The sequence below is a fragment of the Brachybacterium sacelli genome, assembly GCF_017876545.1.
Taxonomy (GTDB): Bacteria; Actinomycetota; Actinomycetes; order Actinomycetales; family Dermabacteraceae; genus Brachybacterium; species Brachybacterium sacelli.
In genome coordinates this window covers 2,784,917-2,842,587 of sequence record NZ_JAGIOD010000001.1, presented here as the reverse complement: position 1 = coordinate 2,842,587, position 57,671 = coordinate 2,784,917, and the positions used below count along the sequence as shown (strand labels likewise).

The 57,671-nt window shown below is 71.0% G+C and carries 47 protein-coding genes, 6 tRNA genes and 1 pseudogene (2 of these 54 running past the window's edge); 27 read left to right on the top strand and 27 right to left on the bottom strand.

The genetic code is table 11. The features are described 5' to 3' along the window. Nucleotides 1–1,099: the 5' portion of an aspartate--tRNA ligase gene (gene aspS, locus JOF43_RS12830; RefSeq protein WP_209902549.1), read on the bottom strand. Its footprint begins 710 nt before the window's first position; only the first 1,099 of its 1,809 coding nucleotides appear in the window; it begins with the start codon at nt 1,097–1,099; its stop codon lies beyond the left edge, outside the window. A gap of 320 nt (nt 1,100–1,419) precedes the next feature. On the opposite strand from aspS, the gene JOF43_RS12825 reads away from it, so the two are divergent. After that, nucleotides 1,420–3,303: a DEAD/DEAH box helicase gene (locus JOF43_RS12825; RefSeq protein WP_209902547.1), complete on the top strand. Its 1,884-nt coding sequence runs from the start codon at nt 1,420–1,422 to the stop codon at nt 3,301–3,303. 129 nt (nt 3,304–3,432) lie between these two features. Here the strand turns inward: JOF43_RS12825 and trxA are convergent, their stop codons facing one another. Next, nucleotides 3,433–3,804 carry a thioredoxin gene (gene trxA, locus JOF43_RS12820; protein WP_209902545.1) on the bottom strand — a complete coding sequence of 124 codons (372 nt, stop codon included), beginning with the start codon at nt 3,802–3,804 and terminating at the stop codon, nt 3,433–3,435. A gap of 91 nt (nt 3,805–3,895) precedes the next feature. Then, complete coding sequence (gene hisS / locus JOF43_RS12815; RefSeq protein ID WP_209902544.1) at nt 3,896–5,278, bottom strand: histidine--tRNA ligase; 1,383 nt, start codon at nt 5,276–5,278, stop codon at nt 3,896–3,898. 229 nt (nt 5,279–5,507) lie between these two features. Between hisS and JOF43_RS12810 the strand changes: the two genes are divergently transcribed. After that, nucleotides 5,508–7,388 (top strand): DUF349 domain-containing protein, encoded by a 1,881-nt coding sequence (locus JOF43_RS12810; protein WP_342592175.1) that lies wholly within the window; start codon nt 5,508–5,510, stop codon nt 7,386–7,388. 114 nt (nt 7,389–7,502) lie between these two features. After that, a complete protein-coding gene (locus JOF43_RS12805) occupies nt 7,503–8,189 on the top strand; it encodes a hypothetical protein (protein WP_245354107.1) in 687 nt (228 codons plus the stop codon). A 39-nt stretch (nt 8,190–8,228) separates the two neighbouring features. Here JOF43_RS12805 and JOF43_RS12800 read toward each other — a convergent pair whose 3' ends face one another. From JOF43_RS12800 to thrS, 12 genes are all read right to left on the bottom strand, one after another. Next, nucleotides 8,229–10,577, bottom strand: a complete 2,349-nt coding sequence (locus tag JOF43_RS12800; protein WP_342592174.1) for a RelA/SpoT family protein — start codon at nt 10,575–10,577, stop codon at nt 8,229–8,231. A 157-nt stretch (nt 10,578–10,734) separates the two neighbouring features. Further along, entirely contained in the window at nt 10,735–11,286 is a 552-nt protein-coding gene (locus tag JOF43_RS12795) for an adenine phosphoribosyltransferase (RefSeq protein ID WP_209902540.1), read from the bottom strand. Beyond that, nucleotides 11,283–12,719 carry a protein translocase subunit SecF gene (secF, locus tag JOF43_RS12790; RefSeq protein WP_209902538.1) on the bottom strand — a complete coding sequence of 479 codons (1,437 nt, stop codon included), beginning with the start codon at nt 12,717–12,719 and terminating at the stop codon, nt 11,283–11,285. The genes JOF43_RS12795 and secF overlap by 4 nt, the downstream gene beginning before the upstream one ends. Then, the gene (gene secD, locus JOF43_RS12785; protein WP_209902536.1) at nt 12,716–14,617 is read right to left on the bottom strand and encodes a protein translocase subunit SecD; all 1,902 of its coding nucleotides are present in this window, start codon (nt 14,615–14,617) and stop codon (nt 12,716–12,718) included. Before secD ends, secF begins: the two co-directional genes overlap by 4 nt. A gap of 79 nt (nt 14,618–14,696) precedes the next feature. Beyond that, entirely contained in the window at nt 14,697–15,080 is a 384-nt protein-coding gene (yajC, locus tag JOF43_RS12780; protein WP_342592173.1) for a preprotein translocase subunit YajC, read from the bottom strand. Nucleotides 15,081–15,206: 126 nt separating this feature from the next. Then, complete coding sequence (gene ruvB, locus JOF43_RS12775; protein ID WP_209903311.1) at nt 15,207–16,247, bottom strand: Holliday junction branch migration DNA helicase RuvB; 1,041 nt, start codon at nt 16,245–16,247, stop codon at nt 15,207–15,209. A 41-nt stretch (nt 16,248–16,288) separates the two neighbouring features. After that, nucleotides 16,289–16,897: a Holliday junction branch migration protein RuvA gene (gene ruvA, locus JOF43_RS12770; RefSeq protein ID WP_209902535.1), complete on the bottom strand. Its 609-nt coding sequence runs from the start codon at nt 16,895–16,897 to the stop codon at nt 16,289–16,291. A 26-nt stretch (nt 16,898–16,923) separates the two neighbouring features. After that, nucleotides 16,924–17,514, bottom strand: a complete 591-nt coding sequence (gene ruvC / locus JOF43_RS12765; RefSeq protein WP_209902533.1) for a crossover junction endodeoxyribonuclease RuvC — start codon at nt 17,512–17,514, stop codon at nt 16,924–16,926. After that, nucleotides 17,511–18,269: a YebC/PmpR family DNA-binding transcriptional regulator gene (locus tag JOF43_RS12760; RefSeq protein WP_209902531.1), complete on the bottom strand. Its 759-nt coding sequence runs from the start codon at nt 18,267–18,269 to the stop codon at nt 17,511–17,513. The genes ruvC and JOF43_RS12760 overlap by 4 nt, the downstream gene beginning before the upstream one ends. Nucleotides 18,270–18,354: 85 nt before the next feature. Then, nucleotides 18,355–19,644: a PrsW family intramembrane metalloprotease gene (locus tag JOF43_RS12755; protein WP_209902529.1), complete on the bottom strand. Its 1,290-nt coding sequence runs from the start codon at nt 19,642–19,644 to the stop codon at nt 18,355–18,357. Nucleotides 19,645–19,766: 122 nt separating this feature from the next. After that, nucleotides 19,767–20,360, bottom strand: a complete 594-nt coding sequence (locus JOF43_RS12750; RefSeq protein WP_209902528.1) for an HIT family protein — start codon at nt 20,358–20,360, stop codon at nt 19,767–19,769. After that, the gene (gene thrS / locus JOF43_RS12745) at nt 20,357–22,357 is read right to left on the bottom strand and encodes a threonine--tRNA ligase (RefSeq protein WP_209902526.1); all 2,001 of its coding nucleotides are present in this window, start codon (nt 22,355–22,357) and stop codon (nt 20,357–20,359) included. Before thrS ends, JOF43_RS12750 begins: the two co-directional genes overlap by 4 nt. 446 nt (nt 22,358–22,803) lie before the next feature. Between thrS and JOF43_RS12740 the strand changes: the two genes are divergently transcribed. The 6 genes and pseudogenes from JOF43_RS12740 (at nt 22,804) to JOF43_RS23285 (ending at nt 30,337) form a co-directional block, all read left to right on the top strand. Beyond that, entirely contained in the window at nt 22,804–24,738 is a 1,935-nt protein-coding gene (locus JOF43_RS12740) for a BCCT family transporter (protein WP_425351513.1), read from the top strand. Between the two features lie 288 nt (nt 24,739–25,026). After that, a complete protein-coding gene (locus tag JOF43_RS12735; protein ID WP_209902522.1) occupies nt 25,027–25,707 on the top strand; it encodes a TetR/AcrR family transcriptional regulator in 681 nt (226 codons plus the stop codon). Next, nucleotides 25,707–26,627, top strand: coding sequence for an ABC transporter ATP-binding protein (locus tag JOF43_RS12730; RefSeq protein WP_209902520.1), 921 nt, complete (start codon nt 25,707–25,709; stop codon nt 26,625–26,627). The genes JOF43_RS12735 and JOF43_RS12730 overlap by 1 nt, the downstream gene beginning before the upstream one ends. Further along, nucleotides 26,624–28,297: an ABC transporter permease gene (locus JOF43_RS12725; RefSeq protein ID WP_209902518.1), complete on the top strand. Its 1,674-nt coding sequence runs from the start codon at nt 26,624–26,626 to the stop codon at nt 28,295–28,297. The genes JOF43_RS12730 and JOF43_RS12725 overlap by 4 nt, the downstream gene beginning before the upstream one ends. Before the next feature lie 149 nt (nt 28,298–28,446). Further along, a pseudogene (locus JOF43_RS12720) lies at nt 28,447–29,598 on the top strand (BCCT family transporter); the annotation flags it as partial. Between the two features lie 82 nt (nt 29,599–29,680). Further along, nucleotides 29,681–30,337 (top strand): BCCT family transporter, encoded by a 657-nt coding sequence (locus JOF43_RS23285; protein WP_377782855.1) that lies wholly within the window; start codon nt 29,681–29,683, stop codon nt 30,335–30,337. A 238-nt stretch (nt 30,338–30,575) separates the two neighbouring features. Here JOF43_RS23285 and JOF43_RS12715 read toward each other — a convergent pair. The 4 genes from JOF43_RS12715 to JOF43_RS12700 form a co-directional block, all read right to left on the bottom strand. Next, nucleotides 30,576–30,650: transfer RNA gene (locus tag JOF43_RS12715), tRNA-Val, on the bottom strand. Nucleotides 30,651–30,674: 24 nt separating this feature from the next. After that, a tRNA-Cys gene (locus JOF43_RS12710) sits at nt 30,675–30,748 on the bottom strand. Nucleotides 30,749–30,814: 66 nt separating this feature from the next. After that, nucleotides 30,815–30,887, bottom strand: a tRNA-Gly gene (locus JOF43_RS12705). Nucleotides 30,888–30,913: 26 nt separating this feature from the next. Next, a tRNA-Val gene (locus JOF43_RS12700) sits at nt 30,914–30,985 on the bottom strand. A gap of 236 nt (nt 30,986–31,221) precedes the next feature. Between JOF43_RS12700 and JOF43_RS12695 the strand changes: the two genes are divergently transcribed. The 6 genes from JOF43_RS12695 (at nt 31,222) to JOF43_RS12670 (ending at nt 39,131) form a co-directional block, all read left to right on the top strand. Next, a tRNA-Gly gene (locus tag JOF43_RS12695) sits at nt 31,222–31,294 on the top strand. A 30-nt stretch (nt 31,295–31,324) separates the two neighbouring features. Then, nucleotides 31,325–31,396: transfer RNA gene (locus JOF43_RS12690), tRNA-Val, on the top strand. Nucleotides 31,397–31,494: 98 nt separating this feature from the next. Further along, nucleotides 31,495–33,657: a glycogen debranching protein GlgX gene (glgX, locus tag JOF43_RS12685; RefSeq protein WP_209902516.1), complete on the top strand. Its 2,163-nt coding sequence runs from the start codon at nt 31,495–31,497 to the stop codon at nt 33,655–33,657. A 34-nt stretch (nt 33,658–33,691) separates the two neighbouring features. After that, on the top strand, nt 33,692–36,265 hold the full coding sequence (gene treY / locus JOF43_RS12680; RefSeq protein WP_209902514.1) for a malto-oligosyltrehalose synthase: 2,574 nt from the start codon (nt 33,692–33,694) through the stop codon (nt 36,263–36,265). After that, nucleotides 36,262–38,076, top strand: a complete 1,815-nt coding sequence (gene treZ / locus JOF43_RS12675; protein WP_209903346.1) for a malto-oligosyltrehalose trehalohydrolase — start codon at nt 36,262–36,264, stop codon at nt 38,074–38,076. Before treY ends, treZ begins: the two co-directional genes overlap by 4 nt. 80 nt (nt 38,077–38,156) lie before the next feature. Further along, the gene (locus JOF43_RS12670) at nt 38,157–39,131 is read left to right on the top strand and encodes a C-terminal binding protein (RefSeq protein ID WP_209902513.1); all 975 of its coding nucleotides are present in this window, start codon (nt 38,157–38,159) and stop codon (nt 39,129–39,131) included. Nucleotides 39,132–39,217: 86 nt separating this feature from the next. Here the strand turns inward: JOF43_RS12670 and JOF43_RS12665 are convergent, their stop codons facing one another. The 3 genes from JOF43_RS12665 to JOF43_RS12655 form a co-directional block, all read right to left on the bottom strand. Beyond that, nucleotides 39,218–39,877, bottom strand: a complete 660-nt coding sequence (locus JOF43_RS12665) for a 2-dehydro-3-deoxy-6-phosphogalactonate aldolase (RefSeq protein WP_209902511.1) — start codon at nt 39,875–39,877, stop codon at nt 39,218–39,220. A 125-nt stretch (nt 39,878–40,002) separates the two neighbouring features. Then, nucleotides 40,003–40,743 (bottom strand): SDR family NAD(P)-dependent oxidoreductase, encoded by a 741-nt coding sequence (locus tag JOF43_RS12660; RefSeq protein ID WP_209902509.1) that lies wholly within the window; start codon nt 40,741–40,743, stop codon nt 40,003–40,005. 53 nt (nt 40,744–40,796) lie between these two features. Further along, on the bottom strand, nt 40,797–41,585 hold the full coding sequence (locus JOF43_RS12655) for an SDR family NAD(P)-dependent oxidoreductase (protein WP_209902507.1): 789 nt from the start codon (nt 41,583–41,585) through the stop codon (nt 40,797–40,799). Nucleotides 41,586–41,725: 140 nt separating this feature from the next. On the opposite strand from JOF43_RS12655, the gene JOF43_RS12650 reads away from it, so the two are divergent. Next, entirely contained in the window at nt 41,726–42,595 is an 870-nt protein-coding gene (locus JOF43_RS12650) for an NAD(P)-dependent oxidoreductase (protein WP_209902505.1), read from the top strand. Between the two features lie 66 nt (nt 42,596–42,661). Here JOF43_RS12650 and JOF43_RS23160 read toward each other — a convergent pair whose 3' ends face one another. Both JOF43_RS23160 and zapE read right to left on the bottom strand, forming a co-directional pair. Next, entirely contained in the window at nt 42,662–43,354 is a 693-nt protein-coding gene (locus tag JOF43_RS23160; RefSeq protein ID WP_209902503.1) for a GntR family transcriptional regulator, read from the bottom strand. Beyond that, on the bottom strand, nt 43,351–44,412 hold the full coding sequence (zapE, locus tag JOF43_RS12640) for a cell division protein ZapE (RefSeq protein WP_209902501.1): 1,062 nt from the start codon (nt 44,410–44,412) through the stop codon (nt 43,351–43,353). Before zapE ends, JOF43_RS23160 begins: the two co-directional genes overlap by 4 nt. Before the next feature lie 104 nt (nt 44,413–44,516). Here zapE and JOF43_RS12635 point away from each other — a divergent pair, with 104 nt between their 5' ends. Beyond that, the gene (locus JOF43_RS12635) at nt 44,517–45,269 is read left to right on the top strand and encodes a dihydrofolate reductase family protein (protein WP_209902499.1); all 753 of its coding nucleotides are present in this window, start codon (nt 44,517–44,519) and stop codon (nt 45,267–45,269) included. A 36-nt stretch (nt 45,270–45,305) separates the two neighbouring features. Here JOF43_RS12635 and JOF43_RS12630 read toward each other — a convergent pair whose 3' ends face one another. Further along, nucleotides 45,306–46,661: an alpha/beta hydrolase family protein gene (locus JOF43_RS12630; RefSeq protein WP_209902497.1), complete on the bottom strand. Its 1,356-nt coding sequence runs from the start codon at nt 46,659–46,661 to the stop codon at nt 45,306–45,308. A 125-nt stretch (nt 46,662–46,786) separates the two neighbouring features. On the opposite strand from JOF43_RS12630, the gene msrB reads away from it, so the two are divergent. The 10 genes from msrB (at nt 46,787) to JOF43_RS12585 (ending at nt 55,821) form a co-directional block, all read left to right on the top strand. Further along, on the top strand, nt 46,787–47,221 hold the full coding sequence (msrB, locus tag JOF43_RS12625; protein WP_209902495.1) for a peptide-methionine (R)-S-oxide reductase MsrB: 435 nt from the start codon (nt 46,787–46,789) through the stop codon (nt 47,219–47,221). Nucleotides 47,222–47,302: 81 nt separating this feature from the next. Beyond that, nucleotides 47,303–47,950 (top strand): DUF3000 domain-containing protein, encoded by a 648-nt coding sequence (locus JOF43_RS12620; RefSeq protein ID WP_209902493.1) that lies wholly within the window; start codon nt 47,303–47,305, stop codon nt 47,948–47,950. After that, nucleotides 47,947–49,146, top strand: a complete 1,200-nt coding sequence (locus JOF43_RS12615; protein WP_209902491.1) for an HRDC domain-containing protein — start codon at nt 47,947–47,949, stop codon at nt 49,144–49,146. Before JOF43_RS12620 ends, JOF43_RS12615 begins: the two co-directional genes overlap by 4 nt. Before the next feature lie 89 nt (nt 49,147–49,235). Further along, entirely contained in the window at nt 49,236–49,406 is a 171-nt protein-coding gene (locus JOF43_RS22655) for a hypothetical protein (protein ID WP_245354106.1), read from the top strand. Between the two features lie 6 nt (nt 49,407–49,412). Beyond that, entirely contained in the window at nt 49,413–49,673 is a 261-nt protein-coding gene (locus JOF43_RS22650) for a VOC family protein (RefSeq protein ID WP_245354105.1), read from the top strand. A 197-nt stretch (nt 49,674–49,870) separates the two neighbouring features. Continuing rightward, nucleotides 49,871–51,844, top strand: a complete 1,974-nt coding sequence (locus JOF43_RS12605; protein ID WP_209902489.1) for a siderophore-interacting protein — start codon at nt 49,871–49,873, stop codon at nt 51,842–51,844. Then, nucleotides 51,841–52,830, top strand: a complete 990-nt coding sequence (locus tag JOF43_RS12600; RefSeq protein ID WP_209902487.1) for a FecCD family ABC transporter permease — start codon at nt 51,841–51,843, stop codon at nt 52,828–52,830. The genes JOF43_RS12605 and JOF43_RS12600 overlap by 4 nt, the downstream gene beginning before the upstream one ends. Beyond that, a complete protein-coding gene (locus tag JOF43_RS12595; RefSeq protein WP_209902485.1) occupies nt 52,827–53,879 on the top strand; it encodes a FecCD family ABC transporter permease in 1,053 nt (350 codons plus the stop codon). The genes JOF43_RS12600 and JOF43_RS12595 overlap by 4 nt, the downstream gene beginning before the upstream one ends. Before the next feature lie 53 nt (nt 53,880–53,932). Beyond that, the gene (locus tag JOF43_RS12590; protein ID WP_209903309.1) at nt 53,933–54,754 is read left to right on the top strand and encodes an ABC transporter ATP-binding protein; all 822 of its coding nucleotides are present in this window, start codon (nt 53,933–53,935) and stop codon (nt 54,752–54,754) included. Further along, on the top strand, nt 54,751–55,821 hold the full coding sequence (locus JOF43_RS12585; RefSeq protein ID WP_209902483.1) for an ABC transporter substrate-binding protein: 1,071 nt from the start codon (nt 54,751–54,753) through the stop codon (nt 55,819–55,821). Before JOF43_RS12590 ends, JOF43_RS12585 begins: the two co-directional genes overlap by 4 nt. A gap of 49 nt (nt 55,822–55,870) precedes the next feature. Here JOF43_RS12585 and JOF43_RS23000 read toward each other — a convergent pair whose 3' ends face one another. Both JOF43_RS23000 and JOF43_RS12575 read right to left on the bottom strand, forming a co-directional pair. Next, nucleotides 55,871–56,503, bottom strand: a complete 633-nt coding sequence (locus JOF43_RS23000; RefSeq protein WP_209902481.1) for an NUDIX domain-containing protein — start codon at nt 56,501–56,503, stop codon at nt 55,871–55,873. Nucleotides 56,504–56,507: 4 nt separating this feature from the next. Beyond that, nucleotides 56,508–57,671 carry the 3' portion of a CTP synthase gene (locus JOF43_RS12575; protein ID WP_209903307.1) on the bottom strand. It continues 609 nt past the right edge of the window, so the window shows 1,164 of its 1,773 coding nt (coding positions 610–1,773); its start codon lies off the right edge, out of view; it ends in the stop codon at nt 56,508–56,510.

Sequence of the window (57,671 nt, the reverse complement as noted above, 5' to 3'; positions counted from 1 at the left end):
GTCCGTCCTTCTCCGTCTCGGAGATGTTCTTGGAGACCGGCCCGGTCAGGGTGCCGTCGTCCTGGACCAGCACGTAGGCGAGGCCCTTGGCGCCGCGCTGCTTTGCCCAGTCCTGCCAGGCGTCGAGCTGACGGCGCGGCTGGGAGGCTCCGCCGGCCATGACGACCGCACCGACGTAGGGGGCCTGGAAGACGCGGAACGGGGTGTCGGAGAAGTACTCGGTCATCTCGACCAGCTCGAGGTCGAAGCGCAGGTCCGGCTTGTCGGAGCCGTAGCGGCGCATCGACTCGGCGTAGGTGATGCGCGGGAAGGGTCCGGCGATCCGGTGCCCGCCCTTGGCCCACACGGCGGCGAGGATCTCCTCGGCCAGCACGATGACGTCCTCCTGGTCCACGAAGCTCATCTCGACGTCGAGCTGGGTGAACTCGGGCTGGCGGTCGGCGCGGAAATCCTCGTCGCGGTAGCAGCGGGCGAGCTGGAAGTACTTCTCGACGCCGCCGACCATCAGCAGCTGCTTGAACAGCTGGGGCGACTGCGGCAGCGCGTACCAGGAGCCGGGTGCCAGACGCGCGGGCACCAAGAAGTCGCGGGCACCCTCCGGGGTGGAACGGGTCAGCGTCGGCGTCTCGACCTCCACGAAGTCCTGGTCGAGGAGGGTGTCACGGGCGGCGCGGTTGACCTCGGAGCGCAGGCGCAGCGCGGCCGCGGGGCCCTGACGGCGCAGGTCCAGGTAGCGGTAGCGCAGTCGCGCCTCCTCGCCGACCTCGGAGTGCTCATCGAGCTGGAACGGCAGCGGTGCGGAGCTGCTCAGCACCTCCACGCCGTCGGCGGTGACCTCGACCTCGCCGGTCGGCAGCAGGGAGTTCTCGTTGCCCTCGGGGCGACGGCCCACCGTGCCGACGACGCGCAGCACGTACTCGTTGCGCAGGTGCATCGCCTCGTCCTCGCGGACCACGACCTGGGCGACGCCGCTCGCGTCGCGCAGATCGAGGAAGGTCACGCCTCCGTGGTCACGGCGGCGGCCGATCCAGCCGGTGAGGGTGACGGTCTGTCCGATGTGCTCCGGGCGGAGCGCGCCGGCGGAATGAGTGCGCAGCACGAGGTGTCCTTCACGGTGAGTGGTGGCGGGCGCGAGCCCCTCGGATCGCCGGGGCGGACGGGGACGTCGAAGCCCGTGGGCGTGGATCCACCAGCCTACCGCCCGACGTGTGCGATCTCGCGCACGCTCCTCTATCGATGGGCTCCTCGGACACGTAGAGTCTGTACTTGTCCGACCTGCGCACTTGCAGGTCCTTCGAGCCCATTTGTCGCTCGAGCTGCGCTGTTCACACCGCGGAAGTCTCATATCGCGACCTGCCAGGGCACATACGCCCTGCGACTTGCGAGGGCTGTTGAACTCTCCCACCCTCCAAGGACGCCATGACTGACACCGCCCCTGCCCAGAATCTCGTATCCGGCGCGGAGACCCGCGACCCCGACGCCCCTGCGTCGGCCCCTGAGGCGACCGCCCCGGCCGAGCCGGCGGCGCAGCCCGCCGAGGCCGAGCCGAGCTTCGACGACATCGATCTGCCGGCGCCCTTGCGCCGAGCGGTCGACGAGCTGGGATTCACCCGTCCCTCCGCGATCCAGTCCCGCGCGATCCCGGCGCTGCTCGCCGGCCGTGACGTGATCGGTGTCGCACAGACCGGCACCGGCAAGACCGCCGCCTTCGGTCTGCCGCTGCTGGCGGCCATCGATCCCGACCTGCGGGAGGTGCAGTCCCTGGTGCTCGCGCCGACCCGCGAGCTGGCCATGCAGGTCGCCGACGCGATCTCGTCCTTCGCGACCGCGATCGGCGGTCTGGACGTCCTCGCCGTCTACGGCGGCTCCCCGTACGGCCCGCAGGAGCGTGCGCTCGCCCGCGGGGCGCAGGTGGTCGTCGGCACCCCGGGCCGCGTCATGGACCACATGCGGCGCACCAATCTGCGCCTGGACACCATCCGCGTCGCGGTCCTCGACGAGGCCGACGAGATGCTGCGGATGGGCTTCGCGGAGGACGTCGAGGAGATCCTCTCCCACACCCCCACCAGCCGGCAGGTCGCACTGTTCTCCGCGACCATGCCTTCGGCCATCCAGAAGGTCGCCCAGGACCACATGAAGGACCCGGTGCGGGTCAGCGTGAGCCCACAGTCCTCCACGGTCAAGAGCGTGCACCAGACCTATGCCGTGGTGCCCTTCAAGCACCGCACCGGCGCCCTGGCCCGGGTGCTCGCCACCTCGGAGGCGGAGGCCGCGATCGTGTTCGTGCGCACCCGTGCCGCGGCCGAGGAGATCGGCACCGCCCTGCTCTCGCGCGGCCTGATCGCCGCCTCCATCAGTGGTGACGTGCCGCAGAAGGAGCGCGAGAAGATCGTCGAGCGCCTGCGGGACGGTTCGCTGCAGGTGCTCGTGGCGACCGACGTGGCCGCCCGCGGTCTGGACGTCGAGCGCATCGGCCTGGTCGTGAACTTCGATGTGCCGCGCGAGCCCGAGGCGTACGTCCACCGCGTGGGTCGCACCGGCCGCGCCGGACGCTCCGGCGAGGCGCTGACGTTCATCGGCCCGCACGAGCGCCGCGCCCTGAAGAACATCGAGCGCGCCACCAAGCAGACGCTCGAGGAAGCGGTCATCCCCTCGCCCCGCGACGTGTCCAAGCACCGCCTGGCTGCGCTGCTCACGAAGGTCCCGGAGCGGATCGAGCGCGGACGCCTCGAGCTGTACCGAGAGCTGATCAGCGAATTCGTCGCCGAGAACGACATCGATCCGCTCGAGCTCGCCGCCGTGCTGGGCGCCATGACCGTCGGCGACGACGGCCCCGGCACCCCCACCGAGGACGAGGAGTTCACCGGCGCCACCCTCAAGAACGATGACCGCGGGCAGGCCGAGCGCGGTCCTCGCGGCGGGGGCGGGCAGACCGAGCGGGGCTACACCTCGTACCGCATCGGCGTGGGCCACACCCATGGGGCGCGGCCGCCGGGGATCGTCGGTGCCATCACCGGTGAGGGCGGCCTGAACGGCAAGGACGTGGGCAAGATCCAGATCTTCCCGAGCTTCGCGCTGGTGCAGATCCGCGGCTCCCTGGACGAGGAGCAGAAGGCCCGCATCTCGAAGGCGAAGGTCGGCGGTCGTTCTCTGCGCATCAGCGAGGACCAGGGCCCCCGCGGCGGCGGCCAGGGCGGCGGACGCCGAGACGGCGAGCGTCCGTGGCGTCGTGGCAACGAACGTCCCCGCCGTGACGAGGGCGGCCGCTTCGACGCGAAGCGGAAGGGTGCCCGCCACTCCTGATCCGCGTCGAGGACCCTCGCGACAGCGAAAGGCCCCGTCCCCGAGCGATCGGGGGCGGGGCCTTCTTCGAGGTCTCTCGACCTCACACGGCGTCGGTCGGACTCAGCGACCTGCCGGAGCTCCTGCCGTTCAGGCCTGCTCCTTCGCCTGCGCCTCGGCGTAGGCCGTGCGGACCTCGTCCATGTCCAGGTTGCGGACCTGGCCGATGAGGTCCTCCAGCGCGGACTGCGGAAGGGCGCCGGCCTGCGAGAAGACCGGGATGCCCTCGCGGTAGGCGACCAGGGTCGGGATGGAGGTCACGCCATAGCGCATGGCCAGATCCTGCTGGTCCTCGGTGTCGACCTTGGCGAAGGTGACGTCCTCGTGGGTCTCCGAGGACTCCTCGAAGATGGGGGCGAAGCGCTGGCACGGCACGCACCAGCCCGCCCAGAAGTCGATCAGGACGATGCCGTCCTCGACGGTCTTGTCGTGGTTCTCTGAGTTCAGGGTGACGGTAGCCATGACCCCTGGAACGCTGCCCCGTCCGGGATCATTCCCCGGACGGGGCGGTGTGACTCACCTCATCCATGCCCACCGAGACTCGTCCCCGCGGTCAGATAGCGCTCTCGCCGCCGCCACCGGGGAGGATCCGCACGTTGCGGTCTTCCGCCGGCGGCTCCCACGTCGCCGGGTCGGCGCTCGCCTGCTCACCGGTGCGGATGTCCTTGACCTCGCCGACTTCCCCCTCCTCCCCCGGGAACCAGACGTAGGGGATCGCGCGACGGTCCGCGTACCGGATCTGCTTGCCGAACTTCGTCGCGGTCGGCGCCACCTCAGTGGCGATCCCCCGGCCGCGCAGTGCGCGGGCGACGGCGTCGCTGAGCGGACGGGACTGCTCGTCGAGGACGGCGACCAGCACGCAGGTCGGGACCGTGCGCGAAGCGTGCGCGAGGTCCGCCGAGAGCATCCGCGAGACCAGCCTGGACAGACCGATCGACAGTCCGACACCGGGGTAGGTGTGCCGATTGTCGGTGGCGAGGGAGTCGTAGCGACCCCCGGAGCAGATGGAGCCCAGGGACTCGTGGCCGGCCACGAAGGTCTCGAACACGGTGCCGGTGTAGTAGTCCAGGCCGCGAGCGATGGAGAGGTCCGCCAGGATCACGCCCGGGACAGCGGCCTCGACCCGCTCCAGCACGGCGGTGAGCTCGGCGATGCCCTGCTCGACCATCTCGCCGCTTCCCCCGAGTTCCCGCACGCGCTCGGCGAAGGAGTCGTCGCGGGTTCGGATCGAGGCGAATTCCAGGCAGGCCCGTGCCTGCTCAGGAGTCGCGCCGGCCTCGGCCAGCAGCAACTCGCGCACGGCGGCGGCGCCGATCTTGGGCAGCTTGTCGAGGCTGCGCAGCACCGCGGCGTGGTCCTCGAGCCCCAGGGACTGGAAGAAGCCCTCCGAGAGACGGCGGGTGTTGGCGTGGACCGTGAACGACGGCAGCGGCAGACGCGAGAGGATCTCGGCCATCACCACGGCGACCTCGGCCTCGATGTGACCAGGCAGGGTGTCCTGGCCGATCACGTCGAGATCGGCCTGGTAGAACTCCCGGAACCGCCCTTCCTGGGGTCGCTCACCGCGCCAGACCTTCTGGATCTGGAAACGCCGCAGCGGGAAAGCCAGGTCGTTCTGGTGCTCGAGGACGTAGCGCGCCAGCGGGACGGTGAGATCGAAGTGCAGTCCGAGTGTGCGCGCGGGATCCGCGCCGGAGTCGTCAGCGGCGTCGGACTCCTCGGCGTGCAGGCGCCGCAGCACGTAGACCTCCTTGTCGATCTCCCCCTTGCGCAGCAGCTGGTCCAGCGGTTCCACGGCGCGCGTCTCGATACCGGAGAAACCGTGGAGCTCGGCCACCTCTCGGAACACGTCGATCACGTGCTGCTCGACGAGACGTTCAGCCGGGAGCCACTCCGGGAATCCGGACAAGCCAGACTTCTTCGGGGTCTTCGCCATGCGGTGCACATCCTTCTCGGGGTCGGCGACGGAAAATGGCCGGGCCCCATTATCCCTGACCTCGGCGTCCGTCGGTCACCCCGGACGGGACGATTCTCGCGCTCTGCTCACGGTAGAGTTCCGGGACGTGGTCCGCCCCGTTCCCGGGGCGCGCCTGCGTGCCAGCCCGGCCGCCGATCGTGGCGGCAGTGTCCCGCCCTGCAGCGGATCCCTTCGAAGGAGCTCAATCGTGAGCGAGTCCGAGACTCCCCTCCCCGCGTCGCATCCCGCCGATCAGTCCTCTGATCAGGCCACCGACCAGTCCCCTGCCCCTGCGCAGTCCGCACTCGACGAGTCGTCGATGTCCGATGAGCAGCCCTCGCCCTCAGAGCAGACCGTGCCTGACGAGCAGGCATCGGCCGTGGAGCAAGCGTCGGCCGTGCCCGACGAGCAGTCCGTGCCCGCCGACGCCGCGTCCGTCGACCCGGAGAGCCCGGCGGACGCCTCAGAGGCGCGGCGCCAGGACGGTTCCGAGGCCGACACCCCTTCCGCGACCGCAGCATCCGAGCCCGACGCGACCCCCGCCGAGGCGACCCAGTCACCCGAGCTCGACCCGGCTCCCGAGGCATCGGCCGAGGAACAGCAGACCGCCGATTCCGCCACCGACGGCTCCACGTCGGCGCAGGGCGAGGACACCACCTCGGCCTCGAACGGATCGTCCGAGCCCGCCGCTCCCACCCCGTCACCGCGACCCCGCCCCCATCCGGCACCGGGGCACAAGCCCGGCGTGCCCTCCCCCGCCGCGCTCGCGGGCAAGAAGCCCACCGCCGCCCTGCTTCCGGTGGCCGCCCCGGTCACCGAGTACGACCCGGAGGAGCTGAAGGCCGCCAAGGCGTTCGGGACCGTGGCCGAGGACGGCACCGTCTCCGTCCAGGACGGCACGCAGGTGCGCACCATCGGAACCACCACCGAGGCGGATCACGACCAGGCGCTCGAGCCCTACGCCCGTGGCTACCTGGATCTGGTCGCCTTCCTCGATCTCACCCAGACCACGCTCAACGCGCCGGAGCACACGCAGAACGAGCTCAACCGTCTGCTCGAGAACCTTCGCAAGAACATGAAGGAGCCGCAGGTCGTCGGAGATATCCCGGCTCTGCGCGCCCGCGCGCACGATCTGCGCGAGAACGCCAAGGGCAAGATCCAGGCCCTCGAGGCGAAGCGAGCCGAGGCGCGCGAGGAGGCAACGCGTCGGCGCACCGAGTTCGTCGAGTCGATCGAGGCGCTGGTCGCCACCGATCCCGAGCAGCTCTCCTGGAAGAACGCCGGGGAGACCATGCGCCAGATGGTGCCGAGCTGGAAGGCGATGCAGACCGAGGACGTCTCCCTGGACCGCCCCACCGAGGAGGCCCTCTGGAAGCGGCTCTCGGCCGCCCGCTCCACCTTCGATCGGATGCGCAAGCAGTTCTTCTCCCAGCTCGACGAGAAGCACACCGAGGCGGCCGACATCAAGGAGACCCTCATCGCCCGCGCCGAGGAGATGCAGGACTCCACCGACTGGGGGCCGACGGTCCGGGCCTACAAGGACCTGATGGGCGAGTGGCGCCGTGCCCCGCGCGGGAGCCGCAAGAAGGACGACGCCCAGTGGAAGCGGTTCAAGGCCGCCCAGGACCGCTTCTTCGATGCCCGCAATGCCGACCTCCACCAGCTCGAGGCGGAACAGCGCGAGAACCTCCAGGTCAAGGAGGCGCTGTTGGAGGAGGCCGAGACCATCGACCCGAGCCAGGATCTCGACGCCGCCAAGACCTCGCTGCGCTCGATCCAGGACCGCTGGGAGGAGGCCGGCAAGGTGCCCCGCGCGGACATGCGCCGCGTCGACGACCGGCTGCGCAAGGTCGAGCGCTCCGTGAAGGATGCCGAGCAGGACGAGTGGCGCCGCACCGACCCCCGCACCCGAGCCCGGGTCGAGGGCGCTTCCTCGCAGCTGCACTCTGCGATCGCCTCGTACGAGGAGGATCTCGAGAAGGCCCGTGCCACCGGCGATCCCTCGAAGATCGCCGAGGCGGAGACCGCCCTCGAGGCACGCAAGCAGTGGCTGGCAGTGATCGAAAGGTCCGCCCGCGACCTCGGCTGACCCTCGGCCGGAGGCGCACCGCGTCCCCCTTCCATCGGTCCTCCACCGCCCCGCCCGTCCACAGTGACGGGCGGGGCGATTGCCGTCCGGGCCCGCGCAGGTCAGAGTCGGTGCATGAGCCCTTCGAGTGCCGCGACCGGGTCGCCGCGTCGCGGCCGCTCTCGGTGGCGCCGCGCCCTGGATCCACCTCCGCCGCCCCCGCGTACGGGATTGTGCGCGGCCTGGTCGCACCACGCCGCCGAGCTCGCCGTGCCGATCGGGGCGAGCCTCCAGCGGTGGGAGGAGAATCCCTCGACCTGGGCGATGGTCCAGGAGCAGCTGCTCGCGCGGCTGCTGCCCGGGATCTTCCTGCCTCCGGATCTGCTGGGCACTGCCGTGCACAGAGCCCTCGCCCTGGGCTGCGCGCTGGGCGGGCAGCTGCAGTCGTATCACGTGATCGCCGGGCCGTCGGCGGCCTGGGTCCTGCTCGGGGGCTCTCCCCCGGCCCCCGCGGAGCTGCTCACGAGCGCGCACCGGGACTCGATCCTCGGGGCGACGGTGCGGACTGCGCGACTGCATCCCCACGAGGTCGAGACGATCGGCGGGGCACCGGTGACGGCACCGTTGCGCACCGCGGTCGACCTGCTGCGATTCTGCCCGGACCGCGTCGCGGAACCGGCGCTGCGTGGCCTGGTCGACAGCGGGCACGTCACCGAGCCTGAGATCCGGCGCCGTGTGGCGCGGATGGGGCGTCACCCCGGCGCGAGGACGGCGAAGGAACGAGTGGAGGAGCTGCTCGGAGAGCACCTGCCGGCAGCCTGATCACTGCTGGGGAGGAGCCCGCCCGGGCCGGCGCGGCTCTCAGCTGACGGTGAGCGGCTCGGAGGTGCCCACGGGCTTGCCATCGGCCGTGACCCGGTACACGTCGTAGACGCCCTCGACCCGACGGACCTGGGCCAGCACGGACTGCAGGTGGGACGGATCGGCGAGCTCGAAGGAGAAGAAGGTCGTGGCGAGGCGGTCGGTGTTCGACTGCGCAGCCGCGGAATAGAGGTTGACCTGCTGCTCGGAGATCACCAGGGCGAGGTCGGTGAGCAGCCGCGGGCGGTCGAGGGCTTCGACCTTGATGTGCACGAGGTAGGCGGTCGAATGCCGGCCGGACCATGCCACCTCCACCATCCGATCCGGCTGCTGCTCCTGCAGCTGGATCGCGTTGGAGCAGCTGGTGTGGTGCACGGAGATGCCGGAGCCGCGGGTGATGAAGCCGACGATCGGGTCGCCCGGGACCGGGGCGCAGCACTTGGCCAGTTTGACCCACAGATCGGTCTGCCCGTCGACGATCACGCCCTGGTCGGTCTCCGAGGTATGACGCTCCGAGCGCGTGGGGCGGGAGCGTGCCCGGGAGGGCAGCGTCATCTCCGCCACGTCCTCCTCGGCGCCGTCCGAGCCGCCGAAGACCGCCCGCAGCTTCTCCACCACGTGCTGGGCACCGGTGTGCCTCTCGCCGATCGAGGTGTAGAGCGCGTCCACCGAAGGGAGATTCAGGTCCGTGGCCACGGTGGCGAGCGTGTCGTGCGTGAGCAGACGCCGCATCGGCAGGTCCTGACGCCGCAAGGCCTTGGCGAGGTCCTCCTTGCCCCGCTCGAGCGCCTCCTCGCGCCGCTCCTTGGAGAACCAGTGCCGGATCTTGTTGCGCGCCCGCGGGGACTTCACGAAACCCAGCCAGTCCCGGCTGGGTCCGGCGTCCGGGGACTTCGAGGTGAACACCTCCACCACGTCCCCCGTGGCCAGCGCGGACTCCAGGGACACCAGGCGTCCGTTGACGCGGGCGCCGATCGTGCGGTGCCCGACCTCGGTGTGGACGGAGTAGGCGAAATCGACCGGGGTGGACCCCTGCGGGAGGGCGAGCACGTCCCCCTTCGGCGTGAAGACGTACACCTCCTGGGTGTTGATCTCGAAACGCAGCGAGTCCAGGAACTCGCCGGAATCGGTGGTCTCCTTCTGCCAGTCCATGAGCTGGCGCAGCCAGGCCGCCTCGTTGGCGCCGGGCCCCGTCTCCCCACCGGTCGTTCCCGCCATCGCCTTGTACTTCCAGTGGGCGGCGACGCCGTACTCCGCCCGACGGTGCATCTCCGTGGTGCGGATCTGCACCTCGACCGGCTTCCCGGTTGGGCCGATGACCGTGGTGTGCAGCGACTGATACAGGTTGAACTTCGGCAGCGCGATGTAGTCCTTGAAGCGGCCCTGCACCGGGGACCAGCGCGCATGCAGCGTGCCGAGCACGCCGTAGCAGTCGCGGACCGTGTCGACCAGCACCCGCACCCCGACCAGGTCGTAGATGTCCGCGAAGTCGCGGCCGCGCACGATCATCTTCTGGTAGATGGAGTAGTAATGCTTGGGACGGCCGGTGACCTCGGCCTTGATCTTCGCCTTCTTGAGGTCGTCCAGGATCTGCGAGGACACCGTCTTGAGGTACTGGTCGCGGGCCGGGGCGTGCTGGGCCACCAGCGCGACGATCTCCTCGTAGACCTTCGGGTAGAGCACCTGGAACGAGCGGTCCTCGAGCTCCCACTTCATGGTGTTCAGGCCCAGGCGGTGCGCCAGCGGCGCATAGATCTCGAGCGTCTCCTTGGCCTTGCGCTCGGCGGAGGAGGCCGGCACGTACTTCCAGGTACGGGCATTGTGCAGACGGTCGGCGAGCTTGATCAGGAGCACCCGCACGTCGCGGCTCATCGCCACGATCATCTTGCGCACGGTCTCGGCCTGGGCCGCCTCGCCGTAGGTGACCTTGTCGAGCTTCGTCACTCCGTCGACCATCACGGCGATGACCTCGCCGAACTCCTCCCGGAGTCGGTCGAGCGAGTAGTCGGTGTCCTCGACCGTGTCGTGCAGAAGGGCCGCCGCCACCACTTCCGCGGGCGAGCCGAGCTCCGCGAGGATGGTGGCCACCGACACCGGGTGGGTGATGTAGGGGTCCCCGCTCTTGCGCGACTGGCCGCGGTGCGCGCGCTCGGCGACCGTGTACGCGCGCTGGATGAGGGTGAGGCTCTCCTTGGGGCTCACCGCCGACATGGTCTCCAGCAGCGGTGCCAGCAGTGGATCCGTGGTGGTGGCCGAACGCGACGAGAAGAAGGACCGCCGGGAGCGGGGCTTGCGCGGCCCCTGGCTCGGGCCCTTGGTCGGAGCCGGAGTGGGGCTCGACGAACTCACGCCGGAGCGCGACGTGGCGACGTCCGCTCCCGTGCTCTCGGATACGGGCTGCTCCTGCACTGCACACCTCCTTCTCCGGTGCGTCCAGTCTACGCGCGGCGGCGGGGGTCTCCGACGCCGCGCACGCGAGTCGTGCGGGAGCGTCCTGCGGAAGCGATCAGTTCGGGATCGACCAGACGGTCGTCAGCGGGACGTCCGGCAGCTTCCGGCGTCCCTGGAGGCCCTCCAGCTCGATGAGGAACGAGGCCCCCAGCAGCTCGACCCCGAATCTCCGGGTGAGCTCGATCGTGGCCGCGGCGGTCCCCCCGGTGGCCAGCAGGTCGTCGACCACCAGCGTGCGGGCACCCACGGGCAGGGAGTTCTCGGGGATCTGGACGACCGCGCTGCCGTACTCGAGGTCGTATCTCAACGTGGCCGGCGAACCCGGCAGCTTTCCCGCCTTGCGGACGGGGACGAATCCCGCGCCCAGCTCGTACGCCAGCGGCGCGCCCAGCACGAAGCCCCGCGCCTCGGTGCCCACGACGTACTCGATGTCCGCGGGCAACAGGGACATCCAGTACCGGATGACCTCGCGCAGCGCCCCGGCATCCCGCAGCAGCGGGGTGATGTCACGGAACAGCACCCCGGGCGTGGGGAAGTCCGGGTACTCGGCGATGTGGCTCCGGCGCAGATCCTCGATCTGCTCACGGGTGGGCACGGTCTGGCTCACTGGGATGCTTCCCCTCGTCCGGTGCGCCGACGCCGCGAGGTGCGGCGCGGCTGGTGACGAGCGTGCCCGGAGGCTCCCGTCGGGGCCCGCGAGCGGTCCTCCTCCGAGCGGTCCTCGTCCTCGCCCGTGGCCTCTTCCCTGCCCGCAGGGAAGTCGTCGTCCGTGGTCCGCTCCGCGTCGAGGTCGTCCTTCGGGGCCGCGGCATCCGCCCCGTCGGTCGCAGCCCGGTCGAGCTCCTCCCCCGAGGCGGTCTCCTCCGGCGGCGAGGACTCGGGCTCCGGTGCTGCCGCCGCGTCGGCGGCGGGTCCCGCATCGGATGTCGCCGTCGCGTCGGACGCTGCGGTCGAGTCGTCCTGCACGGGCTCCGCCGGCTCCTCGCCCTCGCCCCCGAGCTCGTCCTCGGCCGCCTCGTCGGAGCGATCGACCCGGCGGTCGCCGGCGACGCCTGAGGCCCCTCCGCTGCGTCGGGCCTGCCGGACGGACTCGGTGTGGGCGCGGATCCCCGTCTCCCGGCGGCGCAGGTCCACCAGGAAACCGGGGGCCAGGAAGATCGAGGAGTAGGCCCCCACGAGGATGCCGATGAACAGCGCCAGCGAGATGTCCTTGAGCGTGCCCGCCCCGAGCAGGAAGGCACCGATCGCCAGGATGGATCCCACGGGCAGCAGCGCCACCACGGAGGTGTTGATCGAGCGCACCAGGGTCTGGTTCGCGGCCAGCTCGACCTGATCGGCGTAGGTCGCCCGTGTCTGTCCGGTGAGGTCCGCGGTGTTCTCCCGGACCTTGTCGAAGACGACGATCGTGTCGTACAGCGAGTAGCCCATGACGGTGAGGAAGCCGATCACCGTGCCCGGGGTGATCTCGAAGCCGACCACGCCGTAGACCGCCGCGGTGACCAGCATGTCGTGCACCAGCGCGCCCATGGCCGCGGCCGAGGCCTTCAGGTTGCGGAAGTACACCGCCATCGTGGCGGCGACCAGCACCAGGAACACCACGATGCCGCGGAGCATCTTCTGGGTGATGTCCCCGCTCCAGACCGGTCCGACGAAGGAGGAGGACACGTCGTCGGTGGAGACCCCGTAGGCCTCCGCGAGGTCCCCGGCCAGGGCGGCGGTCTCGGCGGAGTCGAGCTGCTCGGTCTGGACGCGCATGGTGTCCTGGCCGATCACGGTGACCTTGGGCTCGTTGTCCGGCACGTGCTCTCGCACGACGTCACGGGCGGTGCTCTCCTCGGCCGTGGCCACCCCGGCCACCTGGAACTCCGAGCCGCCGGTGAACTCGATCCCGAGGTTCGGCCCGCGCAGCACGGCGAACCCGGCCAGCACCAGCAGCGCGACCAGGCTGATCACGTACCAGGTGCGGCGCCGACCGACGAGCGGGACGGTACGGCGACCCGCATGGAGGTCGTTGCCGAACCGGGAGAATGTCGCGGTCATCGGCTCGTCTCCTCGGGGTCGTCGTCCCTCGTGCCGCCGTCGGGCGCCTCACCGGGGCGTTCCCCTCCCGCGGCTTCCGGTGCCCCCTGGGGGCTCGGGCCCTGTTCGGCGCGTTCGCGCTCGGCCGCGTCCCGAGCCAGGCGCGCCTTGCGGGCGGCCAGCGTCTCGTGGGTCTGCTCACCGTCGTCGACGGTGCTGCGTGCCGCGAGCGAGCGCACCCGTCCGCGCCCCGCATAGGCGGGCACCGAGCGACCGAGCCGGGCCGGGTCGAGGCCGCTCCACGGGTGGCCCTTGCCGAAGAATCTGGTGCGGACCAGCACCTGCAGCACGGGATGGGTGAACAAGAAGACGACCAGCAGGTCGAGCAGCGTGGTCACGCCCAGGACGAAGGCGAAGCCGCGCACGCCGCCGGTGGAGAGCAGGTAGAGCACGACGGCCGCGATCACGTTCACGGCGTCGGAGGCGAGGATGGTCCGTTTCGCACGGTCCCAGCCGTGGTCCACGGCGGCCACGATCCCTCGACCGTCACGGATCTCGTCGCGGACCCTCTCGAAGTACACGATGAAGGAGTCCGCCGTGAAGGCGATCGCGACGATCATGCCCACCACACCGGCCAGCGAGAGCCGGTATCCGATGTCGGGGATGTTCGAGAGCACGGTGAGGGTGGCGTAGGTGAGGAAACCCATGACCAGCAGGCTCGTCATGGTCACGACCGACAGTGCGCGGTACTGGAAGAAGGCGTAGGCCACCACCAGCGCCAGACCGATCAGCCCGGCTATCAGCCCCATCTCGAGCTGGTCGGTGCCCAGCGTGGCCGAGATCTGCTGCTCGGAGGCCACGTTGAACTCGAGCGGCAGTGCGCCGAAGCGCAGCTGGTCCGAGAGCTGGCTCGCCTGCTCCTGGGAGAAGTTCCCGGAGATCGAGGCCTCACCGCCCGTGGAGGGCTCCTGGACCTGCGGGGCGGAGATGACCTGGCCGTCCAGGACGATGCCGAAGGCCGGTGAGCCGCCCTCGCTGTTGTAGAGGGCCGAGGTCATGTCCGCGAAGGACTGCGCCGCGTCCTCCTCGAAGCCCATGTTGACCACGTAGTAGCCGGTGGACTGGCCCGTCGGATTGACGTCGGCCGCCACCGAGGAGCTCGCGATCGAGGAGCCGGCCACGACCTCGGGTCCGAGCAGGTACTTCTGGGAGCCCTCAGGATCACAGGCGACCATGGGTTCGTCCGCGGCGGCGTCGGAGACCTGCTCCTGCTGCGCCCGCGGATCCGTGCAGTCCGCGGACTGCAGCTCCTCCTGGACCTCCGGAGTCACCCAGTCCGTCGACCAGGCGGGATACTTCAGGTCTCCGCCGGCCGCGTCCTGGGGCGGGGCGAGCGAGGAGTCCTCGCTGACCGGCGAGTCGAAATGCTGCTTCGAAGGATCGGCGGGGGTCGAGGAGCTCTCCTCGGACCCCTCCGCTCCGCTGTCCGAGGCTCCGCCGTCGGACGCCCCACCGGCGTCGGAGGCGCCGCCGGCGGCCTCGGGAGCCGCCGCGCCGAGCACGGGTCGGAACGACATCGAGGCGGTCTGCCGCAGAGCCTCGGAGGTCTCCTGATCGAGCTGACCGGGGACGTCGACGACGATGTTCGAGCCGCCCTGGACGCTGATCTCGGTCTCGGAGACACCCATGGCGTTGATGCGCTGGGAGATGATCTGACGAGCCTGCTCCATGGCGGTCGAATCGATCGCCGCACCGTCGCGCGACTCGGCCTGCAGGATGATCTGGGTGCCACCCTCGAGGTCGAGAGCGAGCTTGGGTGCCGGTTCCCAGCCGCCCTTCCAGACTCCGGCGCCGATCCCGCCGCCCAGCAGCAGGATCAGCACCGCGAGAGCCGCGAGGGCAATGCGACGTGCGGGCATGGGGCGAGTTCCTCAGGACGACGGATGGTGTGGGGCGAGCCGGCGGCTCACGACGGCGGGTGCGCGGCACCCGCGGGGGTCAGCGCTCGCGGCGCTCCTCGGAGCGCTCGGAGTCGTCGGTGACCGTCACGCCGGGGATGTCGTTCGTCCCGGACGTCTCCTCGGCGGCCTCGTCCTGCGCTTCGGGGGTCTCGTCGGACTCGACCGGGTCGACGCCCATGGCGATCGCCTGGCGGGCCCACTTCGACTGCGATCCGTCCTCGGACTCGAGGACCACGACGTCGTCGAAGGAGTCGACGATCAGGCCGTAGAAGCCCGAGTGCGTGCGCACCTCGTCACCGACGCCGAGCTGGTCGACCAGCGCGCGCTGCTTCTGCTGCGCCTTCTTCTGGCGGCTCGAGAGGAACATCAGAGGCAGCATCATGACCGCGAAGATGAGTAGGAGGGGCAGGAGGGATTCCACAGGATTCCTTTCGGCGGACAGCAGCGGGCCCGGGAGCTGATGCTCGCAGGCCGCCCTGCCGCGGACGACTGACCGCTCTACTGTACCCGTCGATCACACGCGGGTTCACAGACGGTGGCGCGTCACTCAGAAGCGTCCGAGCATCGGGGCGGTGCCGCTGCCTCCCTCGGGTGCCTGGAGCCCGAGGTGCGTCCAGGCCGCCGGGGCGGCCGCGCGACCCCGGGGCGTGCGTAGCAGGAACCCCTCGCGCACGAGATAGGGCTCGACCATGGTCTCCACGGTCTCGGTCTCCTCCCCCACGGCGACGGCGAGGGTGGACAGCCCCACCGGACCCCCGGCGAAGCGACCGCACAACGCCCCGAGCACCGCCCGGTCCAGGCGGTCCAGGCCCCGCTCGTCGACCTCGTAGACGCGCAGCGCCTCCTTGGCGGCCGCGAGGTCGAGCTGTCCGTCGCCCTTGACCTGCGCCCAGTCGCGCACGCGGCGCAGCAGGCGGTTCGCGATCCGCGGGGTGCCCCGGGAGCGGGAGGCGATCTCGATCCCCGCCTCCTCCTCCAGGTCCTCCTCGAGGCGCACGGCCGAGCGCCGCACCACCTCGCGCAGCTCCTCGGGGGCGTAGAAGTCCAGGTGGCCGATGAAACCGAAGCGGTCACGCAGCGGGGCGGGCAGCAGCCCCGCGCGCGTGGTGGCCCCGACCACGGTGAAGGGCGGCAGGTCCAGCGGGATGGAGGTCGCCCCGACCCCCTTGCCGACGACGACGTCGACCCGGAAATCTTCCATCGCGATGTACAGCATCTCCTCGGCCGGGCGGGCGAGGCGGTGGATCTCGTCGAGGAAGAGCACCTCCCCCTCGTCGAGCGAGGAGAGGATCGCGGCGAGGTCGCCGGCGTGCTGGATCGCGGGGCCCGAGGTGATGCGCAGCGGGGCGCCCAGCTCGGCGGCGATGATCATGGCGAGGGTGGTCTTGCCGAGTCCCGGCGGGCCGGACAGCAGCATGTGCTCGGGAGCGCGCCCGCGACCGGTGGCCCCGTCGAGCACCAGCGACAGCTGCTCGCGGACCACCTGCTGGCCGACGAACTCGTCGAGCCGTCGCGGCCGCAGGGCGGCCTCGGCCTGGCGCTCCGGGGGCGCGGACCCGGGATCGGTCACCGAGGTGGGAGCCGTCACGTCGTCAGCGGGGTCATCGCTCGGAGTGAGGTCCTCGCGGCTCACCGGCTGCCTCCGAGACGGCGCAGCGCCCGACGCAGCAGATCAGCGGCATCCGGCGCGGCCTGGTCCTCGGCGCGGACGGCCTCGACGGCCGCGGCGGCGCCCTTCTCCGGCCAGCCCAGGCCCACCAGCGCCTCGACCACGTCCCCGTCCACGCCGCCGGCGGGAACGGCTGCCGCCTCGCTGCCGCCCGGGCCGGACTGAGAGGGGGCGGGCAGCTTCCCGCCCAGCTCGAGCAGCATCCGACCCGCGACCTTCGGGCCGATGCCCGGGGTGCGGGTGATGGTCTTCGTGTCCTGCTCGGCGACGGCCCGGCGCAGCTCCTCGGGATCCAGGACCGCGAGCACCGCCAGCGCGGTGCGGGGGCCGATGCCGGAGACCGACTGCACGATGCGGAAGGTCTCGGCCTCCTCGGGATGGGGGAAGCCGAACAGCGTCATCGAGTCCTCGCGCACGATCAGCTCGGTGTGCAGGGTGAGCTCGGCGCCGTGACGGGTGGAGCTCAGCGCCTGCGGCGTCGTGCGCACGAGGTAGCCCACTCCGCCCACGTCGAGGACGAGGGAATCGAGGTCGATGCGGGCGACTCGCCCGGTCAGGGTTGCGATCACGGGACCACTGTAGAACGAGTGTTCGATCAGTGTCGGGAGGTGGAGCGCTCCCGGGCGCGTCGGGCCTCGCGCTCCGCCCGCGCCCACACCGACTGGGCACTGGTACGGGCTCCGCCGGTGGCGTCGAGCGCGACCGGGCCGGGTCCCCGCCACAGCTGGGTCAGGGCGATCGCCACCGCATCGGAGGCGTCGGCGGGCTGGGGCGGGGCCTCGAGACCGAGCAGACGGACCAGCATGGTCTGGATCTGCTTCTTGTCGGCCCGGCCGCTGCCCGTGACCGCGGCCTTCACCTCGGAGGGGGTGTGCATCGCGATAGGGATGCCGCGCTCTGCGGCCTCCACGATCGCGATGCCGGAGACCTGCGCGGTGCCCATCACCGTCGAGATGTTGTTCTGGCTGAAGACGCGCTCGACGGCGACCACGTCCGGGCCGTGCTCCTCCATCGCCGCCCGCAGTCCGCGGGCGAGGATGAGCAGTCTGCGGTCGATGGGGTCCTCGGACTCCGAGCGGATCACTCCGGCACTCACGAGCGTGGCCCGTCGGCCGCCGGCGGAATCGATCACGCCGATCCCGCACCGGGTCAGTCCGGGGTCGACCCCGAGCACCCGCAGGGTCATCCGGCCTCGTCGAGCTGGGCGGCGACGTCCTCGGGGATGTCGAGGTTGGAGAAGACGTTCTGCACGTCGTCGCTGTCCTCGAGCGTGTCGATCAGCCTCAGCGCCTTCCGGGCCCCGTCGAGGTCGACGGGGGTGCGCATGGTGGGGACGAACTGCGCCTCGGCGCTGTCGTAGTCGATGCCGGCCTCCTGCAGCGCGGTGCGCACGGCGACCACGTCGGTGGCCTCGGAGAGGATCTCGAAGGACTCGCCCTCGTCGGTGATCTCCTCGGCGCCGGCCTCCAGGACGACCTCTAGCAGGGTGTCCTCGGTGAGGTCGTCCTTGGGAACCGTCACCACACCCTTGCGCTCGAACAGGTAGGACACGGAGCCGGAGTCGGCCATGTTGCCACCGCCCCGGTTGAAGGCCAGCCGCACCTCGGAGACCGCACGGTTCTTGTTGTCGGTGAGGCACTCGACGAGCACCGCGACGCCGCCGGGGGCGTAGCCCTCGTACATCAGGGTCTCGTACTCGACCCCGCCGCCGTCGAGACCGCCGCCGCGCTTGACGGCGCGGTCGATGTTGTCATTGGGGACGGAGGTCTTCTTCGCCTTCTGGATGGCGTCGTAGAGGGTGGGATTGCCCGCTGGGTCAGGGCCGCCCATGCGTGCTGCCACCTCGATGTTCTTGACCAGCTTGGCGAACAGCTTGCCGCGCTTGGCATCGATGACGGCCTTCTTGTGCTTGGTGGTCGCCCACTTGGAATGCCCTGACATCTCTCTCCTCCCGACCGCCGCGCCGATCCCGGCGCAGTGCCGCCCCATTGTAGGGGCAGGAGGAGGTCGACCGGACCCTGAGTCCTCAGCGGCGGACGACGGGAGCAGTCAGCGCTCCGATCAGCCGCCGATCGGTGGTGATCCGCTCGAGCAGCTCGCGCTCACGCCGACGGGTCCGCTCCGAGGGCTTTCCGTGCAGCACGCTGTGGCGCTCCATGCCCAGCTCGACGGTCGCACGGATCAGGTCGCGCATGCCCATCCGGGCGACGGCGCCGTGACGGCTCGCCCACTTCTCCGCCTTGCGGCGCGCACCCAGCTTGACCAGCATGTCGACCTCGGCGGGCGCGAACCAGCCGGCACGACCGTACTCGGCCAGCTGACGTCGCAGGATCCGACGTTCGCGCCATCGCAGGAACAGCACGATCGCCACCAGGATCAGGAAGATCGGCACCTGGACGGTGAGGTAGTAGCGCAGGAAGCCGCCCAGCGGGTTCGCGGGGTCGACGGGGAGGAAGAAGCTCGAGCCGTTCCACAGGGCGTGCAGGATCATGCCGAGGGAGAGCCCGCCGACGCCGAGCCCGAAGTAGAGCATCAGCGACCGGCGTTCGGCGGCGATGCCCAGTCCCAGCCCGCACAGGGCCGTGAAGGAGGCATGGGCGAAGGGCGAGAGCACCCCGCGCAGGAAGAACGTCTGCCAGAACCCGGCGACCTCGCCGGCGGCCTGCGCCTGATGGAAGGAGTTGCCGAAGTACAGGATGTTCTCGGTGAAGGCGAAGCCGCCCGCGATCAGCGCCGCGTAGACCACGCCGTCGATCGGTCCGGCGATGTACCGGCGGCCCCAGATCAGCAGACCGATCAGGCCGGCGGACTTCATGGTCTCCTCGACGACCGGCGCCTGGATCGCTGCTCCGAGGAACTGGGCGGTGACCTGGTCCGGCTCGCTGGGGCTGATCCAGGCCGTGAACGGCGTGCCGATCACGAAGGTCAGCGCCACCGAGCCGACGGCGCCCCAGATGAAGGCATAGATCAGGGAGACGCGCGGCTGCGGTGTGTAGCGGTCGACCCACCACACGGCCCCCAGCACGATCGCGACCGGGAGCAGGGCGGCGGTGAATGCGACCAGCGAGGTCCCGAAACCCAGCGGCAGGATGACGAAGACGTACAGCAGCACGGCACCGCCGGCGAGGGCGAGGAACGACAGGCCGAACAGGGCCCACCGCGCCCAGGGACGGCGCCGACGCCGGCGCTGCGGCCCGGCCGCTCCCATGCGTCCCGGCCCTCGGGGATCCAGACGTTCGACGTCGTAGCCGTAGCCGGCGTCCTGCGGGCCCTGCGGTCGCGGGCCGGGGCGCGGAGGGGCTCCGGTCGTGCTCATCGCGGCGATCTCCTCGCTCTCTGCGGGCTCCCGGGCTGCCCCGGGCTGAATCCCCGCTCCCCGTTGACCGGGGGCCGGTCGGTGATGACCCCGGGGTGCTCCGCAGCCTCGGTCATGCTAGCTCAGGGCCAGGCGTCGGCGTAGAGCCGACGGGTGTCGGCAAGCAGCATCGGGACGGCCTTGGTGCGGCCGACGACGGGCAGGAAGTTCGCATCCCCCATCCAGCGCGGCACCACGTGCTGGTGCAGATGCGCGGCGATGCCGGCGCCCGCGACCGGGCCCTGGTTCATGCCCAGGTTGAACCCGGCAGGGGTGGAGACCTCGCGGATCACCCGCATGGCGGTGCGGGTGAGCTCGGCGACCTCGCGCACCTCCTCGTCCTCCAGCTCCGTGTAGTCGGCGACGTGCCGGTACGGGCACACCAGCAGGTGGCCGGAGTTGTACGGGTAGAGGTTCAGGACCACGTAGGCGACCTCACCGCGGTGGACGATCAGCGCGTCCTCGTCGCTCCGACGCGGCGCGGCGCAGAACGGGCACTGGTCCCCGTCGTGCGGATCGACGGGCTTGTTCTCCCCGCCGATGTAGGCCATCCGGTGCGGGGTCCACAACCGCTCGGTGTCGTCGGGGACGCCCACGAAGTCGCGGGCGTCCTCGACGACGGGCTGCGGGGAGCCCTCCGGGGCGAGAGGGTCGGTTCCTGGTCCGGACCCGCTCACACCTGCACCTTGTCCGCGATCGCGGCGACGATCCGGTCGACGGCCTCCTCGACGGCGATGCCGTTGTCCTGGCTGCCGTCGCGCATCCGGAAGGAGACCGCACCCTTGTCCTGGTCCTCGCCGCCGGCGATGAGCAGGTAGGGCACCTTCTCCTTGGTGTGGGTGCGGATCTTCTTCTGCATGCGGTCGTCGGAGGAGTCGACCTCGACGCGGACCCCACGGGCGCGCAGCGTCGCGGCGACCTCCTCGAGATAGGGCACGTACTCGGCGGCGACCGGGACGCCGACCACCTGCACGGGCGCGAGCCACACGGGGAAGGCCCCGGCGTAGTGCTCGAGCAGCACGCCGAAGAAGCGCTCGATGGAGCCGAACAGGGCGCGGTGGATCATCACCGGGCGCTGACGGGAGCCGTCGGTCGCGGTGTACTCCAGCTCGAACAGCTCGGGCTCGAAGAAGTCGAGCTGGATGGTCGAGAGCTGCCAGGTGCGACCGATCGCGTCCTTGGCCTGGACCGAGATCTTGGGGCCGTAGAAGGCGGCACCGCCCGGATCGGGCACCAGGTCCAGGCCGGAGGCGGTGGCGACCTCCTCGAGGGTGGTCGTGGCCTCCTCCCAGCTGGAGTCGTCGCCGACGGACTTCTCGGGGTCGCGGGTGGACAGCTCGAGGTAGAAGTCGTCCAGCCCGTAGTCCTTGAGCAGCCCGAGCACGAAGTCGAGGGTGCGGGAGATCTCCTCCTTCATCTGCTCGCGGCTGCAGTAGATGTGGGCATCGTCCTGGGTGAAGCCGCGGGCGCGGGTCAGGCCGTGCACCACGCCGGACTTCTCGTAGCGGTAGACGTGCCCGAACTCGAACAGTCGCAGCGGGAGCTCGCGGTAGGAGCGGCCCCGGGAGCGGTAGACGAGGTTGTGCATCGGACAGTTCATGGGCTTGAGGTAATAGTCCTGGCCCTGCTTGGTGACGTTGCCGTCGGCGTCGGCCTCCTCGTCCATGTGCATCGGCGGGTACATGCCGTCGGCGTACCACTCCAGGTGCTTGGAGGTCTCGAAGAGGTTCTTCTTGGTGATGTGCGGGGTGGAGACGAAGGAGTAACCGGCCTCGACGTGGCGGCGGCGGGAGTAGTCCTCCATCTCCATCCGGATCATGGCGCCCTTGGGGTGGAACACCGGCAGCCCCGAACCGATCTCGTCGGGGAAGGAGAACAGGTCCAGCTCGCTGCCCAGGCGGCGGTGGTCGCGGCGCTCGGCCTCGGCGACCCGCTCCTGGTAGGCGCGCAGCTCGTCCTTGCTGGGCCAGGCGGTGCCGTAGACGCGCTGCAGCATCGGGTTCTTCTCGCTGCCGCGCCAGTAGGCGGCCGCCGAGCGGGTGAGGGCGAAGCCGTTCCCGATCAGCTTGGTGGTGGGCAGGTGAGGTCCGCGGCACAGATCGGTCCACACCACCTCGCCCCGGCGGTTGACGTTGTCGTACATGGTCAGACCGCCCTCGCCGACCTCGACGTTCGCGCCCTCGGCGGCGTCGTCGGCCGTCGACTTCAATCCGATCAGCTCCAGCTTGTAGGGCTCGGAGGCCTCCTCGACGCGGGCGTCGTCGTCGCTGATCTCGCGGCGGACGAAGCGCTGCCCCTCCTTGACGATGCGGCCCATCTCCTTCTCGAGCGCCTTGAGGGACTCGGGGGTGAAGGGCTCGGCAACGTCGAAGTCGTAGTAGAAGCCGTCGGTGATCGGCGGGCCGATGCCGAGCGTCGCCTCGGGGTTCGCCTTCTGCACCGCCTGGGCGAGCACATGGGCGGCGCTGTGACGGAGGATCGACAGCCCGTCCTCGCTGGAGAGCTCGACGCCCTCGACCACCTGACCGTCGGCCACGGCAGTGGCCAGGTCACGCAGCTCGCCGTCGATCCGCAGGGCGATGATCTCGCTCCGGCCCTCGAAGAGCGTGGTGCCCGTGGTCGCCTCCTCGAGCCGCTGAGGTGAACCGTCCAGGGTGATGGCGATCTGGGCCACGGGGATGCTCCTTGTTCTCGGGTCGAGCCGGCCGACGATGCCGGCTCCACCGACGATGCTATCCGGGAGCGGGCCCCGGGCCGAACCCCTCGACCGACGTGGCTGGACTCACCGCATCCGACGTGACCTCGGGCACCCACCTGACGCGGAGTTCCCTGCTCCCGGCGGCCGCGCACCTGGGCACCTGCCGCACCGAGGGCTATGGTGGGCAGGTTCCGCATCCCTCCCCCAGGAAGGAGCCCATCCCCACCCGGACCTGGGCTCGCGACAGGAAACCTTCACCTCGTCCGCGTGACCCCGACCATCTGTGCGTGTCCAGATCACGAGTTTTCCAGGGTCAAATGGGTCGACGTCCAGACCGCACTCAGATCGTACGGTCTGGTTGAAGGAACTCTGAGTACTCGGCACAGTAGAGAACACCTATGACTTCGACAGGACGGAACCCGATGAACACCACCGGAACTCCCGAGACCGGTGAGGACACCTCGGCAGGCAGGAACCCCACCGCGCCGGATACCTCCCCCACCGCGTGGCCGGAGCACCTGCCCCAGACCGTGCACCTGCCCCGCTCGATGCAGATCGGCGAAGACGACAGCGACGACGAGATCACCGAGAAGCTGCGCCGACAGGGCGCACGCATCGGCAAGGGCGTGATCGCCCCGGCCGTGTTCTGGCCCGCCCTGCTGATCATCCTCGCCGTCGCGCTGCTGGCGATCATCTTCCCTGAGACCTCCAGCACCGTGATGAACGGTGCGCAGAACTGGATCGTGGCGGATCTGGGCTGGTTCTACATGCTGGTGATCGGCATCTTCGTGGTCTTCTCGATCATCCTTGCTCTGTCCTCCTTCGGCCGTATCCGCCTGGGCCGCGACGAGGACCGTCCGGATTTCGGCCTCTTCTCTTGGTTCGCGATGCTGTTCGCGGCCGGCATGGGGATCGGGCTGGTCTTCTACGGTGTCGCCGAGCCGCTTAGTTACACCACCAGCGCCGTCAAGCCCGGCTGGGAGGGCGAGGGCGTCGAGCTCTCGGGCCTGGCCATGGCACAGACATTCATGCACTGGGGACTGCACCCCTGGGCGACCTATGCCATCATCGGCCTGGCCATCGCTTACGCCATTCACCGCCGGGGCCGCCCGGTCTCCATCCGCTGGGCGCTCGAGCCGATCTTCGGCGAGCGCGTCAAGGGCTGGGTCGGCGATGTCATCGATGTCCTGGCCATTTTCGGCACCGTGTTTGGCATCGCCACTTCGCTGGGCCTGGGCGTCCAGCAGATCGGCGCGGGACTAACCTCGATCGGTCTGATCGATGGCGCCAGCAATACCTTCCTCATGATCCTGATCGTCGTGATCACCCTCCTGGCCACCGCGTCCGTGGTCAGCGGCGTCGGCGTCGGGATCAAGTGGCTCTCGAACGCCAACCTCAGCCTCGCCGGGCTGCTGATGATCACTGCGCTGGTCTTCGGCCCGACGGTCTTCCTGCTCCAGAACTTCGTGGAGTCACTGGGCGTCTACTTCGCGAACATCTTTCACATGACGCTGGACGTCGGCGCGTACAACCGCTCGGCGGACGCGCAGTCGTGGTGGGCCGGCAACACCTTGTTCTACTGGGGCTGGTGGATCGCCTGGGCCCCCTTCGTCGGCGTCTTCATTGCCCGCATCTCCAAGGGCAGGACGGTGCGCGAATTCATCGCCGGCGTGCTCCTGGTCCCCTCCCTCGTGGGCATGATTTGGTTCTCCATCTGGGGCGGCAATGGCCTGTTCCGCCAGTGGTTCGGCGCAGGTGACCTCGGCGACATCACCGCGGAGGAGTCCATGTTCCGCATCTTCGAGAACTTCCCCCTGACCGGCCTGCTGTCGGTACTGGGCATCATCCTGGTGGCGATCTTCTTCATCACCTCCTCGGATTCCGGCTCGCTCGTGGTGGACATGCTCGCCTCCGGCGGCCACCCCAACCCACCGATCTGGTCCCGCGTGGTGTGGGCGCTGCTCGAGGGGCTGCTTGCGGCCGCCCTCCTGCTCTCGGGAGGCCTCGAGTCCCTCCAGGCAGGTTCGCTCGTTACGGCACTGCCGTTCAGCATCATCCTGGTGCTCATGTGCGTCGCGCTGGTCAAGGCATTGAGCCTCGACGAGGCCGTGCTGAAACAGCACGAGCAGATCCGGCGCATGGAGACCGTGACCCGCCACATCACCGGCGAGGTCAACGCGACGCTCCCGAACGACGAAGGATTCGGCGAGTACCTGGACAACCGGATCGATTACCGGCTGGAGCGCACCCGCGGCGTCTTCGGACGCTCCCGCTCGGAGAAGCCGTCCGAGCGGACGACGGACCGCGCCGGGCGGCGATCTGGTCAGACGGGATCCGGCCCCACGGATACCGAGTGACCCTCGGGGCGTGCCCGGCAGGGACACGCCCCATACCGTGAAGGAGCCCGAACCGTGAAGGAGGCCGCCATGACGGGCGGCCTCCTTCGTGGTTCCGTGTGCGAAGGCAGGCATCACGCTCGGGCGGTGCCGCAAGGGCAACCACCAGCGGCGGAGCTGCTCAGAATCTCGTCCGCAACCGCTGACGACCGTCCAGGGGAGCCGTGTGCGGCGGACGCGTGCACCGAGGACCCACTCCCTCCGCTACACACTCTTGTTGCTTACTACATAACTGTGTAGCTTGGACGGATGATGTCCTCCGCAGCAATTGCCCCGGATTCCGATCAGACCGCTCGAGCTCGCCTCCGCGATGCCGCGATGTCGGTCTACGCCCACCATGGAGCCAAGGGCGCGACTGTGCAGGTCATCGCTGCCGAAGCGGGTGTCTCCACGGGTCTGATCCGACACTATTTCGGTTCCAAGGACGGATTGCTCGCAGCCTGCGACATCCACGCCATCGGGGCCCTCCTCGACCAGGCGCATCGAGCACTGGCCGACGAGTCCATCCCACCCGAGTTCGTCACAGGGATGTATCACTCGACGCGGGCAGAGGTCCGGTACCTGGCGCGCGCTCTGGTCGAAGGGTCGCGGTCCGCTGCCGAGCTCTACGAGGTCGGTTCCAAGCTGGCTGAGCGCTTCCTGTCCGAGAGGTGGCCTGACCAGTTCCCGCCGGGTTCACCGGCCACCCGGGACGCCGCGGCAGTGATGAGCAGCATGCACCTGGGCCCGCTCGTGCTGCACGTGCACCTGTCCCGGCGTATCGGAGTCGACAGCCTCGACCCCGCCCACGCACCTCGTGTCGGTGCAGCGATGACCACCCTGTACTCGACCCTCGGCGAATTCTTCGCGGCCGAGAACGGGAAGCAGCTAGCTGACGGCCTCAGCGAGGTGTCCGAAGAGTCCCGCCGCACCTCCGGAGGCTTGCCGTGATGTCACCGGCGATCGATGTCTCCGGCCTTGTCAAGCACTTCGGGTCCACGAGAGCACTGGACGGATTGATGCTGCGCGTCCGTCCCGGTGAGGTGCACGGGTTCCTCGGTCCCAACGGCGCCGGGAAGACCACCACTTTGCGCATCCTGCTCGGTCTGACCCGTGCCGAGTCCGGGACTGTCCAGCTGCTCGAGGGGGACCCTTGGCGCGACGCGGCGGATCTGCACCACCGGCTGGCCTACGTCCCCGCAGACGTCACCCTGTGGCCCCGTCTGTCTGGGGGCGAGATCATCGACCTGCTAGCCCGGATGCGCGGTGGCGACGACCGGTTACGGCGCGCCGAGCTCGTAGATCGGTTCGACCTGGATCTGGCCACCCGAGGCGGCGCGTATTCCACCGGTAACCGTCAGAAGGTCGCGCTGGTGGCGGCACTTGCCGCAGATACCGAACTACTGGTGCTGGACGAGCCCACCTCCGGGCTCGACCCGCTCATGGAGGAAGCCTTCCGCCGGACCATCTTCGAGGAGCGGGACCGTGGTCGCACTGTTCTGCTCTCGAGCCATATTCTGTCCGAGGTCGAAGCACTCTGCGACCACGTGACGATCGTGCGGGCCGGTCGCACTGTCGAGACCGGCAGTCTGGCTGAGCTGCGTCAACTCTCCCGGGTCATGGTCACCGCCGACGTCAGGTCGAGTCCTGAGGAACTCGCGGACATGCCGGGCGTCCACGAGGTGAGCGTGGACGGATCACGAGTCCACCTGCAGGTGGACTCCGGCGCCCTCACATCCCTGTGCGACGCATTGGCTCACCTGGGTGTTCGCGACCTCGCAGCGGCCCGACCCACGCTGGAGGAACTCTTCCTGCGCCACTACGTGCCCGACACAGCCGTGCCCGCCCACGGCCGGGAAGCACGATCATGACCAGCGTCGAAGACCGGGATCACACCGCCCTCCGGGCTCCGGCCGCCGGCACACGTCCGCTCAAGGCCGGCCGGCGAGTAGGACTGCCGCCCGGCACCAGGCAGCTGGTGCGCCTGGCCATGCGCCGTGACCGGGTATTGCTGGTGGCCTGGTCGATGATCACCACAGGCATTGTCCTCGGCGGGATGGCAGCGGCCGGAACGACGTATCCGACGGCGCAGGATCGAGCCGACCGGTGGGAGCAGCTGCACAGCGTGCCGATGTTCGTCCTGTTCCAGAGCAGGGCGTTCTCCGACACCGCCGAAGCGTTGGCCGCGCAACAAGCCTTCGCCGGTGGCACGATGTGTGCCGCCCTCGGGGCGATCCTGCTGGTAGCCCGCACCACCAGGGGCGAAGAGTCGGCCGGGCGCCGCGACCTCCTGGCCGGTACTCCCCTGGGACGCCGCGCAGACCTGGCGGCCGCGCTGACTCTGACCATGGTGACGGGCGCGCTGCTCGCCATAGTGATCACCTGCGGCCTGATCGCCATCGGAATGCCGTGGGCGGGCTCGCTCGCTCTGGCGTTGATCACGGCGCTGGCGGTGTGGACAGGAGCGGGTCTGGCCGCCATCGCAGCCCAGCTGCTGACCGGAGTCGGCGGCGTGGTCGGACTGGCCTTCGCTACCTTCTACGTCTTCCACCTGATTCGTGGCGCGGGTGCGGCAATGGAGGAGGGCGCACTGTGGCTCACCCGGGTCGTACCCCAGGGATGGTGGGAGAACCTCCGACCCTTCGCCGACGAACGCTGGTGGACGCTGCTGCCCGCCCTGGCAGCTGTCACGCTGAGCGTGGTGGCCTCGTTCCATCTCGCCGCTCGTCGCGACCTGGGGCGGAGCCTGGTACCCACATCACGTGGCCGCGAACACGGCGCCTGGTGGCTTCGCTCGGTGCCGTCGCTGTTATGGCGCCTGGACCGCGCCTCCCTCACCGTGTGGGCGCTCGCAGTCGCGGTCATCGCCCTGGCGATCGGCTACATCGGAGCCGACACGATGTCCGCCTATGCCGACACGGAATGGGTGCGCGCCATGGGGACCGACCTGGGTGTGGCGCCGGAAGACACCTTCTTCACCTACGTCATCTTGGTCTTCGTCTTCCCCATCGCCGGGCACGCCCTCTACGCGACCCTGCAGATCCGTCGGGAAGAGACCGCGGGCACGGCGGAACTACTCCTGTCCGGCCCTCTTCGGCGCCGCACCTGGGCATTGGCGCATGCGATCGCCGGCTTCCTCTACCCGGTCCTGCTGCTGATCGTTCTTGGGATTGCTGTCGGAATCGGGTCCGGCCTCGGCGGCGGGCACTATGGAGCCGACATCGCACGGTTCACCACGTTCACCGTGTCCTTGGCGCCCGCTATCTGGGTGCTGGTCGGGATCACCATCCTCGCCCACAGTGTGGTGCCGCGCCGTGCTGCCGCGGTGAGCTGGTCGTTGCTCGGCATCGGCATTTTCACGGAGATCGCGGTGAAGACCGGCCTGGTCCCAGAGCTGCTGTTTCTGCTGGTCTCGCCGTTCGCACATGTCAATCCCCACTACCAGGCCACCTGGACCCCCTACGTCCTACTGCCTCTCCTCTCGGTCGGGTTCGTGGCGGCTGGCCTGCTGGCGCTGCGTCGCCGCGATCTTCCCGCCTGAGCCTCGGCACAGACAACTCCCCTCGGCCCGGGACAACTGGGCACCTGCGGCGTCGAGAACTATTGTGGGCAGGTTCCGCATCCCCTCCCCCAGAAGAGCCCGTCCCGCCTGCCAGTCGACGTCGGCGCCCGCAGGACGGACGTTCCCCTATGAGTCAGAACACGCAGACCACCAAGGAGCTCCTCGACGACCTCCGCAGTGCGAAGCCCAAGCGCCGCAAGAAGCCGACGCAGGGCACCGACTGGGTCGTTTTCGGCAGCGCCGGCGCCCTCGCCCTCGGATTCATCCTCTGGGGCGTGATCTCCTCGACCTCGCTCGGGTCCTCGGCGGCATCCGCCCTCGACTTCGTCATGTCGAACTTCAGCTGGCTGTACGTCATCGCGGCCTCCGTCTTCACGCTCTTCGTGCTCGTCGTGGCCTTCAGCCGCTTCGGGCGCATCCCCCTCGGGCGCGACGGTGAGGAGCCCCAGTTCCGGACGGCCTCGTGGATCTCCATGATGTTCGCGACGGGCATGGGCATCGGCCTCATCTTCAACGGTGTCGCAGAGTCGCTGTACTTCTACATGTCCCCGCCGCCGGGGACCGTAGAGGGCCAGACGCCGGAAGCCGTCACCACCGCGATGGGCACGACCCTGTTCCACTGGACCCTGTACCCCTGGGCCATGTACGCGATCGTCGGTCTGGGCATGGCCTACGGCACCTTCCGACTGGGCCGCACCCAGCTCTTCTCCAACATGTTCGCCTCGCTCTTCGGTGAGCGCGTCTCCCAGAGCGTCGGCGGCAAGATCATCAACATCCTCGCGATCCTCGCGACGCTGTTCGGCTCGGCCTGCTCCCTAGGCCTCGGTGCCCTCCAGATCGGTGGCGGGCTCACCTCCACCGGCCTGGTCGCCCAGACCGGCTCCACTCTCCTGGTGCTGATCATCGCCATCCTGACCGCGTGCTTCGTGGCGTCCGCGGTCTCGGGCATCGAGCGCGGCATCCAGTGGCTGTCGAACATCAACATGGTGCTCGCGCTGCTGCTGGCGGTCATCGTCTTCATCGGCGGGCCCACGCTGTTCATCCTCAACGTCGTCCCCAACGCCGTCGGCGGCTTCGTGGCCGATCTCCCGCAGATGGCCTCGCGCACCTCGGTCTCCGGCGACGAGTCCCTGGCCGAGTGGATGAGCTCGTACACGATCTTCTACTGGGCGTGGTGGGTCTCCTGGTCGCCCTTCGTGGGTCTGTTCATCGGCCGCATCTCCCGCGGCCGCACCATCCGTCAGTTCGTCGTCGGCGTGCTGCTGGTCCCGTCCGTGGTCTCGCTGCTGTGGTTCTCGATCTTCGGTGGCGGGGCTATCGGCCTCCAGGAGCGCGCGGAGGCCGCTCAGGATCCCGGGGGGGATGCTCGCCAAGCTCATCCCCAGCGAGGACGACCCGAGCACGCTGGTGCCGGACATCAACACCGACCTGATCCTCTTCGACACCCTGCAGAAGCTCCCGGTGGGCGGCATCGTCGTCTTCCTGCTCATGGCCCTCGCCGTGGTGCTGGTGGCAATCTTCTTCGTCACCGGTGCGGACTCCGCCTCGATCGTGATGGGCGGTCTGTCCGAGCACGGCGCCGAAGAGCCGACCAAGAAGGCAGTGATCTTCTGGGGTGTGGCGACCGGCGCGGTCGCGGCGATCATGCTGCTGGCCGGCGGTGACCAACCGGCCGAGGCGTTGAACGGATTGCAGAACATCACGATCGTCGCCTCGCTCCCGTTCGTGCTCGTGATGCTGCTGCTGTGCGTCGCGCTCTGGAAGGACCTCTCCAGGGACCCGATGATGATCCGCAATCAGATCGCGCGGCACGTGCTCGAGGACTCGGTCGCCCAGGGCATCGACCGTCACGACGGCGAGCCCTTCGAGCTGAGGACTGTGGAGGCCGTCATCGACGTGAAGCCGCTGCACCGCTCGCACGACGCGACGGAGCAGGACGGCGCCGACGAGATCAGCGCCCCCGCCGACCCCTCGCCCCAGGAGCCCGTGGACGAGGGGAAGGATCCCTCAGGAAACTGACCTCCCGGCAGTACACGCACGAGAGCCCCGGCGATCCGCCGGGGGCTCTCGTACTGTCCGGGGCCGGGAGATGGGCCGGCGCCTCGCGCGGGGCGGCCCGGAACGGCCCGGCCCGACGGCTGTCCGGGGCCACAGGGGCGGAGCCGGAGGAGACGGTGAAGTCCGGCCGGCAGCAGCGCAGGCCCGACCGCTGGGGACGACGAAGGGCCCCGGTCCGCAGACCGGGGCCCTTCCGTGGTGGTGGGCGATACTGGGTTCGAACCAGTGACCTCTTCCGTGTCAGGGAAGCGCGCTACCGCTGCGCCAATCGCCCTCCTCGCAGACTCGCGGCCCACGATGGAGGTGGGTACGGGATTCGAACCCGTGTACACGGCTTTGCAGGCCGTTGCCTAACCACTCGGCCAACCCACCGGAGATGCGCGTGCATCATGCGGAACGGCGCTCCCGACGACAAGGTCGGGCGCGCCGTTCCCCCGGAGCGGACGACCGGATTCGAACCGGCGACCCTCACCTTGGCAAGGTGATGCTCTACCAGCTGAGCTACGTCCGCAGGAACGGGATCCGAGGATCCCGTCGTGGGCGATACTGGGTTCGAACCAGTGACCTCTTCCGTGTGAAGGAAGCGCGCTACCACTGCGCCAATCGCCCGAAGGTGCTTCGCCGCTCTCCTGAGCGGACTCGAAGAAGCTTACACGAGGTCCGCGGGCCTCGATGACCACATCCGATGTGACCTACATCGTGCCGGCGCAGGCTGTCGGGAGCCCCCGCGCACCACCGATTCCCGGCACATCCATCCGCTCGTGACCTCCGACACTGCAGGCCATCAGCATTTGCGCGCAGGCCGCGCCCCACCTAGAGTATTCCTTCGTCGGCCTGGCCGATGTGCGGACGTAGCTCAGTTGGTAGAGCATCACCTTGCCAAGGTGAGGGTCGCCGGTTCGAATCCGGTCGTCCGCTCCGTCCCTCCCCCGCGTCCTCGGACGCACCGGGCGATTGGCGCAGCGGTAGCGCGCTTCCCTGACACGGAAGAGGTCACTGGTTCGAACCCAGTATCGCCCACCTCGAGGACCCCGGCCGATCGGCCGGGGTCCTTCTCGTGGGCCGGCGGCGCCACGGCCTGCGACCGTGGCGCGCTCGGGCCCGGTTACTGTGGGCCCATGCAGATCTGGACCGGCCAGTCCTACCCCCTGGGCGCCACCTTCGACGGCTCCGGCACCAACTTCGCCCTCTTCTCGGAGGTGGCCGAGCGCGTCGAGCTGTGCCTGATCGACGACGGCGCCGAGCGTCGCGTCGAGGTCACCGAGGTCGACGCCTTCGTCTGGCACGTCTACCTCCCCGCGGTGCAACCCGGGCAGCGCTACGGCTACCGCGTCCACGGACCCTACGAGCCGGAGGCGGGGCACCGCTGCGACCCCTCCAAGCTGCTGCTGGACCCGTACGCGAAGGCGATCGCGGGAATGGCGAGCAACCACCAGTCGCTGTTCAGCTACAGCTTCGAGGATCCCGAGCAACGCAGCACCGAGGACTCCGCCGAGCACACCATGCATTCGGTGGTCGTCTCCCCCTTCTTCGACTGGGGGAACGACCATCCGCCGGCGCACGAGTATCACGACACCGTCATCTACGAGGCCCACGTCAAGGGCCTGACGATGCGGCACCCGGACATCGACGACAACATCCGCGGCACCTACGTGGCAATGGGCCACCCCTCGATCATCGAGCACCTCACCGAGCTCGGGGTCACCGCGATCGAGCTGATGCCCGTCCATCAGTTCGTCCAGGACGGGCACTTGGTGGAGAAGGGCCTGCGCAACTACTGGGGCTACAACACCATCGGCTTCTTCGCCCCGCACAACGAGTACTCCTACGCGGGAGATCGTGGCCAGCAGGTCCAGGAGTTCAAGCAGATGGTGAAGAATCTGCACGAGGCGGGTATCGAGGTCATCCTCGACGTGGTCTACAACCACACCGCCGAGGGCAACCAGATGGGCCCGACGCTCTGCTTCCGGGGCATCGACAACACCGCCTACTACCGCCTGGTCGAGGACGATCGGGCGTACTACTACGACACCACCGGCACCGGGAACTCGCTGCTGATGCGCACCCCGCACGTGCTGCAGCTGATCATGGACTCGCTGCGGTACTGGGTGACCGATATGCACGTGGACGGGTTCCGCTTCGATCTCGCCTCCACGCTCGCCCGTGAGTTGCACGAGGTGGACCGGCTCTCGTCCTTCTTCGACATCATCCAGCAGGACCCGGTGATCTCGCAGGTCAAGCTGATCGCGGAGCCGTGGGACCTCGGTGAGGGCGGCTACCAGGTCGGAGGCTTCCCTCCGTTGTGGTCGGAATGGAACGGCCGCTATCGCGACACCGTGCGGGACTTCCACCGCTCCGAGCCCGACATGCTGGGCGACTTCACCTCCCGCCTGGCCGGCAGCTCGGACCTGTACCAGCACACCGGCCGCACCCCGATCGCCTCGATCAACTTCGTGACCGCGCACGACGGATTCACGCTGCGCGACCTGGTCTCCTACAACGACCGGCACAACCAGGCCAACGGCGAGGACGGCCAGGACGGCGAGAGCCACAACCGCTCCTGGAACTCCGGCGTCGAGGGACCCAGCGAGGACGAGGAGGTGCGAGCGCTGCGGCTGCGCCGGGCCAAGAACCTCATGGCCACTCTCCTGGTCAGCCAGGGCGTGCCGATGATCCTGCACGGGGACGAGATGGGGCGCACCCAGGGCGGCAACAACAACACCTACTGCCAGGACAACGAGATCTCCTGGATGGTCTGGGAGCTAGAGACGGACCAGATGGAGATGCTCTGGTTCACGCAGAAGATGATCGCGCTGCGCACCGAGCACCCGATCTTCCGGCGCCGGCGGTTCCTGCAGGGCATCGTGCGCGACGACGCCGACTCCACCCTCCCGGACGTGGAATGGATCGGCACCGATGGGACCCCCATGACCGCCGAGGACTGGGACTCGGCGCAGAACAAGTGCCTGGTCGTTTTCCTCAACGGTTCCGCCATCCCCGAACCGAACCTGCGCGGCCAACGCCTCGTCGACGACTCGGCGCTGCTGCTGTTCAACGCCTCGGGCAATGCCGTCGACTTCACGCTCCCTCCCGCCGATCACGGCGAGCGCTGGAAGGTCGTCCTCGGCACCGGGGACACCGTCGAGGTCGGCACCACCTTCACCGGCGACGAGACCATCTCGCGCCCGAGCCACTCGCTGCTGGTGCTCATGCGCCCGCCGATGGATGTGGCCGAGGACCCCTCCGCCGACGAGCGGAACGAGCAGCCCGCCCGCGCCTGACCCACCGACCCGTCCGGGCCCGGCACCCGGGGTAATGGAGAGTTCCGTGAGCACCGAGAGCACCGTGAGCGCCGACGCGAACGTTCCCACCTCGACGTATCGTCTGCAGCTGCACGCGGGATTCACCGCCGACGACGCCGCCGGCCTGGTCCCGTACCTCGCCCGGCTCGGCGTGGGCCACGTGTTCTGCTCCCCGGTGCTGCAGGCCGCTCCGGGCTCCACCCACGGCTACGACGTCGTCGACCACTCCCGGATCAGCGCCGAGATCGGCGGGGAGGCGGCGCTGCGGCGCCTGGCGGCGGCCGCCCACGCCCATGGCATGGGTCTGATCGTCGACGTGGTGCCCAATCACATGGCCTTCCCCACCCCGATCTGGCACAACCACGCCCTGTGGTCGGTGCTGCGCGACGGCCCGGGATCCCCCTACGCCGACTGGTTCGACATCGACCCCTCGGCCGAGCGCTCGATGCTGGTGCCCGTGCTCGGCCGGCCGATCGGTGCGGTGCTCGCCGACGGTGAGCTCACCACCGGGGTCGAGAACGTCCCGCAGGCCGACGGCTCCACGGCGGAGGAGACCGTGGTGCGCTACGCGGACCACCGGCTGCCGGTCGCGGCCGGCACCGAGCACCTGGGCCTGGCGGACCTCCTGGATCGCCAGTGGTACCGCCTGGCGTACTGGAAGGTCGCCGACGACGAGCTGAACTATCGGCGTTTCTTCGACGTCGACACCCTCGCCGCCCTCCGCGTGGAGCTGCCGCACGTCTTCGAGGCCTCCCATGCGACGCTGCTGCGACTGCAGGGCGAGGGCGTGATCGACGGCTATCGCATCGACCATCCGGACGGTCTCGCCGATCCGCGGGGCTATCTGCACGACCTCGAGCGGGCCACCGGCGGGGCCTGGACCGTGGTGGAGAAGATCCTGGAGGGGGACGAGCGTCTCCCCGGCGACTTCGCCTGCGCCGGCACCACCGGCTACGACGCCCTGTGGCGCGTGGGAGGGCTGTTCCAGGACCCGCACGGAGCGCTGGGCCTGACCCACCTGTGGCAGCGCCGCACCGGGGACCTGCGCCCCTTCTCCGAGATCGCCGAGGAGTCCGCCGAGCACGTCATCTCCACCAGTCTGTGGGCCGAGCTCGAACGGCTCACCGCCCTGATCCATCACATCTGCCTCGAGGACATCCGACTGCGGGACACCACCCGGCGCACGGTGCAGAAGGTGATGCGGGCGCTGCTGGTCGCCATGGACCGCTACCGGGCCTACATCGTGCCCGGGGAGCCGACCCCCGGGGCGGAGCGCACGGTCATCGAGCAAGCCGCCGCCCGAGCGCGGCTCGTGCTCGGTGACGACGAGGACGTGGTCACGGCGCTGGAGACGGTGGTGGCGCTGGTGTGCGGAGACGAGGTGGGCAGTGCGGGGCGCACCGACAGCGCAGAGCGCGCCGAGGTCGTCATCCGCTTCGCCCAGACCTGCGGACCCGTGCACGCCAAGGGGCTCGAGGACACCGCCTTCTACCGCTACACCCGGTTCGTGGCCGCGACGGAGGTGGGGGCGGATCCGGAGCGGATCGGGGTGGAGCCCGATGAGCTCCACGACCACGCCCTGACCATGCTCCGCACCCGCCCTGACACCATGACCACCTTGTCCACGCACGACACCAAGCGCAGCGAGGACGTCCGGGCCCGGCTCGCGGTGCTCACCGAGGACCCCTTGGACTGGGCGCTGCTGGTGCAGGACCTCGACCGGGCCACCGCCCAGGCACGCGGCGACCGGATCGACGGGGCGATCGAGCTGCTGCTGTGGCAGACGCTCGCGGCCTGCTGGAACCTGCCCGGCGCCGACGTGCCCCGGATCTCCGCCGAGCGACTCGAGGCGTACCTCCTCAAGGCCATGAGGGAGGCGAAGACCCACACCACCTGGACCGATCAGGACCTCGAGTACGAGCGGCAGGTGCTGGGCCTGGGTCGGGCCGCCCTCGCCTCCGCCGAGGTCGATTCCCTGCTGAGCGACTGGACCCGACGCTCGCTCCCCGCCCAGCGCGCGACGATCCTCGGCCAGAAGCTGGTCCAGCTGATCATGCCCGGCGTCCCGGACGTCTACCAGGGCAACGAGAGCGTGGACCTCTCCCTGGTGGATCCCGACAACCGTCGTGCGGTCGACCACGCCGCGCACGCCGACCGGCTGACGCGGATGATCGACGGCGCCGGCCCGGACGGGATCGGCGACGAGAAGCTGTGGCTGACCCATCGCGCCCTCTCCCTGCGCCAGGAGCGGCCCGAGCTGTTCCGGGGCCGTACAGCGACCTACCATCCGCTGGCGACCACCACCTCCCACGCGGTGGCTTTCGGGCGCGCCGTGGGCGAGGGACCCGTCGAGGTCGCGGCCGTCGCCACCCGCCTGGCCCACGGTCTCGCCCAGCGGGGCGGCTGGGGCGATTCCCACCTCGCCTTGCCCTCGGGGCGATGGCGGGACGTCCTCAGCGGTGCGGGGACCGACGGCGGGATGGTGTCACTGCACCGGTTGCTCTCTCACTGGCCGGTCGCCCTGCTGGTGTGCGAGGGCCGCGACGACGAGGCCGCGCCCACCGCCGAACCCGGGACGCTCCGGTGAGCACGCCCGTGGCGCGGCCGGTGCCTCCCCGGGCCTACGACCGCTATGAGGTGTGGGCCCCGTCGAGCCGGGACGTGCGGATCCGGGTCGACGGCGTCGAGCACGCCATGCACCCCGGCCCGGACGGCTGGTTCACGCTCGAGGAGGTGCCGGCGGTGCCCGGGGCCCGCTACGCCTTCCGCCTCGCGACGGGGCAGCCCTGGCTGCCCGACCCGCGCTCCCTGCGCCAGGTGGACGGCGTCCACGGCGACAGCGAGGTCGTCGACCCCCGGGCACTGCGGGGGCGGACGGCCTGGTCGGGCCGGGATCTGCGCGGCGCGGTCCTGTACGAGCTGCACGTGGGCACCTTCACCGCCGGTGACGACGGGCGCGGCGGCACCTTCGACTCGGCGATCGGACGTCTCGACGATCTCGTCGCCCTCGGCGTGGACGCCGTGGAGCTGATGCCCGTCGCCACCTTCCCCGGCGACCGTGGCTGGGGCTACGACGGGGTCGGCCTGTACGCGACCCACGAGGCGTACGGAGGCCCGGCGGCTCTGGCGCGCTTCGTCGACGCCGCCCATGCCCGCGGGCTCGCGGTGGTGCTCGACGTGGTGCACAACCACCTCGGGCCCGCCGGCAACTACCTCGGGCACTTCGGCCCCTACTTCACCGAGTGCCACCGGACCCCGTGGGGGGAGGCCGTGAACCTCGACCAGGCCGGGTCCGGCACGGTGCGGGACTTCCTGCTCGGCAGCGCCCGGCAGTGGTTGGTCGACGTGGGCCTTGACGGCCTGCGGCTGGACGCCGTCCACGAGCTGCACGACGACTCCGCCCGGCATTTCCTGGCCGAGCTCGCCGAGGCGGTCTCCGCCTGGGAGGCGGAGACCGCCCGACCGCTGACCCTGATCGCCGAGTCGGACCGCAACGACCCCGCCACGGTCACACCCACCGCGGAAGGCGGTCTCGGGATGGACATGCAGTGGGCCGACGACGTCCACCACGGCGTGCACGCCTGGATCACCGGCGAGCGCGCCGGGTACTACGCGGACTTCGGCTCCGCCGAGGTGCTGTCCGCCGTGCTGACGCGCATGTTCCTGCACGCCGGAACCTTCTCGACCTTCCGTGGCGCCGTCTGGGGAGCGCCCGTGGACCCCACCGGTGCGCACTACGACGGCCACTCCTTCGTGACGTTCCTGCAGGACCACGACCAGGTGGGCAATCGGGCCGGCGGCGACCGCATCCACCATCGTCTCTCCCCCGCCCAGCATGCCGCGGCGATCTCGCTGATCCTGCTGGGGCCGGGAACACCGATGTTGTTCCAGGGCGAGGAATGGGCCACCTCCGCCCCGTTCACGTTCTTCACCGATCACGACGACGAGCTCGGGCCGCTGGTGAGCGCGGGCCGGGCGGCGGAGTTCGCGGAGATGGACTGGGACGGCGACGTGCCCGACCCCCAGGCGCGCACCACCTTCACCGCCTCGATCCTGCCGTGGGGCGAGCGCGGCGAGGGCGAGCACGCCCGGATGCTCGAGTGGTACCGCACCCTGATCGCGCTGCGCCACGAGCACCCCGCGCTCCGCGCCGGGGATCTGCGCCGCACCCGCGTCGAGATCCTCGCGGAGGGCACCGTGCTGCTGCACCGCGGCGAACTGGCCGTGCTCGCCCATCGCGGACCGGGGCCGGCACCTCGTCCTCCCAGGGCCCGCGAGGTGCTCGCCTCCTTCGGCGAGCTCCGGCGCGCCGCGTGTGGCACCGTCCACATGGCCGACGCGGGGGCCGCGATCCTCCTGCTCGACGGAGAATCAGGAGGCCGGCCTCACGCGACATAGAGCGCCGCGGGCCCGCCGTCCGCGCCCCGACCGCGCCGCACGCCGCGGCGGCGGAGCATCGTCCCCGAGGAGAGGAACCCATGAAGATCGTCATCACCGACCTGGACCAGGAGCGCACCACCGAGGAGGAGGCGGTCGCCGAGACCGCCGGCGTGGAGCTGGTCCGGGAGCAGGCGCGCACCGAGGACGAGGTGATCGCCGTCGCCCAGGGCGCCGACGCCCTCCTCGTGCAGTACGCCCCGATCACCGACCGGGTGCTCGAGGCCCTGCCTGCGGTGCGGGCGATCGGCCGTTACGGGGTCGGGGTCGACACGATCGATCTGGCCGCGGCCACGGCGCGCGGCGTGGCGGTCTCCAACGTGCCCGACTACGGCACCGAGGACGTCTCCGACCATGCCGTCGCGCTCGCCGTGTCCCTGTCCCGCGGGATCGTCGCCCTCGACCGGAACCTGCGCGCGGGCACCTACTCCCTCGCACCGGTCAAGCCGCTGCACCGGCTGAGCACCCGCACCTTCGGCGTGATCGGTCTGGGACGCATCGGCGCGGCCACGGCCCGCAAGGCGAGGGCGCTCGGATTCGCGGTCCAGGGCTTCGACCCGATGCGCGAGGCCGGGACCACCACCGAGGACGACATCCCCGTGCGCACCCAGGACGAGGTCCTGTCCACGTCCGACGTGCTCAGCATCCACGTGCCTCTCACGGAGGACACCCATCACCTGATCACCACCGACACCCTCGCCCGGATGCGTCCGGGCTCGCTGCTGGTCAACACCAGTCGCGGTGGGGTCGTCGACACCGACGCCGTGGTACGGGCGCTGGAATCGGGACATCTGCGCGCAGCGGGGCTGGACGTGTTCGAGATCGAGCCGCTGCCGCAGGACAGCCCTCTGCGGGAATGCCCGACCGCGGTGCTCACTCCCCATGCCTCCTGGTACAGCGAGGAGTCCGAGACCGAGCTCAAGCGACGCGTGATCGAGAATGTGGTGGAGGTCCTCGCCGGCCGCACCCCTCGCAACATCCTCAATCCCGAGGTGCTGGGCGGCGCCGCCGGCTGATCACTACGCGGCCGCCCCTCGTCGGGGCCGGGCACCGCGCAGGCGTCTCCCCCCGGGGCCGGAGCCGCACCTGGGGCGTCCTTCCCCTACTGCGCGGAGCCCTCCCGCTGCTGCGCGCCGGATGCCGCGCGGACGAGGCCGGCGGCGGTGGTCCGGACCTCCTCGGCATCACGGCCCGGGGCGTACAGGAAGGTCCCGATCCCGGCGCCCGCTGCCCCGGCGCGGATCCATCCCGGGAGCGTCTCGGTGGTGATGCCGCCGACGGGCAAAAAGGCCGTGCCCGCGGGCACGACGGCGCTCCAGGCCCGCAGCACGGCGGTGCCCAGGGCATCGGCCGGGAAGATCTTCAGGTGGCGGGCGCCGGCTCGCAGCGCGGCGAAGACGTCGGTGGCGGTCGCGACCCCCGGGTACGGGATCAGGCCGAGGCCGAGGGAATCGGCGATCACCTCGGGGTCCGTGTTCGGGGCGACGACCAGGCGGCCCCCGGCCTCGACGACCCGGGGTACGTCGGCGGGGTCGACGACGGTGCCCGCCCCGATCTCCGCCTGCTCGCCGTAGCGCTCGGTGAGGATCCGGATCGAGTCGAAGGGCCGCGGCGAGTTCAGCGGCACTTCGAAGCAGGTGATCCCCGCGTCGAGCAGTGCCTGCCCGATGGCGGGCGCCTCGTCGGGGGTCAGCCCCCGCAGGATGGCGACCAGCAGCGGCGGCGTCGAGTGCAGGGAGGTCGAGGAGCTCGAGGAGGTCATGCGGCGATCCTTCCATGGATCATGGGGCACCGGCGAGCGGGCGGCACCGCAGCGGGCGGTCGACGTTCGCGCGTGTGGGCGGCGCGCGGGCCGGATGCTCGCGCGGGGCCGCGGGCACATCGTGCTCAGCGCCCGAGGTACCCGCCGTCGACCGGGAGCACCGCTCCGTGCACGTAGTCGGCACCCTCGCTGGCCAGGAACAGCACCATGCCGGCGACGTCCTCGGCGCGGCCCCAGCGTCCGGCGGGGATGCGGGAGACGATCTCGGCGTTGCGGGCCTCGTCCTCGCGCAGGGACACGTTGAGCTCGGTGGCGATGTAACCGGGGGCGACGGCGTTGACGGCGACCCCGCGCCCGGCCCACTCGTTGGCCACCGACTTCGTGAACTGGGCGACGGCACCCTTCGAGGCGGCGTACGCCGAGGCGTTCACGCCGCCGAAGTACGAGAGCATCGAGGCGAGGGAGACGATGCGGCCGTGGCCGCGAGCGAGCATCGGTCGGCCGAATTCCTGCGTCAGCTGCACGACCGCTTCCAGGTTGACGGCCATGACCTGGGAGAACTCCTCCAGCGGGAAGTCCTCGAGGCCGTGGCGGAGGTTGATGCCGGCGTTGTTGACCAGCAGATCGACCTCGTGCTCGGCGAGCACCCGCTCCACCGCCGCGGCGCGGGCGGTGGGGTCGGCGAGGTCCACGCCCACGCACTCGTGGCCGGGACCGACGGGCTCGGTCCCCCGCTGCAGACCGATCACGTGCGCGCCGGCGGCGAGCAGGCGCTTCGTGATCGCGCGGCCGATGCCGCGGGTGGATCCGGTGACCACGGCGGTGGTGCCGGCGAGGTCGACGTGCAGGGTTCCGGTGGCGGGCATGGCGCTCCTGGGATCGGTGGGACGGGCCGGGGGGGGCTTCCCCGGTGGTGGAGTCAGTGGATGTGGGAGCCGCCGTTGACGTCGAGGGTGACGCCGGTGAGATAGCCGCCGTCGCGGCCGAGCAGGTAATGGATGGCTCCGGCGACGTCGTCGACGGTGCCGACCCGCCCGACCGGCAGCTCCTGCAGCAGGAACTCCTTGCGCTCGTCGCTCAGGCGCCCGCCCATGATGTCGGTGTCGATCGAACCGGGCGCCACGGAGTTGGCGGTGATGCCGTACTCCCCGAGCTCGCGGGCCCAGGTCTTGGCCAGGCCCAGCAGCGCGGCCTTGGAGCCGGAGTAGGCGGCGCGCCCGTAGACGCCGCCACCGCGCTCGGCCGACGCGCTGGAGACGTTCACGATGCGGCCCAGGCTGCGGCGACGGAAGATCCTCACCGCCGCCCGGGTGACGAAGAAGGTGCCGTGGACGTTGACGTCGAACACCCGCTTCCACTCCTCGGTGCCGACCTCGGTGAACGGTGTCGGCGAGGAGATGCCGGCGTTGTTGACCACACCCACCAGCTGCGGCAGCTCGGCGTCGACGCGGGCGACGGCGCGGTCGACCTGCTGCTCGTCGGAGATGTCCACGCCGAGTCCCAGGGTCGCGACCCCGTGCTGCTCGGCGACCTCGTGGGCGACCTCGGCGGACGCCTCGGCATCCAGGTCGAGGACCGCCACGGCCCAGCCCTCCCGCCCCAGGCGGTGGGCGGTGGCGCGGCCGATGCCGCGCTCGGAGGCGGCGCCGGTGAGGAGCGCGGTGGGCTGCTGCGGGAAGTCGGCAGCGGGGTACGGCGTCAGCGCCATGGCAGGCTCCTGTGTGGTGGGGGTCGACCGGCGGGTCCGTCGGCCCCGAGACGGGATCGGCCGGACGGCCACCTGTCGACCAGAAATAAAATATGATTCAGAGTCTACGGTCGTCCCCCGGCCCTTGTGAAGGAGCAGTCATGGACAGCGCACGCGTCGCGGTGATCGGCCTGGGGCCGATGGGGCATCCCCTCGCCGCCACCCTCCTGGATGCCGGCCTCACCACCGTCGTGTGGAACCGGACGGCGAGCCGGGCCGACGATCTCGTCGCGGCCGGCGCGATCCGGGCCGCGGGCCCGGCCGAGGCCGCGGCGCCGGTGATCCTCTCCGTGCTTCCTGACGTCGCACCCCTGCGTGAGCTGCTCGACGCGCCGACCCGGGAGGCCTGGGGCGCGGCCGGCGCGCGAGTGGTCGTCCTGTCGACCACCGGCCCCGAGCAGGTGGTCGCGCTGGCGGAGGAGCTCGCGCCCGACGGGATCGCGGTGGTCGACGCACCGATGTCCGGCGGGGTCGCGGGGGCGGCGGCGGGCACCTTGTCGATCATGGTCGGGGGCGCGGAGGAGGATGTCGCCGCCGTGCTCCCGGTGCTCGGGACGATCGGCGGGATCGTCCTGCATCTGGGACCGCTCGGCACCGGCACGGTCGCCAAGCTGTGCAATCAGATCGTCGTCGGCGGCACCCTCGCCGCCCTCGCCGAGGCCTTCTCCCTCGCTCGCCGCAGCGGGCTCGACGTGGAGCAGCTGGTGACGCTGCTGGAAGGAGGCCTCGCCCGCAGCGAGGTGCTCGCTCAGAAGAAGGAGAAGTTCGTCGGTCGCGAGTACTCCCTGGGCGGCTCGGCAGCCAATCAGGTCAAGGACCTGACGTACGCAACCGCGGCCGCCGAGGGTGCGGCGCTGCCCGCCCGCCTGCTGCCGGCCCTGCTGGAGCTCTACCTCGAGACGGTGGACCGGGGCGACGGCGGGAAGGATCATGCCGTGGTCCAGGAGCTCTATCTCGACCCGGAGGCCTGAGCCCGCCGGCGCCGGCACCTCTCGGTGCTCCTCGCGCCCCGCGCGGCGAGGCCGTCCCTTCCCCCTTCATTCCCCCGGGCCACGCAGAGCCCGGTCCGTCACCGCCCGCACATGGGCGGTCATCGCCTCCCGCGCGGCCTCGGCGTCCCCGTGATCGATCGCCTCGAGCACCGCTGCGTGCTCACGCACCGAGATCTCGGCATCGTCGACACCCGCTTCGCCGAAGCGGCGGAACCTCAGCGTGTGCACGGGGATCGCCTCGAGCGCGGAGGCCAGGTACGGGCTGCGCGCCGCGCGGGCGATCTCGGCGTGGAAGGAGCTCGACTGGTCGAGGTAGCCCTCGTACTCCTGGAAGCGCGTACCGATCCCCGCCGCGGCGGTCCGTCGGAGGGTAGCGTCCAGCGCCTCCCGCTCGGCGGACGTGGCGCGCTGCGCGGCGAGCGCGGCGAGCTCCGGCTCGAGCAGTTCGCGGGCCTCCCCCATGGTGCGCACGTGCTCGTCGTCGGGCGGCCTCGTGACGACGAAGCCGCGCATGGGCAGGTACTCGACGAGCTTCTCGCCGGTGAGCAGGTGGAGAGCCTCCCGCACCGGGGTGGCGCTCATCGCGAGCTCCGTCGACAGCCCGGCGATGCGCAGCGGCGTGCCCGGGGCGAGGGCTCCGTCCATGATCCGTCCGGCAAGGGTGCGCCGTGCGTGCTCCGAGCGGGAGTGCCGCACCGCCCGCCCTTCCCCCGGGTCCCTGGTCGGCTCCTCGCTCACGCGCTGCGCTCTCCGGCCGGGTCCGCGCTGCCACCCGTCAGGAGGCCGGAGCCGTCGTGGGCGAGCGATGCCAGGCGCGACAGGGCCCGGTAGTACTTCTTGCGATAGCCGCTGCGCAGCAGCTCGGGAGCGAAGAGGTCCTCGACGATCCCGGCGCCGGGCCCGGAGGAGATCAGCGCAGGCACCTCACGGTCGTAGAGGCGATCCACCAGCACCACGAAGCGCAGCGCGTCGTGATGGTGGGTCAGGCCGTGCAGTCCGGTCACGTGCGCGGAGGCCACGCCGTCGATGAGGGCGCCGTAGCGGGAGGGGTGGACCGTGGTGAGGTGGGACAGCAGCTCGTCGAAGTCGTCGAGGGTGCTGCCGGTCTGCTCCTCGGCGTGCTCGCGCACCGTGGGCTCGGCCAGGGAGCGGATCTCGGCGACCCCGTCACGGCGACGGTAGTCCTCGCCGTCGATGCGCAGCACCTGGAATCGTTCGGCCATCGCCTGGATCTCGCGCAGGAAGTCCTGCGCCGCGAAGCGCCCCTCCCCGAGCGCGTCCGGCAGCGTGTTCGAGGTGGCCACGACGGCTACACCGCGGTCGGACAGCTCCCGGATCAGCCGGGTCATGAGCAGCGTGTCGCCGGGGTCGTCGAGCTCGAACTCGTCGATGCACACCAGCACCGACTCGCCCAGCAGCTCCACGGCGCGCTGGAAGCCGAGCGCGCCGACCAGGTCCGTGTACTCCACGAAGGTGCCGTAGACCCGCTTGCCCGGGACCGCATGGAACAGGGAGGTCAGCAGGTGGGTCTTGCCCACGCCGAAGCCGCCGTCGAGGTAGATTCCACGGGCCGTCCGGGGTCGACGCCGCAGCTTGGCGAGGAAGCCGCCGGTGGGCCGGCCGAGCTGGGCGGCGAACTCGCTCACGAGCTGCTTCGCCTCCTCCTGGGAGGGGAAGGCGGGGTCCGGCACGTAGTTCTCGAGCCGTGCACGGGAGAACCGCGGCGGGGGCACCAGATCTGCGAGCAGCCGCTCGAGGGTCGGTTCGGGCCGTCGGTCGCAGAGCGCTTCAGTCACGGCGGCCAGTGTATGTTCCGTCCGCGGCCCCGGTGCCGGGTCGTGCGCCCAGGCGTCGTGCGCGATGATCAGAGCCACACCTCGACGTCGTCCCGGAGGATCTCGTGCACCTGCTGCTGCGTGACGGAGCCCTGCTCCCCGCCCCGTTCCCGCTGGGCATCGGCCCGGAGGCGGCACGGGCGATCGCCGACCTCTATGCCCTGCCCGCGCTGCCCGCGGGCACCGCGCACGTCCGGGCCATGATGAACGCCACCCTCGACGGGGCGGTCCACGGGGCCGACGGCACCAGTGGGACCCTGCGCAATCCCGACGACTCCCTCGTCTTCGGCGTGCTGCGCGCCCTGGCGGACGTGGTGCTGGTGGGAGCCGCGACAGTGCGCGTGGAGGACTATTCCCACGTCCAGGGCCGCGGTGACCTGCTGGAGCCCTCCCGTCGGCCCGGCGGCGCCCCGCGCCCGGCCCTCGCCGTCTGGTCCGACAGCGGGGACCTGCCAGACGCGCTCGATCGCAGCGGACCGCTCCATCTCATCTCCTCTCCCGCATCCGCGGCGGAGGCAGGTCGGCGCGCCGACCTGGACGCGGAGCACGTGATCGCCGCCGCCACCCCGTCCGCGGCGATCGAGGGCCTGGCCGCGCGGGGGATGCGCAGCATCCAGGTGGAGGGCGGGCCCTCCACCCTGGGACGGCTCGCGGCCGACGGACTGCTCGACGAGCTGTGCTTCTCGACCACGCACCGCACGGTCGGCGGCGGCTCCCCGCGCGTGCTCCGGGGAGCCGCGCACGATCAGCGCTGGGAGCTGTCCTCGCTGCTGCTCGGCGAGCACGCGACGGTCTCGCGGTACCGCCGGGAGCGCTGAGCGCGCCGGGACCGCGGGTTCAGGCTCTCCGCCCGTTCACAGTCGCAGGCCGGTCGAGTCCTCCAGGGCCGCCGAGGCCGGGTCGCGCACCGGCAGCTGCAGCGCGGCGGCCTCGGCCTCGAGGCCGAGCACCCGCCCCAGGAAGTCAGCCAGGTGCCGCTCGTACCGTGCCGGATCCCGGTTCCACTCGCGGGTGTGCGAGGCGCCCTCGAAGGGCACGAACTCCACCAGATCGGGGCGCAGGGCGGCCAGGCGGCGGCTCGGCTCCGGCGGCACCGTCGCGTCGTCGAGGGCGTGGAACAGCTGGATGGGATGGATGAGGTGCTCGGCGTAGTGCTCGGGCGTCATCTCGTCCAGTGCGATCGCCTCGTGCAGACGCACCAGGCGGGCCCCGACCGCGGAGGTCATCATCCACATCGCCAGCGTCCGCATCGCCCGCGGCGCCTTCAGCGCGGTGGCGTGGTAGATCAGGATGTCCTGCCAGTCCACCGCCGGGGAGTCGAGCACCAGGCCGACGACCCGGTCCCGGTGCGCCGTGCGCACGGAGGCGCGCAGGGCGATGCCGCCACCCATCGACCAGCCCATCAGCACGATGCGACGGGCGCCGTGGGCCAGCGCGTACTCGATCGCGGCCTCGGTGTCCTCCCACTCGTCGGCCCCGAGGTGGTACATCCGGTCCGCGGAGTCCGGAGCGCCCGTGTCGTTGCGGTAGGTGATGGTCAGGCTGGTCAGCCCCAGGCGGTGCAGCAGCGGGATCACCCGCAGCGCCTCGCCGCGCATGGAGCCGTGACCGTGGATCAGGATCGCCCAGGTGTCGGAGCCGCCGGGCACCGAGCCGAGCCCTTCGTCCGGGCGCACCAGCCACGCGGGCATCGAGCCGACGGGCGAGTCGACCTCGACCTCCTCGGTCCCCAGCCCGTGGGCGGTCGCCGGGGAGCCCGCCCAGAAGAACCCGTTGACGGCGGCCTTGGCCACCCGGAGGGGTTCGGCGGTGTCCGCGGCCAGCAGCGGCCGCGAGACGGTGGTGGGGGTGGGACGACCGTCCACGGGTCCCAGCCGCACGTGCACCGTGCCCCCGGACTGCCGGAGCGCGAGGTAGCCGTCCCGCACGGACTCCTTGGTCGCCTCGACGTGGACCCGGTCGGGGTGCACCGCGCGCACGGGAAGGTCGGGTCGCCTGCGCAGTCCTTGCTGGGGAACCAGCGGCAGGCGCGCCATCACCCGGGCGCCGACGGCCAGCAGACCTGCGCTGAGCGTGAACGCCGAGGCGGCGCCGACGGCACCGACGACCGCTGCCTCCGCCCATCGGCCCTGGTCGGAACGGGGCCGAATGGCCCGGGTCCATCCCAGGGGACCGGTGGCGGGGCGGCTCCGGACTTGGTCACGCGTCATACCGTGCATCCTATCCGCGCACTAGGATCGACACTGTGAACACCGCGTTCATCATCCGGAGCGGGACGGTCGCGTCCCGCGCACGAGCGCGACGCCCCGGGCGTCGCAGAGCGGAGGCAGCTTCGATGTCCACCGATCCCATCGGCACGCGCACCTACCCCCTCACCATCAGCGACGAGCAGTGGCGCGAGCGCCTCTCCCCCGCCGAGTACCAGGTGCTCCGTCAGGGCGGGACCGAACGTCCCGGCACCGGCGAGTACGAGGAGGTGCGTCCCGCCGGCACCTACGCGTGCAAGGCCTGCGGCGCGGAACTGTTCACCGCCGAGACCCAGTTCGACGCCCACTGCGGCTGGCCCGCCTTCTACGCGCCGACCGATTCCGAGTCGGTCGAACTGCTCGAGGACAGCTCCCTGGGCATGCGCCGGATCGAGGTGCGCTGCGCCTCGTGCGGCTCGCACCTCGGCCACGTCTTCGAGGGCGAGGGCTTCTCCACCCCCACCGATCAGCGCTACTGCATCAACTCCATCAGCCTCGTCCACAGCGACGACACCGCGGCCTGAGCGGTCCCCGCGCCCGGGGACCGCCCCAGGCACCGGCGCGCCTGACGGGTCCGGGCACGGCGCGCGACTAGTCTCCCCAGCGTGCCCGTCCATCGAATCCGCACCGGCGACGACACCTTCCGTGCCGCCGTCGACGCCATGACCCATGCCACGCTCCGACCGGAGTTCGAGTGGCGAGAGATCCCTGCGCCCTCGAAGATGGCGCCGTCGACGTGGGCCTGCACCGGGGAGATCCTGATCCATGACGAGGAGCTCGCCTCCGGGCGCCTGGTGATCCTCCACGACCCTGCCGGCCAGGACGCCTGGGACGGCACGTATCGGATGGTGGCGCTGGTCCAGGCGCAGCTGGAGCCCGAGTTCGCGATCGAGTCGATGCTCGGGGACGTGGCCTGGTCCTGGGTCACCGAGTCCCTCGAGCTGCACGGCGCCGACTCCCGGGAGCTGGGCTGCACCGCCACCCGGGTGGTCTCGCAGTCCTACGGGGCGCTCGCGGAGCGCCCCTCGACCGTGGACGTCGAGATGCGCGTGTCCTGGACCCCCGAGCACGAGGCGGTGAGCGAGGGCGACGGGCAGGGCCGCGGGCCCGACCTCGCCCCCCACTTCGCCGCCTGGACGGCGATGCTGGCCGCCGCGGGAGGCCTGCCCCCGGCCCCGCCGCGCATCGCCCCGATCGCCCCCACCCACCATGCGAGGGCGCCGCGCCCCGAGGAAGCCGGTGACGCCCGGTGACAGAGTCCGCCCCCGTCACCGATCTCACCTCTCCGCGCAGCGGCCTCGTGCCCGTCATCGATCGGATCCAGCCCCTGCTCGCCTGGTGCGAGGCCGCCGCCTCCGCACCGCAGGAGCCCGTCGCGGTCGATGCCGAGAGAGCCTCCAGCTACCGCTACAGCTCCCGCGCCTACCTGGTGCAGCTGCGCACCGAGGCCGCGGGCACCGCGCTGATCGATCCGTTGGCCTTCACCCTGCCCGCCCGCCTGCTGGATCTGCTGGCGCAGCGGGAATGGGTGCTGCACGCGGCGGGACAGGATCTCCCCAGCCTCGACGAGCTCGGGATGCGTCCCGCGGCGCTGTTCGACACCGAGCTGGCGGCCCGTCTGCTGGGGATGGAGCGAGTGGGTCTCGGCGCTGTCGTGGAGGACGCGCTCTCGCTGCGCCTGGCCAAGGAGCACTCCGCGGCCGACTGGTCCCGGCGCCCGCTGCCGGAGGGGTGGCTCACCTACGCCGCCCTCGACGTCGAGGTGCTGGTGGAGGTCCGCGACGTCCTCGCCGCGCGACTGCAGGAGGACGGCAAGGCGGAGTGGGCCCGCCAGGAGTTCGAGCACGAGCGGCTGCGGGACCACGGTCCCACACGGTCCTCGACCTGGCGGGGGCTGCACGGCCTGGGAGGTCTGCGCTCGGCCAAGCAGCTGGCCGCCGCCCGGGAGATGTGGGCACGGCGCGACGAGATCGCCGGCGCCGAGGACCTCTCCCCGCACCGGGTGATCAAGGACCGCGACCTGGTCGCCGCCGCCAAGGAGGCGCCCCGCGGGCGGGAGGCCTTCGAGCAGGCGTTGCCGGCGAAGCTGCACCGCAAGGACCTGTGGTGGCAGGCGGCGCGCTCGGGCCTCGGGCTGCCCGCCTCGCACCTGCCCGAGCGCAGCGAGCGCTCCTACCCCCCGCCGCACAAGCTGTGGTCCAAGAAGTACCCGGAGGTGTGGGAGCGGTACCAGCTGGTGCGCGTCGCCGTCGGCCAGCGCGCCGAGGACCTGGAGCTGCCCGCCGAGAACCTCCTGCAGCCCGCCGTTCTACGGCACTGGGTGTGGGAGCACGAGCAGGCGCCCGCCGAGGACGTCCTCGAGTCCGAGCTGCTCGCGCTCGGCGCCCGGCCCTGGCAGGCCGAGCAGGCCGGCCCGGTGGTCCACCGCGCGCTGACCGAGGACGACTGAGCGCGCCTTCCCGCCGTCTCGGACACCGCACTGTGCATGCCCGAGCGGCCGCTCTTGCTTGGGGCGGCCCGAAGGCGTTCGATGGAGGCATGGACGAGGATGTCGACAACGCCCCTGCGGGACCGGACGGCCCGCTCTCCCCGAGACCCCATCTGAGCGGTTTGGTCGGCGTGGTGCTCAGCGCGCCGCGCGCGCAGCCCCTGGCGCACTTCTCCCGTGATCTGCTGGGGTGGCCGCTGCATGCCGATGCTCCGCACTGATGCACGATGCAGATCCCCGGGGCCGGCGCGAACCTCGCCTTCCAGAGCGAGGAGCACTACACGCCGCCCGTGTGGCCGGCCGGCGACGGCGAGCAGCACATGATGCTCCACCTCGACCTCGGAGCACGCGACGTCGTCGGGGCGGTCGCAGCGGCCCAGGAGCTCGGAGCGCACCTGGCGGAGTTCCAGCCGCAGGAGGACGTACGGGTGATGCTCGATCCGGCGGGGCATCCCTTCTGCCTCTATGAGGACGATCCGGCCGACTGATACCGGGCACGGGTCGCCCCGAGCACAGATCATCCTGAACACGGACGACCCTGGCGCACACCCTGTCCACTAAGGGTAGGCTTCGCTCAGTCAGGTGAGGCTACCCTCAGTGGATCGGCGTCCGCGAGAGACCGTCGGTGCCGCACCGCTGAGCCGCCCGTCCGAGCCGAGCAGTCCGAACAGTCCGAGGAGTCCGTGTGCCCCGCACCTCCCGCCCGTTGTCGATCTTCCCGATCGCCCTGCGCGATGCGACCGTCGCCGCGATCGAGGACATCTCCCCCGTGATGCGGCGCGTGACCCTGCGCAGCGAGCAGCTCCGCGGCGGCGAGCGCGACGGGATCCCGCTGCGGCCCTTCGTCAGCGACGGCTTCGACGACCACGTCAAGCTCGTGATCCCGGAGCCCGACGGCACCGCCCCCGCTCCGGGACGCCAGGAGCCCGGACGTTTCGACTGGGCACCCGGCGTACTCGGACTGTGCCGCGACTACACGGTGCGGCGCGCCGATCCGGAGTCCGGCACCGTCGACCTCGACGTGGTCAGGCACGACGCCGGACGCGCCAGCGACTGGGCCTTCGCCGCAGAGGTGGGCGATCCGATCTCCTTCGCGGGCCCCAAGTGCAGCGCCGGGATCAACCAGGAGGTCGACTGGCATCTGCTGATCGGGGACGAGACCGCCCTGCCCGCGATCGGGCGGTGGCTCGAGGAGGCCCCGGCCGGGACCCGCGCGAAGGTCCTCCTCGAGGTGCCCGACGCTGCCGATCGGCAGCAGCTGGAGACCGCAGCCGAGGCGGAGATCAGCTGGCTGGTGCGACCCCGGGGTGTCCGGGCGGGACATTCCACGTTGATGCTCGACGCCCTCCGCTCGCTCGAGATGCTCCCGGGCCGGGTGTACGCGTGGTGCGCCGGCGAGACCCTCACCATCTCCCCCATCCGCCGCTACCTGCGCCGCGATCTCGCGCTGCCGAAGGAGGACGTCGAGGTGGTGGGCTACTGGCGCCGGGTGACCGGCGACGAGGACCGCGCCGAGTCACCGCGCCGCGGCGGCGCACCGGACAGGGCGACCTCCCCCGCACCGCCGACATCCTCCGAGCCCGTGCCGACGCCGTCCGCGGACCGCGCACCGGCGTCGGACCCGCCGACGCCCGCCTCCCCGCAGGAGCTGATGCACCAGGTGCACGAGATGAGCGAGCTGCTGGCCCCCATCGTGCTGCGGGTCGCCGTGTCCCTGGGCATCCCGGTCGCCCTCGCCGACGCCGCCCGCTCGCTCCCCGAACTGGTCGAGACGACACGGGTCCCCGTCGAGCGGCTGTCCCCGCTCCTGGACGCGATGATCGCTCTGGGACTGCTGCGGGAGGACGGCCGTGGAGGCTTCGTCCATACCGCGCTGGGCGAGGTGCTGCTCGAGGAGAGCGTCCAGGAGTCGCTGGATCTGGACACGCCGGCCGGCCGGGTGGACCTCTCCCTGCTCGAACTGCTCACGGTGGTGCGCACCGGAGAGGTGGCCACCGCCCCGGCGCTGCCGGCGGACCTCGTGACCTGGCGCGGCCACGACGACGAGGTCGACGCGGCGTTCCACGGCCGCCGCGAGGACTCGCTGCAGTGGAACGTCCAGCCCCTGGCCGACCTGCCGGAGGTGGCCGCCGCGGGGACGGTGCTGCTCTGCGGCGACGGCATCGTCCCGACGGCCGCCGCGCTGCTGGCACGGGCTGACCGCAGGGTCAGCCTGCTGGTGGCGCCGCGCCGCGCGGAGATGATCCGACAGCGCCTGGACCGCGAGATCACCGATCCCTCCCGGCGCCGGCGAGTGCAGCTGGTCCTCGAGGACGAGGAACTGCCTCTGACGGAGGTGAGCATCCTCCAGCACGCGACCGAAGCACTCCCCGACGCGCGTCTCCGCTCGCTCCTGGACCGCCTCTCCCGCCGCACCGGTGCCCAGCTGCTGCTGGTGACGGACCTCGCCGACGACGCCCGGACCGACGACCACGTCGCCGCCCGGACGCTGACGGCGCTCACCTCGACCGGGGTCGCGCTGCGCACCAGCACCCAGCTGCGGGATCTGCTCGAGGGCGCCCGTTGCTCCGGGGTGCGCAGTGCGCCGCTCGGCTGGGGGTTCGGCCCCTCCGTCGTGATCGCCGACGCCTCCGGCGCGAACGCGCCCACCCGCCCGTGAGGACCGCCCTGCTGACAGCGGGACTGCTGATCGGTCTGCTGTCCTCCGTCGTGCTCAGTCTGGCCGTCGGGGCCAGGCCGCTGAGCGTTGCCGAGATCCTCAACGTGCTGCGCGACCACGGCAGTGCGGAGGCGACCGCGCTGCTGTGGGACTACCGGCTCCCCCGCACGCTGGTCGCGCTGCTGGTAGGTGCGGCTCTCGCGGTCGCCGGCGGTCTGATCCAGGCCTTCACCCGCAATCCGCTCGCCGATCCGGGCATCCTCGGGGTCAATGCCGGTGCCGCCTTCGCGGTGACCGTGGCCATCGCCGCCCTGGGGGTGGTCGACACCTCGGGACTGATCGTCGCGGCCCTGCTCGGCGCCGCGGTCGCATCCCTGGCGGTGGTCGCGATCGGCGCCGGGGGGCGGGGCCCGGCCACCCCCTTGCGCACGACGCTGGCCGGGGTGGCGCTGGCCGCGGTGCTCGGCGGTGTCACCTCCGGGCTGCGTCTGCTGGATCCCGGGACCTTCGACCGCTTCCGGGTGTGGGCGGCGGGCTCCGTGGCGGGACCTGACCTCGCGCAGCTGGTGTCGGTGGCGCCCTGGATCGGGATCGGTCTGCTGATCGCCCTGGGGGTGACGCGTCCTCTGAACGCCATCGCCCTGGGCGAGGACCTCGCCGGGTCGCTCGGGGTCCGCCTGGCGCCCGCTCGGGTGCTCGCCGTGGGGGCTGTGACGCTGCTCGCGGGCGCCGCGACCGCGATCGCGGGCCCGATCTCCTTCCTGGGTCTGATGGTGCCCCACGCGGTGCGCTGGACGGTCGGCCCCGATCAGCGGCGCATCCTGCCCCTGAGCGTTCTCGGCGGCGCCCTGCTCCTGCTGGTCTCCGACGTGCTGGCGAGGGTGGTGCTGCCCGGGCGCGAGCTGCCGGTCGGGGTGGTCACCGCCTTCGTCGGCGCACCCGTGCTGGTGCTGCTGGTGCGGCGCAGGCGGGTGAGCGGCCTGTGAGCGCCCTCCCGGCCCCGCCCCGGTACTGGGTCCTCCGCCGCCCTCTCGGTACTCGGATCCCGGTGCGCACCGCGACGGTCTGCGCGGTGCTCTTCCTGCTCGCGCTCATCCTGTTGGGAGCGGCCCTGGTGCTGGGGGACGTGCTGATCGCTCCCGCCGACGTGCTCGCAGCACTGACCGGGGGCGCCGACCGCCTGGTGACGCTGTACGTGATGGAGTGGCGCCTGCCCAGGGCGCTCGCGGCCCTCGCGGTGGGGGCGCTGCTGGGCGCGGCCGGGGCCATCTTCCAGACCCTCACCCGCAATCCCCTGGGCTCCCCCGACATCATCGGGTTCACCACGGGCGCGCAGACCGGGGGGCTGCTGGTGATCCTGGTCCTGGGCACCGCCTCGTACCCGGCGCTGACGGCGGGCTCGGTCCTCGGGGGCCTGGCGAGCGCCGCGGTGGTGATGGGTCTGGCCCATCGCGGCGGCATCTCCGGGTTCCGACTGATCATCGTGGGCATCGCCCTGACCGCGATGCTCGCCAGCGTGGACACCTACCTCGTGCTGACCGCCGAGCTGGACCTGGCGATCGTCGCCTCCACCTGGGGCGTGGGGTCCCTCAACGGTGTCGCATGGCCCTACGTCGGCCCCACCCTGGCGGTGGCGGTGGTGCTGCTCGCGGCGCTGATCCCGCTCAGCCGCCCCCTGGCCCAGTTGGACCTCGGCGAGGACACCGCCCGAGCGATCGGTGCCCGCCCGCAGGCCACGCAGCTGATCGCCATCGTCCTCGGGGTGCTGCTGGTGGCGGTCGCCGTAGCCGTCGCCGGGCCCGTCGCCTTCATCGCCCTGGCCGCCCCGCAGATCGGCCGCCGCCTGACCGCCTCCCAGGGCACGCCGATGCTGCCGGCGGCCTGCACGGGGGCCGTGCTGCTGCTCGGCGCGGACCTCGTCGCCCAGCACACCCTGCCCGGCCGGTCGCTTCCGGTGGGCCTGATGACCGTGAGCCTCGGCGGTCTGTACCTGCTGTACCTCATCGTGAGGGAGAACCGGAGGGGAGCCCTGTGAGCCCGACGACGAGAACCCCGCCCACCCCGCCCCGGCCGGTCGGGGCGCTGCGGATGGACGATGCCCGCCTGGCCTACGACGAGCGCGTCATCGCGGAGCACCTCGACCTGACCGTCGTCGACGGATCCTTCACGGTGGTGATCGGGCCGAACGCCTGCGGCAAATCGACCACGCTGCGCGCCCTGTCCAACCTGCTGCGCCCCACCGCGGGCACGGTCGCACTGGACGGGCGGGCCATCCATCAGCTGCGCGCCAAGGAGCTCGCGCGACGCCTGGGTCTGCTGCCCCAGTCCGCGCTCTCCCCCGAGGGCATCACGGTCGCCGACCTCGTCGCACGGGGACGGTATCCGCACCAGTCGATGCTCGCCCGATGGAGCGCGGCCGACGAGCAGGCGGTCGGCGCGGCCCTCGAATCCACCGGCATCACGGACCTCGCCGCGCGGCAGGTCGACGAGCTCTCCGGCGGTCAGCGCCAGCGCGCCTGGGTGGCGATGGTCCTGGCCCAGCAGACGGATCTGCTGCTGCTCGACGAGCCGACCACCTTCCTCGACATCGCCCACCAGATCGCTCTGATGGACCTGTTCGCCACGCTCCATGCGCAGGGCCGCACCGTCGTCGCGGTGCTGCACGACATCAACCATGCCGCGCGCTACGCCACCGACCTGGTGGTGATGAGCGAGGGGCGCATCCACGCCGAGGGGGACCCCGCCGAGGTCATCACCCCGGATCTGCTGGCCACGGTGTTCGGTCTGGACGCCGCCGTCATCGAGGACCCCGTCAACGGCGGTCCGCTCGTCGTGCCCCGGCACGGGACCAGGCCCGTCCCGCCCGCTGTGCCCGAACCCCTCCCCACTCCGGAAAGGTCATGTCCATGACTGTCCCTCACCGCTCCCGATCGATCACCGCACCCCTGCGCGACGGCCTCGCACCCTCGAGCGTGCTCGACCGCCGAAGCCTGCTGGCCGGCGCCGGCCTGCTCGGCCTGACCACGCTGAGCGCCTGCGGCGCGGGGGAAGCCGGGACCCTCACCAGCGGCTCCGACGATGACAGCGACCTCCGCACGGTGACCGACGCCATGGGCCGTGAGGTCGAGCTGCCGCTGCAGCCCAGGGCGGTGGTCTCGCTGCATTACGCGGGCACGCAGGCGATGATGGATCTCGGTGTGATCCCCGTGGGCACCGGAGCTGCCGGGCAATCCGGTGAGGACGGCCTGGAGTACGTGCCCGAGAACCTGTGGACCGATCTGCAGGAAGTGCCGGTGGTGGTCCCCGGCGGCGAGGTCGACATCGAGGCGGTCGCCGGACTCGAGCCGGATCTCGTCCTCGCCCACAACGTGCTCGAGGACGACGTCCTCTCCCAGCTCGAGCAGATCGCTCCCGTCTTCGGCTTCACCCTGCGCGGCGGCGATCGTGCCGACTGGCAGCAGCGTGTCCACGAGGTCGCCGAGGCGCTGGGGCTCGGGCAGGAGTTCACGGACCTGAAGTCCGCCTGGGAGGACGAGCTGGCGACGACCGCCGAGGAGTACGCGGACGTCACCGACGGCCTGGTGGTCGGCGTGATCGGGGCCTACGAGACGGGGAACTTCTACGCCTGGGGTGAGGAGAACATGCCCGGCACGCTCCTGACTCCCCTGGGTCTGACCTGGTCGGCGCAGGAGAACCAGGCGGTCGCCGGGCAGGGCGAACCGGAGGCCACGATCTCCTCCGAGCGGATCCTCGAGGTGGTCGGCGACGCCGACCTCCTCTTCTACGACAGCAATCTGCTCGGCGAACCCAACTCCTTCATGGTCGAGCTCCAGGAGTCCTCGCTGTACCAGCAGCTGGAAGCGGTGAAGGCCGGGCGCGTCCACGCCTTCGGCAAGAACACCATCGCCGGGTTCTCCGACGCCCGTTTCTCGCTCGAGCAGATCCGCGGCGCCCTCGAGGACTTCCGGTCCTCCTGAGCGGGCCCGGCACCTCGCCGGGGCCTCGACGCCGGCCCAGGGCCGGGCCTCAGGACCGGCCGGGCCGCTCCGGGAACGGGGCGTCGGCCGGTCGCAGCATCGCCTCGTCCCCACCGCGGGCCCGGTGGGCCGCCAGGGCGAGCACGGCCGCGGCCGTGGTGGCATTGGTGAGGCGGCCCTCGAGCACCGCCGTGACGGCGTCGGCGAGCGGGACCCAGCGGGTCTCGATCTCCGCCTCCTCGTCGGTGCGCTCGAAACCGCCGGCCTCCCCCAGCGGGCACGCGCCGGTGGCGAGGTAGATCCTGATCACCTCGTCACTGCCGCCCGGGCTGGGGCGCAGGTCGACCAGGGTGTGCAGATGCGCGGCGGTGTGAGCGGTCTCCTCGCCGACCTCCCGGAGCGCGCCGACGTGCGGGCTCTCCCCGTCGACGTCGAGCAGCCCGGCGGGGATCTCCCACAGCGTGTGGCCGACGGGATGGCGGTACTGGCGGATCAGCAGCACGTGATCCTGCTCGTCGACGGCGAGCACCGCGACCGCCCCGGGGTGGCGCATGTACTCCCGGTCGAACCGCACTCCGGGGGCGAAGTCGATCCTGTCCCGCACGATGTCGAACACCATCCCGGAGTGGACCGTGGTGCGGTCGGCGATGGGGCGGGCGCCGGGCGTGTCGCGCAGCGTCATCGGCTCAGATCTCCTCGTCCGTGATGGGCGCCGGAACAGCACCGTCCGGGGTCGGCCCCGTGGTCGCCCCGATCCCCTTCACGGGCTCGACCTCGAGCAGCCGGGTGGCCTTCTGCAGCTCGAGCGCTGCGCCGATCAGGCCGGCGAACAGCGGGTGTGCTCGGGTGGGGCGCGATTTCAGCTCGGGATGGGCCTGGGTGCCGATGTAGTACGGGTGCACGTCGGCGGGCAGCTCCACGAACTCCACCAGCGCACGGTCCGCGGAGACACCGGAGATGACCAGCCCCGCCTCCTCCAGCTGCTCGCGGTAGGCGTTGTTCACCTCATAGCGGTGGCGGTGGCGCTCGGCGACCTCGGTGGCGCCGTACGTGCGGGCGGCGAGGGAGCCCTCGCGCAGGGTGTGGTCGTAGGAGCCCAGGCGCATGGTTCCGCCGAGGTCACCCTCGCCGGAGACGATGTCGGCCTGCTCGGCCATGGTCGCGATGACGGGGTGGGCGGTCTCGGGCTCGAACTCGGTGGAGTGGGCACCCGGCAGGCCCAGCACGTCGCGGGCGTACTCGATGACCATGGACTGCATGCCCAGGCACAGGCCGAGGGCGGGGATGCCGTGGGTGCGGGCGTGGCGCAGGGCGCCGACCTTGCCGTCGACCCCGCGGATCCCGAAGCCGCCCGGGACCACGATCGCGTCGACGTCGCCCAGCTGCTCCTGGGCACCCTCCGCGGTGGCGCAGAGGTCGGATTCGACCCAGCGCAGTGCGATCTTCGTGCTGTGGTGGAAGCCGCCGGCGCGCAGGGCCTCGCTGACCGAGAGATATGCATCCGGCAGGTCGACGTACTTGCCGACCAGGGCGACGGTGACCTCGTAGGCGGGATGCTGGACACGCTGCAGCAGGGACTCCCACTGGGTCCAGTCCACGTCGTGGCTGAGCAGGTCGAGGCGGCGGATCGCGTAGGCGTCCAGGCCCTCGCCGTGCAGCACGAGCGGGATCTCGTAGATCGAGGGGGCGTCGGCGCAGGTGACGACGGCGTCGAGGTCGACATCGCACATGGAGGAGATCTTGGCCTTGACGGAGCCGGGCAGCTCGCGATCGGAGCGCAGCACGATCGCGTCGGGCTGGATGCCGATCGAGCGCAGGGCGGCCACCGAGTGCTGGGTCGGCTTGGTCTT

Excerpts from the sequence above, each read along its gene's own strand:
- hisS (WP_209902544.1), bottom strand. The coding sequence starts at position 5,278 with ATGGCGAAGACCCCGAAGAAGTCTGGCTTGTCCGGATTCCCGGAGTGG.
- glgX (WP_209902516.1), top strand. The coding sequence starts at position 31,495 with ATGCAGATCTGGACCGGCCAGTCCTACCCCCTGGGCGCCACCTTCGAC.
- trxA (WP_209902545.1), bottom strand. The coding sequence starts at position 3,804 with ATGGCTACCGTCACCCTGAACTCAGAGAACCACGACAAGACCGTCGAG.
- JOF43_RS12655 (WP_209902507.1), bottom strand. The coding sequence starts at position 41,585 with ATGGCGCTGACGCCGTACCCCGCTGCCGACTTCCCGCAGCAGCCCACC.
- JOF43_RS12670 (WP_209902513.1), top strand. The coding sequence starts at position 38,157 with ATGAAGATCGTCATCACCGACCTGGACCAGGAGCGCACCACCGAGGAG.
- ruvC (WP_209902533.1), bottom strand. The coding sequence starts at position 17,514 with ATGACCCTGCGGGTGCTCGGGGTCGACCCCGGACTGACCCGGTGCGGG.
- JOF43_RS12660 (WP_209902509.1), bottom strand. The coding sequence starts at position 40,743 with ATGCCCGCCACCGGAACCCTGCACGTCGACCTCGCCGGCACCACCGCC.
- JOF43_RS12805 (WP_245354107.1), top strand. The coding sequence starts at position 7,503 with ATGAGCCCTTCGAGTGCCGCGACCGGGTCGCCGCGTCGCGGCCGCTCT.
- JOF43_RS12730 (WP_209902520.1), top strand. The coding sequence starts at position 25,707 with ATGTCACCGGCGATCGATGTCTCCGGCCTTGTCAAGCACTTCGGGTCC.
- JOF43_RS12650 (WP_209902505.1), top strand. The coding sequence starts at position 41,726 with ATGGACAGCGCACGCGTCGCGGTGATCGGCCTGGGGCCGATGGGGCAT.
- JOF43_RS12585 (WP_209902483.1), top strand. The coding sequence starts at position 54,751 with ATGACTGTCCCTCACCGCTCCCGATCGATCACCGCACCCCTGCGCGAC.
- JOF43_RS12755 (WP_209902529.1), bottom strand. The coding sequence starts at position 19,644 with ATGAGCACGACCGGAGCCCCTCCGCGCCCCGGCCCGCGACCGCAGGGC.
- JOF43_RS12590 (WP_209903309.1), top strand. The coding sequence starts at position 53,933 with ATGGACGATGCCCGCCTGGCCTACGACGAGCGCGTCATCGCGGAGCAC.
- JOF43_RS12735 (WP_209902522.1), top strand. The coding sequence starts at position 25,027 with ATGATGTCCTCCGCAGCAATTGCCCCGGATTCCGATCAGACCGCTCGA.
- JOF43_RS12825 (WP_209902547.1), top strand. The coding sequence starts at position 1,420 with ATGACTGACACCGCCCCTGCCCAGAATCTCGTATCCGGCGCGGAGACC.
- JOF43_RS12740 (WP_425351513.1), top strand. The coding sequence starts at position 22,804 with ATGAACACCACCGGAACTCCCGAGACCGGTGAGGACACCTCGGCAGGC.
- JOF43_RS12630 (WP_209902497.1), bottom strand. The coding sequence starts at position 46,661 with ATGACGCGTGACCAAGTCCGGAGCCGCCCCGCCACCGGTCCCCTGGGA.
- JOF43_RS22650 (WP_245354105.1), top strand. The coding sequence starts at position 49,413 with ATGCAGATCCCCGGGGCCGGCGCGAACCTCGCCTTCCAGAGCGAGGAG.
- JOF43_RS22655 (WP_245354106.1), top strand. The coding sequence starts at position 49,236 with ATGGACGAGGATGTCGACAACGCCCCTGCGGGACCGGACGGCCCGCTC.
- JOF43_RS23000 (WP_209902481.1), bottom strand. The coding sequence starts at position 56,503 with ATGACGCTGCGCGACACGCCCGGCGCCCGCCCCATCGCCGACCGCACC.
- treY (WP_209902514.1), top strand. The coding sequence starts at position 33,692 with ATGGAGAGTTCCGTGAGCACCGAGAGCACCGTGAGCGCCGACGCGAAC.
- JOF43_RS12665 (WP_209902511.1), bottom strand. The coding sequence starts at position 39,877 with ATGACCTCCTCGAGCTCCTCGACCTCCCTGCACTCGACGCCGCCGCTG.
- JOF43_RS12725 (WP_209902518.1), top strand. The coding sequence starts at position 26,624 with ATGACCAGCGTCGAAGACCGGGATCACACCGCCCTCCGGGCTCCGGCC.
- secF (WP_209902538.1), bottom strand. The coding sequence starts at position 12,719 with ATGACCGCGACATTCTCCCGGTTCGGCAACGACCTCCATGCGGGTCGC.
- msrB (WP_209902495.1), top strand. The coding sequence starts at position 46,787 with ATGTCCACCGATCCCATCGGCACGCGCACCTACCCCCTCACCATCAGC.
- secD (WP_209902536.1), bottom strand. The coding sequence starts at position 14,617 with ATGCCCGCACGTCGCATTGCCCTCGCGGCTCTCGCGGTGCTGATCCTG.
- JOF43_RS23285 (WP_377782855.1), top strand. The coding sequence starts at position 29,681 with ATGCTCGCCAAGCTCATCCCCAGCGAGGACGACCCGAGCACGCTGGTG.
- JOF43_RS12760 (WP_209902531.1), bottom strand. The coding sequence starts at position 18,269 with ATGTCAGGGCATTCCAAGTGGGCGACCACCAAGCACAAGAAGGCCGTC.